The organism is Azohydromonas aeria (genome assembly GCF_009760915.1).
Lineage (GTDB): Bacteria > Pseudomonadota > Gammaproteobacteria > Burkholderiales > Burkholderiaceae_C > Azohydromonas > Azohydromonas aeria.
The window spans coordinates 1-54,502 of the sequence record NZ_VIDQ01000050.1 but is presented as its reverse complement, the minus strand read 5'-3'; the positions used below and the strand labels follow the sequence as shown (position 1 = coordinate 54,502).

The following is a 54,502-nucleotide window of genomic DNA, read 5'->3' as shown; positions in this document are numbered from 1 at the left end:
CGCTCACTTTTATGCGAAGTCCAGGGCCGTACCGACGCGCCGCAGACCACGATCTTCACGGCACCCACCAACCTCAAGTCACCCGACTTCGCATAAAAACGGACTTCGCATTATTGCGATCATGCACCCTTGAGCATGACGCGAAAAACTGGCTGTTCGCGGGCAGCGCGCTGGCCGGACAACGCGCGGCGGTGGTGATGAGCTTGGTGCAGTCGGCACGGCTCAATGGGCTGGACCCGTGGGCCTACCTTCGCGACGTGCTCTCGCGCATCCACTCGCACCCGAGCCACCGGCTCGATGAACTGCTGCCGCACCGTTGGCGCTCAGGCTGAGAACGATGGGCGTGATCACGCAGTCGGTGATGGTCCAGGCCGACATCGACGTCAGGCGCATGGGCCAGGCACAGAAGGTCAGCCTGGCCGACGAAATCTTCGCCAAGCAGCCCAACATGCTCGCCTCGATCCTTGTGCTGCCTCGCATGGGGGTCGGCATGGTGCAGCTGGAGGTGCCGCTGCACATCCTGCTGGTCACGTTCCAGGCGATGAAGCTCAGCGGCCGCCGGTGGCCGGTGATCACCGAAGACGTGCAGGAGACGTGCATGCAACGCCTGACGGCGCGTGCACGCTTCAACGAGGGCTTGCCGGGCGAACTGGCGACCCAGGTGGTCCAGCAGTTCTGCGACGAGCATCCCGAGCGCTACCTGCTCGCCTTCGTCTACGGCTACCTCGGCGACCACGACCTGCTGGCCGTGCGCACCGACGCAGAGAAGTTCCTGCTGCTGGCCGCCCTCAACCTCGTGGAGTGCGTCGCCTTCGTGGGAGCCGCGACTGCATCTTGATGATCACGGGCGCGAGCCCTGTTCAAGATGGGACGGCTGGACGCTCACGCTGGCCGTGGGCGCGCGCAGCTTCCCCGGCAACCCCTTCGACAGCCACACGTTGGCCGCGCAACTGGAGCAGACCACCACGCTGCTGCAGGACATCGGCGTGGCGCCCAAGGTCGTCGTGGTGGACCTGGGCTACCGCGGCGTGGACGCCGCCGTGGCACCCGTGCAGCTCATCCACCGCGGCAAGATCAAGCGCCTCACCAAGCTCCAGCGCCGCTGGCTGCGCCGGCGCCAAGCCGTCGAGCCAGCCATCGGTCATGCCAAGCACGACCACGGACTGCAGCGCTGCTGGCTCAAGGGCGCCAACGGTGACGCGCTGCATACCGTGCTGTGCGCTGCGGGCTACAACCTGCGCTGGCTGCTGCGCGCCATTGCCCGACTGGGCATCGCGGCGGTTTTTTTGTACCTGCAAGTCCTGGCCGCCTTATTCGCTGGATGGCGCGCCACCGACCCCAAACCATCTGCCGCTATGGCACCGACCTGGTCAGGCTCGTGAGCAGCATCGTCCGCCCTGGCACCGAACTACTGCACTGCTGCGCCAAAACGAATTTCGCAGGCCCGACTACTTAAGTAACTTGAGAGCACTCACGGCATTATTTCATATATCGTTCAATTAATTTGAGTGTTCTTGGTCGCCAAACTCTTGATGTGCCCAAGAAAATACTTCATTCATGTTTTTTAACGATTCTATTGCGGACTCAAAACCTTGTGCCGCAGCCTTTTTGTACCAAAATTCCGCCTTTTTTAAAAACTCATAGCCTTCGGCGTTTATACTACCTTCACCGATCTTACTCATATTTAGATAATGCTTAGCAAGATTGGCTTGAGATGTAACTTCACCTTGCTCGGCAGCAAGCCTCATAAAATGCTCAAATTCTTCGAGCATCTTTTGCGGAACATTATCTAGCCCTCGCACCTCAATGGCTTTGTGCAGCATCAGTGCCATAAATACAGCCGCATCCGTGCTTCCAGCATTTGCAGCGCGTCGCAAAATTTCACCGACCTTCGCAGACAACTCTTTCTTTGCAATTTCTTCAATGTGTCTCGTGGTGATTAAAGAAAGATCCTCGGGAAGTTGATACTTTTCTTGTGAAGCATATTTACCAAATTCGAATTTGCGCATGATTTTATCGTCAACCATGCATCTAAATTTAGCCATCAAATCCTGGTCGCTCATCAGTTCAAGGCAAAGCCCCATTAATAACTGCTGAGGGCCTCCAGGACCGTCTACCTCAGGCCTAGAATTGCTAATTGCTCCTTGATACTCGTGAGCAGGGATGCCACTCTCCGCGGCAAACTTCATCGATGCTTCATTTCCTCTGCGAGCGCCATCAAGTTCTTCAAGGATGAACTGGTATGCTATTTCCCGAGATGTCAACTTACTACTGATCATTTCAGCAATGCGAGTTGTTGCGTGGTCGATGCCGTCCTTAGAAATCAGCGTTTCGAGTTGGGTTTTTTTCTTGAAAAGACCGAACATTCCAGTTTGCTCTTTGATGTGTTGATTAGTGAAGGCGCTTCAAGATTGAAGGGCGATTCTTTCCCACGTTATCGCTTCATTGAAGTAAAGCTTTGAATCAATCAAATTGAACGAAAAAATAATTTTCGTTAATTGAACCTTCATTGCCCTCTTAGAACCTTGAAGCGAGTCAGCACATGTTAAATGATTGAGTCAATGTTACTGGAGCTAAGATCGTGCCCTATGATTTTTGTCGCAAAGATGATCCTTTTGCGACGGATCAACTCGCCTCGCGTGACAAGGACTTGGGTGTCGCAGAAGACAGTCGCACAACTAGCTCACGGGGCGGTGGTCGCGGCTCCGGCCCTCAGCGTACACGGTTGATAGGCCAACTCGACCCTGCGCGCCGCGACGGATGGGCCGCAGGCGGGGCACTGTCACGTTGCTCGGGTCGCTGCCTTGCGGCGTTGCCCATGATGTCGCGAACCGGAGTTCACGCATTGCCCGATCTCGCATGCCGGACATAAGCTAGGGGAGCCACGCAGCATGGGCCTTTCAGTGGAGATGGATGCTGCAGGTGACGAGGCGCAGCCTTGCGCCGTCCACTTCGGCACCACGACGCGTGGCGGTCAACGAGGTGTGCGACCGTTGGCATGGCCGGGATCGCACCTGGTGGAAGGTCGCCACCGACGAGGGTTCCTACATCCTGGTGTGCGAGGACGCAACCGGCCAGTGGGACCTGGCCGCCGTCGTGGGCGAGACGCCCCGGGACGATGTCTGGCCTGCGCCGAGGCGCGGAACCTCGCACTGAAGACCTGATGCCGGCGCTGCAGGCGCCGCCACGCCAGCCGGCGCGACGCAGAAAGGCCGGCGGCACCCCGGCCGTCAGCTACACCCCGTTCTTGGCCTAGTGGAACACGATGCCCTGCGCATGCATGCGCGTGGCTCCATGACGCCGAAAGCGCCGTGGCGCTTATACGGCGGAAAGTGACAGGACATGACCGAGACGCCCGCGCCCGATGACTCCCGGCTGCCCGCCGCCGTGCCCGGGCGGCGGCTCATGGCCGCCCAGTTCCAGGGCCTGGCCGCGGTGCCGGCAGAGCTGGAGTGGTTCGCCAACCTCGACAACGCGCACCCCCGCAAGGCCTACCGGGCGGACATCACCGACTTCAGAACCTTCGCCGGCATCGGGCAGCCCGAGGTTCCAGCAGCGCCCCCTTTATTGGTCAAAGAGCTCGTGCCGTCGGCGTGCCATGACGACCTCCGCCTCGAAACCCGAAGGCGAACGTCGCAGCGAGCGACATGCCTCCCAAACACAACCTGACTTGGACAGCCCCTCAGCGTGCCGTCACTGATTCCGAACAAAGTCATATTGCCCAGAAACACAAATCGAAGTAGAACAACCGTATAACCTGCAAGACGCGTTAAGCCGGGAGCTTGTCGACGTTCTGCCGTGATGAGTTGCGTTGCTGGTCCATCAATAAGGAATTTGCAGACATGAGTGCCAATGCAAGCCAAGTTCATGATTTGGCGTTGATACTGGTCAACAAGATTTCCCCGGAAGAAGTTCCTTTGTTCGAAGAAATCTACTCTGAAATCTCCAAAAGCCCTAGCCGCCACACCAGCAACCCTCTCGGCTCAGGAGTCGGCGAAGGATGGGCTCTCGCGCAATTCATAACCCCCGTCGCAATGAGCGTGGCTGGATGGTTCATTAACGAAGTATTGTTCAAGTCTGCAGCGGACGTCATCAATGACAAACTGAAGGAGGCCATGAAAAAACTAATTACAAGCAAAGAAAAGACAGCCAGTGAACGCAAATGCAACCTTCATTTCACTGAAGAGCAAATTCGTCACTTGAAAAATAAGGCAGAGGAGGTGGCGTGTGCACATGGCGCGGATAAGGATGCCGCAAGAAAGATAGCAGAAGCCCTTGAAAGTATCTTTATATCGCAAGAAATTTGATAAAAAATAAAATTGCCTTCCAGGGATGGAGTATCGAAAATACCAATTTTGATCTCAAAACATACCTCGAATCCTTTATTTTATCTTGCTTCATGCCTATTGGGTCCAGTTGCTCAATGCTTGCATTAATAAGTGTATGGTTTGCAACGAAGAAGCAAGCGCGTGACCTTGCATTGAAAATATACACCAAGCAAGGAGGCTAAACCATGTCGAACAGTCAAAGATTACATCATGATATTAAAAAACTAAGAGCCGGCGGGGATTACTCGCTTTTGTCAAAAAGCATTTTTGTGCTGTATCTGACCATCAGCATTGGTCTGTTGGTTTTGGTGTTGTTTAAAACGCAATTGCTGGCAAAATGGGTTTTTGATAAATATACATATATTATACCTGTATGGGTGGCTGTCCTTGTGGTCATTGCATCCATGATTTGGATCATCAGAAAGCGTTCGCCTCGAGTCTTGGCATGGCAGCCTGCTCCAGGTTGTGCTGCTATTGTGACAATTCTCTCGAATCAACTCAATTTGGCGGCGCCTCCAGTTTACATTGACAACATGGAGGCGGATGCACGCGTTATATACAAGGGTGGAAAAGCTTATATCGTAGTGCCTAAGGCCATGGAGTGGCTTGCGCGGCTAAAGCCGGAAGCAATACGTCCGATTTTGGCGCATGAGTTGGCGCACATAGCGAACAATGATGCCAAGACAGCCAATATTTCACAAAAGGTGTTGCATTGGCTCATTCCATTGGCATGCTGCATTGTGCTGCTAGATGGATTGCTTTATTTCGGGGAATTCGTAAAATATTTGCAACACTACGGAATCTACTCTCTTAATGTCAACAGTATCAAGCAGCTGGTCGAGCACAGTGGATGGATTGCTCCGTATCTGATTGCATTGCTACTGGCTTATGCCGCTTTTCTCAGGATGAGAGAATTTGAAGCCGATCACACCGTGTGCAAGCTTGGCTTGGGAGAAAAATTACAGGTCGCCCTTGAAAATTCCAAAAACAACACAGCAAATATTTTGAGAATGCACCCGTCAAGGGCGCAACGCATATTCTCGATCCGAAATCACTCACTGTCTCATGAAGTTGAGCATCAAACTATTGCCCTCGTTGTTGCAGCAGGTTATCTATTTCGAAGTAATTACTCCGCTTTGCCGGATAATGGTTTGGTCGACGCCTACGGCATAACAACATTCGTGCTTGTTCTTGTAGTATTGAGTTTTTTGGGTCTAAATTATGCTCGACGAGAAATAATATCGAACGTTGGCGGTTATCGAAAGATTGTCAACCTATTGTACGTTCTTGTATTTATGTTTTTAGGCTCTGTTTCAATGGCGATTATTGTTGATGCAGTGATTGAATTCACGCCAGATATTCCAATTTACTATCAAGCTTGGGAAGCGCTGGTCAGCGGATTGATTTGGGCGTTGTGCTGCTGGGTTGTTTTTGCATCAGCATACCTGGTTGGCACCGCCAACTCATCTTACGCATTACCAGGCGGTGTAGCCAGACCACTATGGTTGGCAATATGTCTAACTCTTTCTGTATTTCCCTATTACGTCATGAATGTTTTTATATACTCCATGCTCCATCCATATGGTCTTACGGGAAATGCCTATTTTTGGAGTACTGCAAAAAAACTACGCGATCTGTTGTCCAAATATACGGACACTATACCAGTTGTCCAAGAATGGCCAATTTCATACGAAATGATGGTCAGCATTGTCATTGGAGTGTCGGTCACGTTTTATTTGTCGTTTTATGCTGCCTGCTCGATTGCCAGGTATTTGTGGCTTAGGATACCAAGAGAATATCACTGTCGTACAGTGCTTCAGGTGGGTGTTGGCATTCTGCTTTTGATTTTAGTTGGTTTTCCGACTTACTACGGTGGGCGATTGGTGCTTGCAGCTTCGGAAGATATCCGTATGCAGCACTCAATGTGGGTTTCTTGTGCAGTTGATTTGGATACAGAGGATCCAGTTCGCTCCCTCAAGTTTGCTGAATCCATTGTTGATTATATAGGAAACGACCTGCGCACCGTTAAAACTCGATCGGATGGTGTGTGGATAGGAATGCTAGACTCTAAATGCAATCAAAATGAGCACTCTCGCTATCCCGCCATGCGGCATCTTCTGACAAAAATTGGCTTGACCGATGACTCTCGAATTTTGTTGTCGTTTACTCACGGTAGAGTGACCATTGAATACTGGCCGGTATCGTCGGATACAAGCCAACTGATATACATCGGAAATGCCTATGATAGTATTCCGGCAGCATATGCTGTGGCTTGGGCACGCCTGCCTTATCGGCATGCGCTTAAACACGGTCTTTTAACTGAACAACCAGCCGAGATTAGCGAACAAGTGCTTTTGAGAATTATGGAGCACCCTGATCCGATCCAGCGGGCTTGGGGGCATAACTGGTCTGGCCGCCTGAAAGTTGCTAGCGATCCCGTGCAAGCACAATACCATCTTCAACAGGCAATAACACTGTACCCAACGCAACCAGTGTTTCGCTCAAGCTTTGCAGAGCACTTGCTCTACAGACATGACTGTGACGCAGCGGGGCCATACGTGAAGAATGCTGCCAAACATGGGGAACTGAGTGCTGGAGTGGCTTTAACATACGCCCGCTGTCTTTCCAACAAGGGACGAGCGAGAGAGGCAACACTGTTCTTGTGGAGGTCTCGAACTATTCTTGGAGAAGATCCTTTATTCATTGCCGCACTGGGTGAGGCAGCAACTTGGGCTGGATTTTCTTGGCTTGGAAAGGAATATTCAGATCGTGCATTTGAAATGTCAGATAACGGCCAGGCACCAGCCTGTTCGCGGTTCTTCCATGCTCTGTATGCCAATGTGGACACCTGTAACGCCGATCGCTGTAAGGCGCCCATAACCCCAGTGACAGCTGACGAGAAGTGGTGTTGGTCTACATACGCTCATAGATACGGCCACAAGGTCAGCATGACCGCAGAAAATATAAAAAATTGAAGCTGGTTTTCATTTGAATTGGCGCCAGCACGTTCGAAGTGGCAAGGCATTTTCTTGCTGAATCAAGGAAGTTATCCGTCAACTGTGTTGAAGTATTGTTCAAGTTGTGCATCATGTCCGATGAAGCTGTTGCACGAAATTCGGTACCTCGGTTGATAATGTTTATTAATGGCGTAAATCAACAAGGTTCGGTTTTCCCGGTTGCTGTTTTCCGGTCGGCATCTTGATAGCCGCTGCTCCGTGAGGCTGTCTCAGTGCTGCACTGCGGGAGCACGTTACGCACAGGCACGATTCGCTGCTGGCTGCCGAGCAGACTTCAATGAAACACCGCCCCATCCTGAGCGAAGCAGCAATGCAGGATGCCGAGGCCCGGTTCGCCGAACTGGCTACCAAGGCGGGCTATGCCGCGCACCAGCGCGCACTGCAGCGGCCGGGCAAAGTCGTGAAGGCGCAGGACGGTCAACGGGTCGAAGCGCGGGCTGATGGCACGGTGCATGCGCTGCGCGCCTTGCCCGCGCCCGCCACCGTGCAGCGCGGGATGGGGTTGTCGTCCTTTTCGTCGGTTTTGGTGCGGCGTCGGTTGGATTCTCCTTGCGCGACAAGCACTTGGCGAAGCCGGCATGTAGCCGACCTAAAGCGAACCCAACCTGTTGATTTGCTTGTATTTTTTGCCCCAAAGCGCACCAAAACCGACGAAAAGGACGACAACCCCAATCCGCCAGTCTTATCAACGCCGCTCTTCCAGAGGAAGCCGTCGAGTTGGCAGCTCCGCGCCTTGACTACGCTTCGGCGAATGCGGAAACCCTGTCCTGACTGCACGCCGAGGCCGACTTGGTGTGCGGCTGCTCTACCGCTACCGAATCGCAAGCTCGGAACGCCTGACTGACGTGGGCCGTTGCGTTAATCATACCGTCCAACGTCGGAGGGGTCACCGATATGGTGCCTTAGGCCATATATGGCACAATGCACCATATGCCCAATGCCGCCCTGGTCTTCAAGAGCCGCGACACCTTCGCGGGTGGCGTGGTCGAGATGGTCATCTGGGCGGTGCCGCAGCCGGTGCCTCCTTCGGAACACGGCTTCAAGTACCGGCTCGTGTTCGTGCGCGATGGGCAACGCCTGGTGGGCTACGACAACGAGCGCGGCAAGGGCGATCACCGGCACCTGGGCGCCCTGGAAGTGCCCTATACGTTCCGCGGCGTGGACGCCCTGATTGCCGATTTCATGCGTGATGTGGAGGCAGCCAAATGAGTGATCTGCAGAACCTTGGTCCTGGGGCGGTGCTCAACGTACGCGTGGGCGAGGACTGGCGCAAAAGTGCCGCGCGCGCTCAGACGGCGATGCGAGCCCTCGGTGAAGGCACTACACCCGAACCGCACTTCAGCGTGGGCTTCGCGGACATCGGGCAGATGCTGGCCGTATTCACGCCCAAACGCTGGGAGCTGGTCGCAGCGCTGCGCGCAGCCGGTCCCTTGACGGTGGCGGCGTTGGCGCGCCACCTGGGGCGCGACTACAAGAACGTGCATACCGACGTAGCGCAGCTCATCGAGTGGATGACTGTGGATCGCCTGGACGACGGCCGCGTGCATGTGCCCTGGGCGGAAATCGTGGTGGACATGAAGTTGCCGCAGCAGCTTGCCGCCTGAAGTGACGGGCCTGTCCAAACAAGAATAATTCCCCAGGCCGGCGCAACCTCATGTTCACAACACCTGCGTCATTATTTTGAGCGGACGTGGCGCCCTTTTCGATCCTCGTTGGATGCATCGGGCGTTACGTCAAGTTCGGCTGCCACCATAATATTCATGGCCGACGCTCCTCTCGGCTTCGGTATTCATTTTTTATGCCTCGGGCACGCGGTTGCCAATTCAAGTAAGGGTGCCCATTCCATTGCCCGGTGTCCCGAGCGACGGCCTCAGCAATTAGCTCGGCGCTAGCATAACCGCTGAAAATGTCTGACTTTTGAATATTTAATCAACATGTGAGCAGAGGCGGTGGTCAAGCGCGAACGGCCTCAGACAGCCGCCGCGTCGACGAACTCCACCTTGTTGCCATCCGGGTCGGCGATGGCGAAATTCCTGCCCCAGTCGGCTGCGTTCAATGGTGTGGTCACGGTTGCCTGGCCCATCAGGCGGGCATACACGCCTTCGATGTCGTCGACGGCGAGGATGATGGTCTGCGAGCCCGGTATCTCCCGAGGCTCGGCACTGCGCTTAATGCCGAGAATGCAGTTGGGCAGCGCCAGCGACACGAACTCCGGCGAGGCATCGAGCACGCGCAAGCCTAGCAGCCCGACATAGAAGCGGGCGGCGGCGTCGGCGTCGCGGCTGTAGAGGATGCTGTAAGCGAGCTTCATGCGGTTGCTTCGCGTTTAGACGCCGCCATGGCGGCGGGGCGCACCAACTCCCGGAGCTGGGCGATCTGCTGCTGCATTCTCTCGTCGGCGCCCGCTTCGTGCCGGTTGAGCGCCGTCAAGGTATCCCGCGCGTACGACCCGAGCACCGCGTGCACCACGCACTGCGAATCGGCGCGGTGGAATGCCAAGTAGAAGAGATTGAACAGGCGCATGCGCCAGTTGGGTGCTTCGACTTCCATGCTCATCTCACGCACGATCGCTGTCACTATCCGCTGGCAGTCGAAACTGCCGCTCTCGCAGGTGGGATCCAGGCGGTTGAATTCCTGTGCGCCATAGAAACCCATCTCGACTGCGATGTTCTTGCGGGCCAGCGAAAAATCGCCGGCGACGAGCTGGTCGAACATCTCGTCAATCAGTCGGCGCACCTCGGCGTCGCGGCCGCCAAATGCTAGCCCGATGGCGGCACAGCGGCGAAACCAGAAATCGCCCTCGGTGGCCAAGCGGGCCGCCAAGCGCTCGGCCGTCGGTTCGTCGGCCAGCATGCCTAGGTAGTAGGCGACCTGCCCGAGCGCGAAGGCCGCGATACGCCCCTCGCCCTCGTTGACGGCGGTGGTCATCTTCTTTTCGAGGCGGTCCATCAGCGACAGCAGCCGCTGCTGCACCTTCTGCTGCAGTGGCAGGCTGCGCCGCAGCTTGTCGAGAAATTCCTTGAGGAATACCGAGACGCCCGGCGCTTCCAGGTACTCGAAGAAGTCTTCTCCGTCGTCCTCCAACCCGCGTGCCCAGCGCACCGCGAGCGAGGACACCTGGAATTCCAGGAAGGACTCGTGCGAAAACGACACCAGCAGCGAATCGCGGTCGCTGGCCACCGCGCGGCTGGCCTTGAGCAATGGCGAATCGAGCATCACCGATTCGACGTGGTCGAGCTGTCCGTGCGGCAGGCCCGTGGCCAGCTGCAGTGTTCGCCGGAAGTCCGGCAGGTCGACTGCGGCCATTGTGCTGCCGGGGGCAGCCATCTTCTTGCTGATCTCCCATGCCAGCATGCGCTGCAGCTTGGCCACCTGTTCCAGCGTGCAGGCACCGGCCAGGCGCTCGGCGTCGCGCTTGGCCAGTTCGTTGGCGAAAGTGGCGTAGATGTCCACGCTGTAGAGCGGGCCGGCGCCCAGATGCGCCACCTCGGTCAACATCATCAGGCAGATGGGTGTCTTGGCGATCTGGCTCACGTTGCCGCCCTGCTGCAGTGCCGCCTGCAACGGCCCGAAATACTGCTGCGCCTGTGGGCCGTGGATGTGTTCACAGACTGCACGCGCGAACGCCAGCCGGTCCTGCGCGCTGGTCTCAGCCAGACGAATGCACGTATGCTTGCGCAGCACGGGCACCGACATGAGGCTGGCTTCGTAATATGACTCCCGCGACGTGAGCAGCGCAGCGTTCTCGACCACCCATGACGCGAGGAAGGCGTTCATGCGCGCCGGCCCCAGCCGCTCAGCGAACTCGTCGAGGCCATCCACCACTATCTGAGCCTGGCGGGCGATGTGGTCGGCCAGAATCTGCCGCTGCAGCTGGCTGATCGACGCCAGCCCTGCCCTGGCGCACACCGCGTCGACCAGCCAGTCCTGCGATCCGATGTCCAACTGGCCGTCGATGCGCACTGCCGGTCCGCGCGCCGCCAAGTCTTCCACCGTGACCAGGAGGCGCCACTTGCCGCCGGACTTGCGGGCGCGGTCGCGGTCACGCGCGCTCAGCCACAGGCAGCTGAGCGACTTGCCCCAACCGGCGCCGGCCAGTAGGAGAAATCGCGGGCTGCACGCCTTGGCCAGCGCGGTCGCCTGGCTTTCAGCGAAGGTGAGCAGCTCGTTCAACTCGCTGATGCCGAAGGGGTTGCCCTGCGGTCCGTTGTAGTTCAGCGGCAGGCGCAGCGACTCATCGCGCAGCAAATCGCCAAGCGTCAGTTGGGTGGAGCCCGAGGCCAGCCGCTGCAGCAGGGCCGACAGGTGCTGCGATAAGCCAAGGGCGACGACTGCCTTGGTGGCCACCTCGCGCTGCTGGATGCTGTGTAGCAGCCGTGTGTGCGAGCCCGGGCCGTGGCAACCGTCCTTCAGCGCCAGCTCCAGGTACAGCGCGTGATGAACACCGAAATAGGCCCTGTCGGCCTTGTCGCGCCAGCATCCGGCCACGAACTGCCAAACCTTGCCGGCCGCGACCAATAGGCCCACCAGGCTGAAACCCATGATCGTGGTGAACGCGGCGACATTGTTCAGCGCGTCGGTGATCGCGGCAGGAATGGCGGCAGGATCGGACACTGCGAGGCCTCAGCTTGCGAGCCCGGCATTGGTCAAATAGCCGCCGTCGACGCGCAGCTCGGCGCCGGTGATGAAGCGTGCGCCCTCGGAGGCGAGGAACATGACTGCCTGCGCAACGTCGGCAGCGCGGCCCAGCGTGCCCAGCGGCGTCTTCGCCGCCACGGCCGCCAGGTAGTCGGCAGGCGCGGCGCGCGTCATCGGCGTGTCGATGTGGCCGGGACGTACCAAGTTCACGCGCACCCGTGGCGCGAGTTCGCGAGCCTGCATCCGGGTCAGCTGCGGCAGCACTGCCTTGGCCAGGGCATAGCCCGCGACGTCGGTGTCGGCGATCTCGTCGTAGACCGAGCCAATGTGCACCACCGACCCGCCAGCCTGCCGCAGCAGGTCGGCCAGACCCTGGGTCAGAAACATGGGCGCCAAGGCGTGCAGGCGCAGGCTGCGCTCGACCTCCGCATAGGCCACGTGGGCGATGCGCTCTTCCGGCGCGATGCTGCCCGCGCAATTGACCAGCAGGTGCAACTGCTCCACGTGAATGCGCACCACTTCGCACGCCAGCTGCACGCCCTGCGGCGTAGTCAGGTCCACCGGGCAATGCACGACGCTGGCGCTCGCCGCAAACGTCGGCGTGTCGACGGTGTTTCGGCGCGACAAGGAGATGACCCGCCAGCCGGCGTCGGTCAGCGTCTGCACGATGGCCGCACCGATGCCGCTGGTGCCGCCGGTAACCACTGCCGTACGTTCTTGCGTGGCGCTGCTTTGCGTGGCGTTGTGCGTTTCTCCAGCCATCAATTACTCCTCTTGCTTGCGCAACTCGGCTGCGGACCACTCGAACAACGCATGGAGTTCGTCGAGCCCCAGCGTCGGTGACGGCATGTGCCGCTGGATGCCCGCCGCGGCCTCGGCATACACCGTGGTGCCGAAGCGCTTGCGCGGTCCCTGCAGGAACAAGGTGACCGCCGGCAGATGCGTGACCGTGATCCGGTGCAGCAGCGCCGCGTTCATGGCATGCACGGCCCCGCGCTCCAGCAACAGCGTTTGCAGCCGCCAAAGTGGCACCGTGTCCATGAACCGCATCTCGTAGCTGCTCTGCTCGCCCCGGCTGCCGCAGGCGAAGCGGGCGTAGGACTGCGCCGCGCCGGCCGCCGCACGAGGTTCATCGCCAGCGTAGAGGGACTCTTCCATCCGCCCGGTCAGCACCAACGAGCAAAAGTCGGAGGCGTGGTCGTGAATGTTGGAGGGGCGCTGCATGTGCGCCGCCATGTCGCCCCAGTCCGGGCCGCCCCACACATGCAGCCGGACCTCGGCCACTGCCGGCTCCATCGCGCCGAGCACGATCTTGAAGAAGCCGTTGTCATGCAAGTACGAGCGCTGCGCTGCGCGACGCATCGCTGCGGCATTGCAGCGCGTGGCCGACAACATCTGCAACGCAAAGCGCACGGTGGCGCGCAGTTGCGCCGATGTCGCCTTGGTGTGCACGTACCCGCCGTGCCGGGCATTCGCCGCACGCAGGCTGTCGAGCAACAGGGGGTCGACATTCATGAGGATCCTCCCCGGCCTTGCGCCGGCTGCACGGCCTTGAGCGAAAACGAAAGCGGCATCGGCGTGGGCCCGGACGCCGGGTGCCACAGGCCGCGCTGCCGCCGGGGCAGCACGCCCTTGCGGCTGTAACTCGTGGCCGCATGCTCGTGCACGAACTCCAGGCGCAGGCCGGCGTGCAGCAGTGCATTGACGATGGAAGCCAGCGTCCAGTCCGTGTGTGCCAGCGTCGTTGTCGCGCCGTCGTTCAGCGTCGCCGCATGCGTGTGCGAAGACTGCTTGATCACCGCGCGCTCAGCGAAGTAGTCGCCCTGCAGCGTGGCGACGCCCTCGTTCAGCGCCTGCAGCCGGAACACGAGCGGGTGGATCTCGAACAGGTAGAAGAAGCCGCCAGGCCGCAGCAGCCGGGCCACCGTCCGGGCCCATGGCACGAGGTCGGGCAGCCACCGCAGAACGCCGTGCGAGCTGTAGACAAAGTCGAACAGCTGCCCGGCCAGGCAGTCGTCACTGAGCACGCTGCAGACGTCGTAGCGCACTGACAATGCGGCTCGTGCAGCCAGGCTGCGAGCAATAGCAATGGTTTCCGGCGAGAAATCGACCCCGACCATGCCAGCGCCCAGCCGCGCCAGCGACAACGTGTCGATGCCGTTGCCGCACTGCAGGTGCGCACCGCACAAGCCGTGCAGCGCAGGAAGTTCCTGCATCTCGATGGCCGTCAGCGAATTGCGACCGTCCGCTACGCTCGCCACGTCGTAGAAACCGGAGGCCATGTTCGCGTGGGCGAGCTCATCCCAATGCCGGCGATTGATGGCCTCGACCTCGCAATCCCGTTTCTGCAGCGGGATCGCGTCGAACGTCGTGCGCGCCCGCGCCAGCAGGCGAGGCATCGCTTCTTCGGGTGCGTCGACAATCGAATGCATCATCGCCACTTCGTGGTGGCCGACGTTGCCGTGCGCGTGGCGGAACGGATAGTCAGGCTCGAAGGGATCACCGCTGGCCAGGCTGCCCTCCAGCGCCACCAGCGCCTGGTGAAACTTCAGCGCATGCCAACTCGCCGCCAGCCGGTCTTCGCGCTTCAGGTACTTCTCGACCTTGGCGGCCCAGATCAGCATCTGCTCGTCGATGAACCTGCGCGGGAACGCCACGTTGCAGAACGAAGTCTCTCGGCAACTGGCCCTTCTGCGCTCCCAGGCTGCCGCTTCCGGTGTGGCCCGCGCGTATACAACACGACCCTTGCCTTGAGCCGGTGCGGGCACCCACAACGCCTGAGTGACGAGGTATAGCTCAGCCTCGATGCGCCCCGCGCGCACGAAGCGGTGACCGAGGCCGAACTCGTCGCGCAGGAAGGGGCCGTGGCGAACCGTACCTTCGCCCAGCGCGTGCAGCATCCAAGCGCACAAGCCGTTGACCGTGCGGTCCAGACCGTCGTCCTCGCAGAACAGAAACACATCGAGATCGGAAAACTCATCCGCCTCGCCTTGGCCAGCGGACCCGCCCAGCACGACCATGTGCACCTGCGGTACGTGGTCCTCGATATGCGCCAACAGTTCCCTCAGCAGCGGATTAGGCATCAGCTTCTCCCGGTGCCTCCGATCGGTAGACGGCAGAGGCTATAGTTTTATCGCGGCCAGCCCATCCTGACAGGTCGCCTGGCGGTTGAACACCGCCCGGCGCCACGCGTCATCAAACCCCCGAGGTGCCCAGCCGGCACCGATCTGGCGCGCGAAGACTGCTGGCTGCACTTCAGGCGGCCTTACGCACGTTTTCCATGCACGGACTGCCTCGTTGTCGTCCACGCCGTGGATACCCGGTGCGCATAAAAGCGGTCCTTGGGCACGCTCAGCAGCGCCAGTGCTTCGTCGATGAACGCGTGGGCCTGCTGGTACTGCGTCGGCAGGCCCGAGTGCAGCCAAGTCGTCAGTGAAGTACACCAAGTCTATAGGCTCTGGCGCCGCAGCTACGCTGAAACAGCATGACGCTGGCACCGATTGAGGAGAGCGAAAACATGGCTTGCTTCTAGGGCGCGCCGACACCCACTGCCCTGGGTCGATCCCATTCACCGGAACTGAACCTGGACCGCCGCAAGGCGCGGGGCATGGGCCACCATGCCGTGCAATGCGCTGGAGCGGCCGGACGGCACAGGCAATGCGGCAAGATTCCGAGCCCGGTACCAACCGGATGATTGCCGGGTTCCCTTTCGTGGCCGACATCTTCATCAGCTACCGCCGGCAGGATTGCCCTGCCGCGATGGGACGGCTCGCCGACCGGCTGCTCGCCGAGTTCGGCGCCGACCGCGTGTTCCTCGACGTGGGCGACATCGTGCCGGGCGCGGACTTCGTCCAGACGCTGGAGCGCGCACTGGCCAGCGCGACGGTGGTGCTGGCCCTGGTCGGTCCCCGCTGGCTGCAGGCGAGCGGCAGCGACGGGCGGCGCCGGCTCGACGATCCGCAGGACTTCGTGCGGCGCGAGATCGAGCTGGCGCTGGCCCACGGCAAGCCTGTGATCCCGGTGCTGCTGGAGGGCGCCCGCATGCCGCAGCCGCAGGAGCTGCCCGCTGCGCTGCGCGCCTTCGCAAGCTGCCAGGCCGTCGTGCTGGCGACCGACCGCTGGGACACGGGGTGGACGGACTCCTTGTGCAAAAAGGTGCGCTTGTGGTTACGTCCAGTTGCCTTCAAGCTATTTAGGGTTATTACTTATTTCTCGACTCAGACCGAGTCGGCTCAGAAACACCAGCCACGGTTTCAGCCAGCTGTTGACCGATGGCGGCCCCCACTTCCACCCAGTAGAGTCGGCACCCCACTTCCTGCGCCGAGGCAGCGATGTCCGCATTTGCCGATCGCTTCGTTGGATGCGACTGCCTGCCGGGGCGGCTGAGCGATTTCGACCGCGAGCATTTCTTCTCGCTCACCAAGGCCGACGTCGAGGCTGTGAAGGAGCAGTTCCGGGAAGGGCACCAGCTGGCCGCGGCGTTGATGGTGCTGTTCATGCGTGTGGCCGGTCGTCCGTTGGATGGCTTCACTGTCCTGCCGCGCAACCTGCTGCGCTACGCGGCCGGCGCCCTCGGCGTGGCGGCCCCGTCCATCGCCAGCCTGCGATCCACCTATCGGCGCAAGCAGACCCTTTTCGCTCACCAGCGTTGGGCCAAGGAATACCTCGGCCTCACCGCGCTCGAACCCGCGCAGGAGCAAGACCTCGTGTCGGCGCTGGAGGTACAGGCGCAGGATGCCGCGCACACCGACGATCTGGTGCAGGCGGCCAGGCACTGGCTGTTCACCCGCCGCATCCTGATTCCGTCGAGCCGCCGGCTGCTGGACTGGGCGCGCGATGCCTTCGCAAAAATCGAGACGCAGATCGTGATCTGCGTGGCCGATGCCGTGGGCCGCGCGAAGGCTGCGAAGCTGCTGCTGGCTGTCCACGCTCCGCGGCCCGGCACGGATGTCAGCCGCATTGAGTGGCTCAAGACGCCGCCCAGGCGCCACAGTCCCACCACGCTGGCCGAGACGATGGAGAAGGTGCGCTATCTCAAGGGCCTTGGCGTGCACGAATGGGATCTCTCCGGCGTCGTGCTGGCACGGCAGCAAGCCTACGCGCGACAGATCCAGGCCCGGCGGCCCTACCGGTCCCGCGACATCAAGCTCGCCGCGCAGCTCGTCGAGGTGGTGTGCTTCCTGCGCGTGACGCTGCTGGAGCTCACCGACACGGCGCTGCATCTGGCCAGCCGGCGCGCACAGCAACTCGTGCGCTCGGCGGCCGAGCGTGCCCGCACCCGGCACGCCCAGGAAAGCGCGAGCCAACTGCGGCAGGCCGCCCTGGCCAAGGCGGTGCTGCACGACGGCGCCAAGTCCTGGGAGGAACGCGTGCTGCAGGCGCAGGAGCTGCTGGCTGCGGTCGGCGATGCCGTGCCGGTCAGCTTCGCATCGCGGGTACGCAAGGCACTGGCCGAGGACTCGACCCGTGTCCATGCCTGTCTCGACGTGCTCTCAAGCCTGGAGTTCCAGGGAGGGTTCAAGGACGCCGGGTTCACACAATGGCAGGCGTGGACGGCTCTGCGTGCCCGTCCCGGCCACAAGGAAGTCGGGCGCGACGAACTGCCGGACGTTGGAGCGGCATGGAGAGGCCTCGTGCACCACCCGGACCGCAAGGCCGGCTGGCGGGCCTTCGAAGCCAGCACGATATTGGCACTGCGGCGCAGCCTGCGGCGCGGCTCGGTATGGATCGACCATTCCATGAGCTTCCAGAGCCGCGAGCAGTTGCTCATCCCGCCACAGCAGTGGGCACTGCAGCAGCGCGAGCATGTGGAGCTGCTGGGCGTGCCGGAATCGTTCGACGCGCTGCTGATGCCGCTGGTGGCGGCCATCCACGCGGGCATGCAGGCCGTCGTGGAAGCCCTGCGCGTGGGCAAGGTGGAGATCGGCACGGATCGCATGCTGCATCTGCCGGCCCTCCTGGCACTGCCCGACGACGGCGAGCCGGTGCGCACCCGTGAGGCCATCTACCAGCGCATCGGGGACGTCCAGTTGCCTGAGCTGATGCTTGAGGTGGACGCCGCCACCAACTTCAGCGACGCGCTGCTCGGACACCGGGCAACCTCCTCGCAGGAGCTCCTTGCGGTGTACGGTGCGCTGCTGGCGCACGGCACGGACCTCGATGCCCGGGGCGTGGCGCACATGATTCCCGAGCTGGACGCCGCACAGGTCCTGGTGGCCATGCGCGCCATCGAAGGCAGCGGCCGGCTGCGCCGCGCCAACGAGCGCGTGGCCGAGTTCCAGAGCCGAATCCCGCTGGCGGCACTCTGGGGCGAAGGCGACAAGGCGTCGAGCGACATGCTTGCGCTCGATGCGTCACGGCACCTTTGGAACGCACGCGTCGATCCGCGCCGGCGCACCTATGCCGCGGGCATCTACACCCACCTGCGTGACCGCTGGGGGATCGTCTACGACCAGCCCATCGTGCTGGGCGAGCGCCAGGCGGGCGCGGCCATCGAGGGCGTCGAGCAGCACAACCGCGTCGAGGACCGCATCCGGCTGTCATTGGTTGCTTGCGATACCCACGGCTGGACGGACGCCGCGATGGGCATCGCGAAGATCCTGGGGTTCGACCTGTGTCCGCGCCTGCGTGACCTGGCGGAGCGAAAGCTTTTTCTGCCCAGGCCGTACCTCATTCCCGAAGAGCTTGATGCCGTGACGGAGCGGCGCGTTTCCCTCAAGGCCATCGAGCGCGGCTGGCCGGAGCTGCTGCGCCTGGCCGCATCGATTCGCAGTGGCCGCGTGTCGGCGGCGCAGGTGATGGGGTGGACAGACTTTCGGTGCAAAAAGGTGCGCTTAGGGTCTAGAACCCGTTACGGGACAAGGACTTACGTAAATTTGAATTACGGCGATAGCAGTTTGGCCATGTAAATCGGTGCGTTTTGAGGTGGGAATATCACCGTTTGCCGTGACCAGAAAACGCCGCGCCGATCTGCCTGGCACGGCGCTCGTCGTCGGTGTGCAGGTACAGCGACGTGGTGGACACTGACGCGTGGCGCAAGTTGTCGCGCACCGTGGTCAGGTCGGCGCCGGACTCAAGAGCAAACGAGGCGTGGCTGTGGCGAAGCCAGTGCGGAGAGGCCCGGCCCAGCTTCTCGGCCAGCGCCGTGTTGACATCGGCGAGCACCGCGGCCGCCGTCGCGAAGAAGCGCTTCATCGCCGCCCACAGCCGCCTGGCGGTGATGCCGGCTTCGCCGTCGAGGCTGCCCAGCAGCGGCGTGCGCGGGTCCCACTTCGCCGGGCTCACTGGCAGTCGGCGCTGCACTAGGTAAGTCTCCAGCGCGCCGCGCGCGATGAGGGGCAGCACCACCTTGCCGGCCTTGCTGCCCTTGCCGACCACATGCAGCCAGGCATCGCCGCCGGCGTCGATCTCGATATTGCCCAGCGTAGCGCCCACCAGCTCGCTGGCGCGCAGCCCGGTGCCGAAGCCAAAGTCCAGCACGAAGCGCATGCGCTGCGCCGCGCGCGGCTCCCACCCGTACGACCATTCGAGCCTGTTGGCGGCGGTGTAAATCCGCTGTTTTCTGGCGGTGACGACGCGTTTTTCTGCGGCCGCGGACCCAGGCTACCGGCGCACGACGCTCCGCGCCGACACCAGGTCGGCGAGCTGTAGCCGCCACCATCCGGCGGCGCGGATCAGGGAATGCCGTCGCGGCCCCGTGTGCGGACAAGGAAGCTGCGGCGCATGTAGGGCGTGAGCGGCTGCCGGCAGCAGCTGCAACGCCACCGGAGGGGCGCTGCAACGGCCGGCATCGCCGTGGCGGAGGCTGGCCCGTCAACCTGGGTTGCCAAACCACCCTGGTGCGTCACGGTGCCGGCGTCTTCGCCCAGGACGGCTTCGGTGATGAGCGGCGCCGTAGCCTGCTGGCGCGCGCGCCAGCGCCGCGAGCGCTCGGCATGAAGCTGCCGTCCGCGTGGGCTGCCCTGGTACCGCTGGGCCGCCTCGCGGCGGCGCTCGCGTCGAGCCTGGCCGGAGCACTCACGGCCACAGTAGTGCTGGCCGCGGTCGCAGTGCCGGCACACCAGAACCTGTGCTTGGCAGCGGGCGCAGAGGAAGAACCGGGCGGAGTCGGACGTGGGCGGCATGGCAGCGTTCGTAGCGGGCCGCAGGTCTCGCGCGCTGTCAACGCCCACGGGCTGCACGCCCCCAGCTTGAACGCTTGGTTCCGCCACCCTTGCCGCCCTGCAGGGCGGCAAGGGTGGCGGGCTCCTTCAAAGCTCGTCGCCGAAAAGCGCGCCCTCACCGCCAGAAAACCGCGTTTCTAGACCGCCGCCAACAGAGCCCATCGGCGACGGTGCGCACCAGTCCCCACTCGGCGCTGGAGAGCCCTCGCGTCGTGTCCATCCCGGCTGCTCGCGTGCCGCGCACCCGGATGCCGGCGAAGGGGTTGGCCAGCACGTAGCGCTTGTCGATAAGCCAACGGAACATCGCGCTGAGCACCGACAGCGCGTAGGCCGTGGAGCGCGGCGAAAGCCCGCCAGTGAAGGGCCGCCACAGCGGCGAGGAGCGTGCCGTGGCGGGGCCGATCCAGCGCGAGCGCGGCGCCGGGTGGCGTAGGAACGCGCGGTAGGCCACGGCATCCTCGGTGGTGAGCGAGGACAGCGCCACGCCGCGCTCGACGATGGCCCAGAGCAGCAACCGCTCGGCCTCCTTGCGATACGCACGCTGCGTGGCCGGCGCCTCGTGCAGCGACAACCACGACTGCACGGCCTCGTAGTCGTTGTTGGCCCGCAGCGAGCACGACGCGCGCGGCGCGCGGAAGGCGCCCTGGGTGCCATCCACATCGGCCGGCACGGCGATGTGCTCCCAGGGCCGCACGTCGCCCTGCGGCGGCACGGCCACCAGGGCGCGGGCGCGCTCGGTGAGCTCGGGATGCGCGGCGAAGAAGGATTCGACCTGCGTTGCCATGGCCGGACCCAGCCCGGCAATGCCGCTCCACCAGCGCCGGCGGCGTGGCACCCGTAGCGTGAGCTCGGCCAGCGTCCTGATGCCCGCCTTGCGCAGCACCGCGGCCACGCGCGGGGGCAGCCAGCGGCCCACGTCGTCGCCGATGAGCGGCTGCGGCATCGGGGTGTTGCGCAGCGCCTCGACGGCCTGCGCGACGGTGCGCGCGGCCGCGGCGCCCTTGCGCGCCGTGCCCGTGAAGACCCGCGCCAGATCGTCGCGCTGGCGGCTGGCCGCGAAGGCGGCGAGTTGCCGGCGAATGTGGCCGATCACGGAGCGCGAGGAGCCGCCGGCAGGCCGCCGCTCGGGGATGAAGCGCGCCACGGCGTCGCGCGAGGACAGGCCCTCGTGCCAAGCTCGCAGGGCGGACAGTGCCGCGGCGTCGGGCAGCTCCAGCGGCGGTTGCTCTTGGACAGGCTTGACGGTGGACCGTCGTGTTTTCACGCGACCCAGTTTAGGCCCGCGACGGCGCTGATCCGATAAGGTAAATTATTTGATTAGTCCAGTGAAACGGTGCGGCTGCGATGTCAATCACAGGCGTCGAAGACGCTCTGCGCGCCGGGCAGCACCTCGTCCCGCAGCGTGCGCACCTCGGTGACGGCGGCCTGCGGCCGCTCGTGGGCACGCGCCACGTCCGCGCGCAGGCGCAGCGTGGCGGCATCAAGCCCGAAGCGGGCCTGCTCTTGGCGGCGCAGCGCCTCCAGCTCCGCGCCGTGCCAGGCGTCGGACCCCGGCAGCGGCACGGCCAGCGTCACCAGCGCCTGCGTGCGCCTGGGCCAGCTCCGCGGCCACCCCCGACTGCGCCACGCGGGCTGCAGCGGCAGGAGTGCCATGAGAAAGACCAGGAGCTAGCGGCGCATGCCGGGAAGTGGAGCGACTACAGGGTTGACGCCCCGGGCTGCTGCGTTCGAGCGCCCAGCAGCCGCAGGCCGTTGAAGACCACGGCAAGGCTGGCGCCCATGTCGGCCAGAATCGCCAGCCACAGGCTGGCATACCCGGTAAAGGCCAGCACCAGGAAAATGGCCTTGATGCCGATGGCAAACGTGATGTTGGCCTTGAGCACGCCACCCACGCGGCGCGACAGCCGGATGAACTCCGGCAGCTTGCGCAGGTCGTCCTGCATCAGTGCCACGTCGGCCGTCTCGATGGCGGTATCAGTGCCTGCGGCACCCATGGCAAAGCCGATGTTCGACTTGGCCAGTGCCGGCGCGTCGTTCACGCCATCGCCGACCATGCCCACCGGCGCCCGGGAAGCCAGCTGCTCGATGGCCGCGAGCTTGTCGTGCGGCAGCAACTCGCCGCGAACGTCCGTGATGCCGACCCGCGCGGCGACGGCCTCGGCCGTCTTGCGGTTGTCGCCCGTGAGCATGACCGGCTCGACGCCGAGCTGCTTGAGCTCCGCCACAGCCTGCTTGCTGCTCTCGCGCACGGTGTCCGCCACCGCGAGAACGGCCAGCGCTTGGCTTGCCGTGGCCAGCACGACCGCGGTCTTGGCCTGGGCCTCCAGGCGCTCAAGCGCTTCGCGCACCCGATCATCGGCCACGCCCAGCTCGTCGGCGAGCCGCTGGTTGCCGATGTAGTAGGTCACGCCGTCGATGTCACCCTTCACGCCACGGCCGGCCAGCGCTTCGAAGCGTTGCACCACGGCGTGCGGCCGGGCCCCGTAGGCGCTCACGATGGCCGTGGCGACCGGATGCTCGGACAACGCGTCCAGGCTCGCCGCCACGCGCAGGGCCTCGTCCTGCGACAGGGCGCCCAGCGCCACGGTATCGGTCAGGCTCGGGCGGCCGTGCGTGAGCGTGCCGGTCTTGTCCAGCGCGACCGCGCGCAGTAGCCGGCCCTGCTCCAGGTACAGGCCGCCCTTGACCAGGATCCCGCGGCGCGCGGCCGCGGCCAGCCCGCTGACCACGGTGACCGGGGTGGAGATCACGAGAGCGCAGGGGCAGGCGATCACCAGCATCACCAGCGCCTTGTAACCCCAGTCGAACCAGGCCCCCTCGAAGAACAGCGGCGGAATCACCGCCACGGCGACCGCCAGGGCAAAGACGGCCGGGGTGTAGATGCTGGCGAAGTGATCGACGAAGCGCTGCGTAGGTGCGCGCTGGCCCTGCGCCTCCTGCACCGAACGCGCGATGCGGTCCAGCGTGGTGTCGCCCTTGCGCGAGCGCACCTCGAACTCCAGCACGCCGCGCTCGTTGATCGTCCCGGCGAAAACCGTATCTCCCGGGCTTTTCTCCACCGGCATGCTCTCGCCGGTGATCGGTGCCTGGTTGACCGAGGAACCGCCGGAGACCACCACACCGTCCAGCGCAATGCGCTCGCCCGGGCGTACCCGCACCAGTGCGCCCAAGGGGACGCTTTCTGCGCGTACTTCTTCCCAGCGCCCGTCGGGCTGCCTGACGAGGGCCGTCTCGGGGGCCAGGTGCATCAGCGCGCGGATCGCGTCGCGCGCGCGGTCCAGGCTCAGCGCCTCGATCATCTCGGCGATGCCGAACAGCCAGATGACGACCGCTGCCTCAGGCCACTGCCCGATCAGGGCCGCGCCGATGACGGCAATCGTCATCAGCAGGTTCATGTTCAGCGACAGCGTGCGAAGCGCGATCCAGCCCTTCTTGAGGGTTTGTGTGCCGCCCAGCGCAATGGCGGCCAGCGACGCCCCGACCACCGGCCAGGACGACTCGCCCAGTCCGGCGTAGGCCATCGCTTCCGCACCGATGGCCAGGATGCCGGCAGCGCCCATGCGCAGCCACTCGGCCCTGGAGATTCCCGCGCCGAACTCGCGCGTGACCGCAGGGGCCGGCTGGCTGCGGTCGCGCAGCACGGGCGCCATGCCCAACCGCTCGATGGCGGCCGTGATCGGCGCTTCATCAGGCAGATCGTGGCTGACCGTGAGCGTGCGGCTCATCAGATCGAACTGCAGCGTACCGACCCCAGGCATGCCCTGCAGCGCCTTGCGCAGCATGGCTTCCTCGGTGGGACAGTCCATTTGCTCGATCAGGTAGGTCGCCTGGCCCTTCGGACTCGCGCCGGCCTCGCGCTCGACCGTGGCGTCCATGCCGATGTCGCGCAGAGCCGAGAGCACCGGCTTGGAATCGGGCAGCCGGTGTTGCACCGCCAAGCGGCGGTTCATCAGGTCGAAGTCCAGCCGGTCGATGCCTTCGACCTTGCCCAGGCGCTTGCGGATCAACGCCTCCTCGGTGGGGCAGTCCATGTTGGTGACGAGCAGCTGCAGCGTGTTGCCGCTGGCGGCCGGCGCAGGCATGAGGGCCGGCTTGCCGCAGGGACCACAGCCGGCAGCCGGCTCCTCGTGGACATCGGCTTGCGGCCCTGCGGCTCCGTCACCCAGACGGGCCTGCATGCCCATCTCCTGCAGCGCCGCCAGGATCGGCTGCGCCGACGGCAGGGTGTGCTCCACCGTCAAGCGACGGGTGGCGAGGTCGAATTCCAATGCCTTGATGCCCTGGATCTGGTCCAGGCGGCTGCGGATCGCGGCCTCCTCGGATCGGCAGTCCATGTTCGCGATGGTGAGGACGTCCCTTGGGGCCGCCGGTGCCGGGCTGCCACAGGCCGACGTGCAGCAGGCACCGCATGAGCCGACGCTGGCGACTTCAGGCAGTACCAGCGAGGCCTGCATGCCGATCTCGTGCAGCGCCTCGATGAGCAGCTGCGGCGATGCCAGCGAGTGGGTCACGCTGAGCTGGCGCCCAGGCAGGTCAAAGGACAGGTCACGGATCTGCGCCAGGCTTGCCAACCGATCCCGGATGGCCCGCTCCTCCGAGCGGCAATCCATGTTCGGGATACGAAAGACGGCCAGCGAAGCGCCATCCCTGCCTGGCGCATGCAGGTCGATGGCAGTTGCGCCGGCGCCCGCGGGGCTTTCTTGATGGGTTTTCATGGGCACTCTTGTCCGGGTTTCACGGTATTGAAAACCATGAAGCGGCTACAGAGTCAAACGGCATGCAGCCGTGCCCTTTGGCAAGGCAGGGGCAACCCAAGAAGCGATGGACCTACCGGGGACTGGAGATGTCAAGCAATTGAGCAGGATCAACCCGCACGGGCCGCGCAGGAAAAGAATCGGGTCAGCCATCTACGTTGTCGCAGCGGTACTGGCCTCGTTCATGGCTGCCATCGCTTTGAACCCGGAGCCGAGCATGTCGAAAAGCTTTGTTGCGCTGGCTGTTGCCGCAGCGCTGGTCCTGCCCGCATGCGCCCAGCAACAGGCCAGTACCCCAGGCACTACAGGCAGCGCTGCGCAGGCCCAGCCTGCCGCCCCCAACCCGGCCGAATTCGACAGGCAGTTCGCACAGGCACAGGAGCAAATGCGCAAGATGCAGGCGCAGATGGATCGCATGCGCGCCACGCAGGATCCCCAGGAACGTCAAAGGCTGCTGCAGGAACACTGGAGCAGCATGCAGGCCGCGATGTCCGCGATGCACTCGATGTGGGGCCCCGGCGGAGCCATGGCCTGCTGCACGGGCGGCGCAGGCCAGATGATGGGCAACCAAGGGATGATGGGTGGCCCGATGATGGGCTGGAACCACATGCAGGGCTACTACTCCAGCCTGACGCCGGAGCAGATGAAGCAGCGCCAGTACATGATGGACCGGTACATGCCGATGCAGCAGATGATGATGGACCACATGATGTGGCATCAGCAGTGGATGAACCAGGCGCCACCGCCTGCGAAGTAAACGCACCGGGGCCGCCGCTGGCCCCAGCCTGCGGCGAGGCCGTGAACTGCGCCACGGCCAGGCAACCGCCCTACGCGTCAGACGCCACTGGGTGCGCGTACCCGGCGGCCTCCCGTGGTGTTGAGCCAGAAGCCGGCCAGCGCGATGGCCAGCACGATGGCCTGGGCGGCCATCGTCTGCGCGGTCGGGAACATGCCCAGCACCTCCACACGCGGCAACGCGATGGGGCTGACGGAGACCCATCCCGCCTCCTGCAGGGCCGCCACGCCCTTGCCCGCCAGCACCACGGCCAGCGCCGCCACCAGGATCGAGCTGATCGAGAAGAACTTGCCGATCGGCATGCGGGAGCTGGTGCGCAGCAACACCCAGGCGATGACACCAAGGATGGCGACGCCCGTGACCAAGCCCGCAAGCAACGCGCCGCCGTTGCCCTCGGCTGCCAGCGCCGAGTAGAACAGCACCGTCTCGAAGACTTCACGGTACACCGCGACGAAGGCCAGTGCGAACAGCGCCCAGGCCGAACGGCGCGACATCGCGGACGACAGCTTGTCCTTGAGGTAGGCCTGCCAGCGCCCGGCACTGCTCTTCTGGTGCATCCACAGCCCGACCCCCAGCAGCACGAGGGCGGCGAACAGCGACGACAAGCCTTCCGTCACCTCGCGGCTCGCGCCGCTGATGCCCACCACGTAGGTGGCCACGGCCCAGGTCGCGCCGCCGGCTGCCAGCGCGGCGATCCAGCCCGCATGCACATGCCGCACGACATCGGGGCGCTGCGCCTTGCGCAGGAAGGCCAGCATGCCCACGATGACCAGCAGCGCTTCGACGCCCTCGCGCAGCAGGATCGTCAGCGCGCCCAGGAAGGTCGTCGAGGCGTCTGCCGCGCCTGCACCGAGCTCGGCCTCCACCTGCGCGAACACCGCGTCGAGCTGCTGGGCCACCGCAGCCGCCTTGCCGACGTCACCCGCGGCCAGCGCCGCGCGGTAGGCCAGCATCCGTGCCTCGACCTGGGCCATCAGCGGCTTGTTGCGAGCGGACAGCGTGGGCTCGATCGGCTCGAATCCGTCCAGGTACGCCGACAGTCCCAGCTGCGTCGCCGCCGACATGTCGCCCGCACGTGCTGCTTCCACGCTGCGCTGCAGCTGCGAGCGCGCCAGCGCCAGGCCTGCCGGCTTGCCCGCGGACACCGCCTCGGGATGCGCGCGCAGGTAGGCCGTCACGTCCCGGGCGTCATCGGCGCCCAGGGCCGTGGCCGCAGTGCCCTCGGTCAGCGTGGTGACTGCGGCGAGGTCGCCGAATTGCGTCCGGGCCGCCTGCGAGCTTTTCCAAAGCGCTGCGCCGCGCTCGCGCATGGCCGTGTCGTGCGAGAGGGTGCCGGTGTAGAAGGCCAGCGCCCAGCGATCCGCCTCGGGCAGGCTGGCGAAGTCCGGCATGGCGGTACCGGCCACGCCCTGCGTGACGATCTGGTAGAGCGCCAGCACGCTTCGGGAGCCAGCGCGCTCGCGATCGGTGAAGGCCACGGGCTTGGGGTCCAGCCGGGCGGCCAACGGACCGTCCCCGCCTCCACTCGTCCCGTGGCAGCCGGCACACTGCGCCTGGTACAGCGCGGCACCCCGCTGCAGGTCTGGCAGCGCCTTTGGTGCCACGGGTACCGGATACGCCGCCAGCAGCAGCTCACCGGCCTGCCGCGCCAGCTTGGCCACTTCCGTGCTGTCGGCGTGTCGCTCGACGGCATCGCGCAATCCCGCCACCGCCTCCACCAGCCGCTGCCGCGCGCTGCTGTCCGGCAGGTTCTGCGCCTGGCGCAGCGCATTGGCCGCGAACTCGCGCATTTCGGTGTACTCCGTCTCGCTGACCACCTTGCCGCCGGCAACGGCGCCTCCATAGTCCACGCCCACGTAGTCCAGCAGTTGCCACACCTGCCGCACCGCGGCTTCGGACGTTGTCTGCTGGGCCAGCGCAGGAAGGGCCATGAGGCACAACGCCAGCAGGGCACCAAGAATTCGCGTCATCATCGGTTTCATCGGAAATGATTCTCGTTCTCCGTCATTGAAAACCCTGTAGCAGGTATAGAGTCAAGCGGTCGTGGTTTTTTCTTGCTTGGGCCAGATCATGGAGATCGGTGAGCTGGCCAGCCAGACAGGAACGGCCGTGGAGAGCATTCGCTTCTACGAACACGAGGGCCTGCTGCCGCCGCCCGTACGGCAAGCAACTACCGCATCTACGGCCTCGAACACGTGCAGCGGCTGGCCTTCGTGCGGCACTGCCGCAAGCTGGACATGACGCTCGGCGAGCTCCGGGAGCTGCTGTGCTACATGGACGCGCCACAGGACAACTGTGCCGAGGTCAACGCGCTGCTGGACAAGCACATTGAGCCAGCGAGCTGTAGACCGTTGCCCAGGTAAGTGAGCTCGGCACAACGGGAGCACCGGCCGCGCGATCCGTGCCGGGATCGTCATGGAAGTCAGCTGAAATGGTAAGCCCCGTGTTGGTTGTCGTGGGCTTGATGTAGCGGCACTTGAGCTCGGAACTGCGCAGCGCGCCAGCCTCACCGCACCAGCATTGTTTCCACCGGCTGCAGGTCGCCGGGCTCCAGCAGTCCGGCGGCCTGGCGCAGCCGCAGGGCGTTGAGCAGGAGTTCGTAGCGCGCGCGAGCGAGGTCGCGTTGCGTGGTGTAGAGCTGGGTTTGGGCGTTGAGCACGTCCAGGTTGACGCGCACACCCACGCGGTAACCCATCTGTGTCGCTTCCAGTGCCAGGCGGCTGGAGGATTCGGCCGCTTCCAGCGCCTGGATCTGCGCACGGCCCGCCTGCACGGTGGCCCACAGCTGGCGCGTGGTCAGCGCGGCACTTCGTTGCGCTAATCAAGATCGTTGCGGGCCTTGTCCTGCAGGTGCAGCGTTTCCTGAATACGGTTCTGGATCGCTTCGCCAGCGTACAGCGGCAAGTTGAGTTGCAGGCCCAGGGTGGCGCTGCGGGAATTCACTTGCGTCTGAACGCGCGAAACCGATCCCACCAGATCGACCGTAGGGAGGTGGCCGGCGCGGGCCTTCTCAGTCTCCAACTGTGCGACTTCCAGCGCCTGTTGCGCGCGCTGCACCTGCGGGTTCAGCATGCTGCTCGCGTCGATCCAGGGCTCGATCCACTCGGGCGCGAGCACGTCGGGCAACTGCACAGGCTGGCGCAGCGGCTGCGGCTGCACTCTGCTGCGGCCCACAAGCTGGTCCAGCGCGTCGCGCTTGGTGCGCAGGTCGTTCTCGGCAGCGATCTCCTGTGCCCTAGCGAGGTCGTAGCGCGCCTGCGCCTCGCGCGTGTCGGTGATGGTGGCGGTGCCGAGTGTGAAGCCGCGCTTGGCCGCGGCCAACTGCTCGGCGATGGCGGTCTGGTTCGCGCGCGTGGTGGTCAGCGTGTCCTGAGCCGACAGCACGTCGAAATAGGCCTGCGCCACGCGTACGATCAGGTCCTGCTCGGCTACTTGCAGCTCGGCCAGCGAAGCCTCCAGGCTGCGCCGCGACTGGGCGATGGTAACGGCGTTGGCCCGATTGAACAGCGGCTGGCGTGCGCTGAGGGACAGCTGCTTGGTATTGATTCCAATTTCAATTTGGAAGTGAATCAACGATCCACGGCCACGCAGTGATGGACTGAACGCGTTGAGCATCGCGTTCAAGACCGGCCAGTGCGTCAGCCAAGTGCTCCTCGACCTCTTCCAGGGTGTCGAAGAAGCGGTTGTGGAAGTGCTTCTCGCGCAGCTCATCCCATAGATGCTCCACGGGGTTGAGCTCAGGCGAGTACGGCGGCAACTGCAAGGGACGCACATTGGGAGGCCACTGCAGCGCGGCCTGGTGGTGCCAGCCCGCGCCATCGAGTACCAGCACCACGCGCTCGCTGCGATGGCGCCGGGAGAGCTCATCGACGAAGAGCTGCATGCACTCGGCATTGACGTGAGGCAGCACCAGCGTGTCGAGTCGTCCGTCATCGACCGACACCGCGGCGTAGGCATAGGTGTACTGGCGGCTCACGATAGCCCGGCACACGGGGCGCAAGGGCCGTGGGCACCAACAGCGGCGCATGTCCACGATGCGCCCGAAGCGGGCTTCGTCCTGGAACATCACGCGCAACGGGGCATGTGCCGGCACCCCGCGCCAAGGCCGCGCCTGCAGCTCAGCCAACTTCCTGGGCAACCTTTTTTTTCCAGCGCTTTTGTGCTGGCGCGCTGCTTTGCGGATGCACCCGGTCGGGTGCAAGCTTTCGCCAGCCGTGGCGCTTGAGCAGGTAGTAGATCGTAGAGGGCGCCGTGCGCCGGCCCACGCGCTGCTCGAACGCAGCGCGGATCTCGGCTGCCACCACGATCTGCCCCTGGCTGGCGCGGTCGATGAACGGCGCCAGGAACGCCGCTTCCTCGGCCCGGCTCATGTAGGCACGTGGCCCCTGCGGCGGCGCAGGCTTGCGTGGCACCAGATGGCCCGCGCTGATGAAGCGCCGGCGCAGCTGACACGCCCAGCCCACCGACACCCCAAGCACCGCAGCCGTTTGCTCAATGGACACACCCAGCAGCAGAGGCAGCACCACGGCCTGCGCTTGGCGCAACTCCTCTACCGTCTTGGCTTCGCGCAGCGCCTGTTGCGCCTGCTCCAGCACTTCACTACCGCTGGCTGTTCGAGGCATGGCTCAGTCTCCGTGATGGCAGGCCCGGCCATTCTTTCACCAGCGAAGACGTATTGGAATGACGCCCCGCGACAGGCCATCGGTAGTGGTGTCGGTGCGCGTATCGCTGCCAGACAGGGCTGCATTGGGCCGCATCAGTGCATCGCTTTGCGCGGCGCGGTAAGGTGCGGACTCAGCCAGTGCGCGCGCGCTCAGGTACGCAGCGTCGAAGCCGCGAGCGGCTTGGTACAGCTCGGTCAGGCTCTGCGCCTGTGCCGTGCCGGCCAGCGCCAACACCAGCACGCCGCAGAGCCGGCGAAGGCTGAAGGGAGATGGCATAGTCAACAAACTTCCCGATCATGGATCGTTAGTGGGCGGCCCTGGTCCAGTAATGCGGCTGCGACGCAGCCACTTTCAGCGACCGGGCACCGATGGCGCCGATCGCGTCACAGTCCAGTCTCGCTGGGTTCCCGCTACGCAAGGTAGACTGCCACGTGGCCACTGCGCAGGCCCTGGTGTCGGGGCCGACGCCTTTGATTGATCCTCCGTGTCGCCATGCCTGCTCTTGCCTTGGTAGCCGAGGGACTTGGCCTTCTCGTTGCCGTTGCGAAGATCCACGAATGTCTGATCCACACGACCGGCCTTTTGTATATCTGCTGGTTTCCGGTGCAATCGCTCTGATCGTGGCCATCGCTTACGGCGCCTACTTGCAAATCCGCGACAAAACGCGCAAGCGTTTGCGCCGGGAACAGCGCCGGGCCCCAAAGAAAAAAGGCAAACGCCCTTCGCGATGATCGCGTACGTGGTCATCGAACCCGGTACCAGGCAGAGTTGCAGTCGTTGATGTTGACCTGGTACACAGCGGCCATGTCGATGGCCAAGCCTGGCGGCACGAGCGCGACATAGCGATGGTTGAAATGGTGTCCCCCATCGCTGTACGAGATCACCGCAAAGCGTCCTTGCACATCGGGGGCGAGTTCAGCGCGGCAGTCCTTGACAATGCGCGGAATTGGCTCTGCACCGACTTCGGCTATTACCACCCGGGCATGGCGCCATCCACGGTCAAAGGCGTCCCTCAGGGCTGGCGGGTCCGTGCAGCCATGCAGCAGTGCCACTGCCATGCATGCTCCAAGCATGGCAAGCCAGCGCGAGGGGCTCGAATCAGCGGACGTACCCATGTAGTCCTCCCATGGCGGCGCACAAGGTCACGCAACACATCGTGGGCGCCCGGGAGACAGCGACCAGGCCCGGGAGGCTTTCCGTCGTCTGGTGTTCTCTGAGGTCCAATGCCTCGGAGCTGCACCTCGCCACGCATCCACTGGATGCTTGCCCGTGCCCGCTATCGGACCCGGTACCACCGGGAACCGCAGTCCTTCACGTTGACCTGGTAGATGCGTTCGACCTTGACCGCCTGATCTTGAGGCACGGCAGCGACATAGTGGGCAAGCCCCTGGGCGCCCTCTCGATACGACAACAGCGCAAATCTCCTCGGCTCGGTCGCGGAAGGCTGCATACGGCAGTCGTTCGAGAGACCTGCAATGGGCTTATCACCGATGCCGACATCAACGACGCGGGCCTCGCGCCAGCCTTGTTCATAGGCGCCTTTCGCTGCGGTAACGGCCGAGCAGCCTTGAAGCAGCGCAGCGGCGACGATCGCAAGCACTGCTGCAGGTCGGTGCGAAGCGCCGAACACGGTTATGGACACGGTCACTTCCTCCATTGATGGAGCTGTGCAATCAACTGCTCGTCGGACGTGCAACGGCTTGAGACACCGTTACTTCGGACCTGGTCGTGGGCTGCTTGAAGCCCAGCAGGCGCAGCGCGTTGATCACCACCACGAGCGTCGATCCCTCATGGAACAGCACCGCGGTGCCGATGTTGAGGCCCAGGATCGTCGCGGGGATCAACACCGCCACGACCCCCAGGCTCAGCCACAGGTTCTGCCTGATGATGCGGCTGGTCTGGCGCGACAACCCGACGGCGAAGGGAAGCTGGGACAGATCGTCCGCCATCAGGGCGACGTCGGCCGTCTCCAGCGCCACATCCGAGCCGGCTGCGCCCATGGCGATGCCGACGGTTGCATTGGCCATGGCAGGTGCGTCGTTCACGCCATCGCCCACCATCGCCACCTTCCCGGCGCTGGCGCGCAGCGCCTGGATGGCCTGGACCTTGTCCTCGGGCATGAGGTCCCCACGCGCCTCCGTGAGCCCGACCTCCCGGGCCACGGCCTCGGCAACGCGCTGGTTGTCCCCCGAGATCATGATGAGCCGATTGATGCCCAGCCGCTGCAGCGCGGCCGTGACCTCACGCGCGGCCGGGCGCGGCGTGTCCATGACGCCCAGCACCCCGAGATACCGCTCGCCATGGCGCACCAGCATGGTGGTGCGCCCCTGCGTCATCAGCCGCTCGTTGTGCTTGCGCATCTCGGCCGGCACGGCCGCACCACCGATGTCCTCGAACAACGCGGCCTTGCCGATGTGAACCGGGTGCCCACCGACGATGCCGGTGACGCCGCGGCCGGTGATGCTCTGCAAGCCCTGCACGGCGGGCACCGCATGCCCGGCGCCCAGCGCCTCGCGTGCACCGGCGACCACCGCGGCAGCCAGGGGATGGTCGCTGTGCTCCTCGATGGCCAGGGCGAGCGCCAGCAACTCCTGCTTCTGCACGCCCTCGGCCGGGACCGCGTCGGTCAGGCGCGGCTTGCCTTCGGTGAGCGTCCCGGTCTTGTCAAAGGCCATGGCGGTCAGCGTGCCCAGATTCTCCAGCGGCCCGCCGCCCTTGACCAGCACGCCACCGCGCCCGGCGCGCGCCACCCCGCTGAGCACTGCGCTGGGCACCGAGATGGCTAGCGCACATGGGCTTGCCGCCACCAGGACTGCCATCGCACGGTAGAAACTGGCCGAGAACGGTTCGTCCACCACCACCCAGGCGAACAGCAGTACCGCCACGGTGGCCAGCACCACCGGCACGAAGATCCGCTCGAAGCGCTCGGTGAAGTTCTGCGTGGGCGAGCGCTGGGATTCGGCTTCCGTCACGAGCCGGACCACCCGGGCCATGGTGGACTCGCTGGCCTTCCTGGCCACGACGACCTCGATGGCCCCGGCGCCGTTGATCGTGCCCGCGAACACCCGGTGCTGCGCGGGCAGCTTGTCGAAGCCGCTCAGCGCCGCCTGCGCATCCGGCACGGGCCGCTTGTCAACGGGCATGCTCTCGCCAGTGACGGGCGCCTGGTCCACGCTGGTCTGTCCCGCTACCACGAAGCCGTCTGCGGGCAGCCGCTCGTTGGGCCGCACGACGACCACGTCACCCACCTTGAGGTCCGCGACATCGACTTCCACGGTGGCGCCGTCACGCTTGACCAGCGCCCGCTCGGGGGCAAGCTTGGCCAGGGCCTCGATGGCACGGCGTGCCCGCCCCATCGCGTAGTGTTCGAGCGAGTGCCCCAGGCTGAAGAGGAACAGCAGCAGTGCGCCTTCGGCCCACTTGCCCAGCGCCGCGGCACCGGCCGCGGCCACCAGCATCAGCGTGTCGATCTCGAAGCGCCTGGCCCGAATGTTCTCGATGGCCTCGCGCGAGGTGAACCAGCCCCCCAGGACGTAGGCCACGACGTAGCAGGCGAGGCTGGCTGTGGTGCCAGCCAACTGCCAATGCTCGATGGCCCACCCAGCGCACACGGCCACGCCGGCGAGCAGGGCGAAAATCAGCTCGGACTTCTCGCCGAAGAGGCCGCCGTGTGCATGCGCGTGTCCGGCATGCCCATGCGCCTTGTCGCCGTGCTCATGGGCATGCCCGGCGCCATGGCCATGGTCGTGGTCGTGGTCGTGGTCGTGGTCGTGGTCCTCATGGTGAGCATGAGATTCCTCGCGAGCGTGAGGCGTTTCAGCCCCGATGCCCAGTGCCTGCAACTGCTGCCTCAGCGCCGGCTCGTCCAGGCGCTGCCTGTAGAACTCGACACGCACCGTGCCGCCGGGCGTTACCTCGGCTTCGAGCACCCCTTGCAGCGCCTGCACTTTTGCGGCGAGGGTGCGGGCCGCGCGCGCATGCATCGGGATCGCCTGCAGCACGAGGTGTCCGATGCGGTCGGTCAACTGCGCACCCGTGGCCCGTGCCAGTTCACGCACGCGGGGCAGTGCGATGACCTTGGGGTCGTAGTGAATGCACAGCTGCGGCGTGTCGTTCGCCTCGGAAATGTGCGCTTCGCTGATGCCCTCCTTGCCCTTGAGCGTGTCGATCAGTTGCGTGACGCAGCGATCCCTTGCCTGCGGCACCTCGGGTAGCAGCAAGGGCAGGTCCAGCTTGAGCTTGAGCGTTTCAGACATCCTGGGTTCCTGGTTTCATGACGAGGGCATGGGCGGGCCCATGCGCTTCATCTGTGGGCACAGCCGTTGGATTGCATTGGCGCCGGCTCACCTATGCCTCCACCGCCATCTCGATGACGAGGAACAGCAGGAAGCCGACGAAGAAGGCGCTGATCGACCAAGGTGTCTCGGCCACCTCGTGGGCTTCGACCAGCAGTTCCTCCGTGACCAGGTACAGCAGCGCGACGATGCCGATGCCCAGCAGCACGGCAAACGCAAATGGCGGCAAGGCGCCGAAGAACAGCCGCCCCAGCACCGCCGCGACGCACAGGATCAGTGCCAGCGCCGGTGCCACGGCCAAGGCAGCCGCGCGTCCCGCACCCGAGCGGGACATTGCCGCGCTGACCGACAGCGCCAGAAACAGCACCTCCAGCGTGAGCGCGACCGCGAGCAGGATGCCGGCCTTCTCGCCCGCCGCGAACGCCATGCCCAGCACCAGCCCGTCGATGAGCAGGTCCAGCGCCGTGACGGCCAGCATGCCCGCAGGGAAGCGGCGTGCCTGCTCGCGCTTCTCGATCGCGCCCGAGAGCCGGCGCACCAGCAGCATCAGCACGATGCCCAGCGCAAAGCCGATCACGACCGGCAGCGCCGCCTCCGTTCTTTCCTTGGGCAGCAGTTCCAGCGCGGTGGCTGCGAACACGATACCTGCGGCGAAGTGCTGGATGACCGCCGTGAGCGCTTCGGAAGGCGCTCGCCATGCGGCCCACGCGCCGCCCGCCGTGGCCACTGCCAGCGCCGGCAGGGTGTAGAGCAGGACGAGCAACGCGGGATGCATGGCTTACTCGATGGGTAGGGCCTGCTGCACTTCCGTCACGTACACCCAGCCCGCGCGCGGCTGCCCGGTGCGGCCGACCTGCCGGATGATCGCGACGAGCTCGCCGACGTGGGGCTCGTCGCACAGCAACTCCAGCTTGTACTCGTTGACCACCTCGTCGCCGAGTTCGACCGAGTAGTGCTTCTCTTGCTCATTGATCGGCACCAGCGAGCCCTTGACGACGTAGACCGTGAGGTTGTGCTGCCCGCCGTCGGCCGCGCCCCAGGCCGTCGAGGCCTTGAGCGCGGCGATCACCTCGCCGATGCGGTGTGCGTGCACATAGGCCTTGATTTCCTTCATGCCGCGTCTCCTTGTGACGTTGCGTGGGAGCCGGTGCCAGCGCGCCGTTCGGCACGGCCCTCGGCCCATTCGTAGATCAGGGGCAGCAGCAGCAGCGTCAGCGCCGTCGAGGTGAAGAGCCCACCCACCACCACGGTCGCCAGCGGCCGCTGCGTCTCGGCACCGACACCGGTGGACAGCAGCATCGGCACCAGGCCCAGGATGGCGACGGACGCCGTCATCAGCACGGGCCGCAGCCGCAGCGCTGCCCCCTGCCGCACCGCGTCGCGCAAAGCCAGTCCCTGTTGCCGCAGGCCGTTGAGGAACGACACCAGCACGATGCCGTTGAGCATGGCCACGCCGAACACCGCGATGAAGCCGATGGCCGAGGGCACCGACAGGTACTGTCCCGAGACGAACAGTCCGACGATGCCGCCGATGACGGCAAACGGCACGTTGGCAATGATCAGCGTGGCGTGGCGCACCGAGTTGAACGCCGTGTACAGCAGGATGAAGATCAGCCCGATGGTCAGCGGCACGATCAGCGCCAGTCGCGCCATGGCGCGCTGCTGGTTCTCGAATGCGCCGCCCCATTCGATCCAGTAGCCGGCGGGTAGCTTCACCACCTGCTGCAGCTTGGCGTTGGCCTCCTTGACGAAGCTGTCCACGTCGCGGCCCTGCACGTCCATCTGCAGCACCGCGTAGCGCTGCAGGGCCTCGCGGCGCACGAACGAGTAGCCCTCGTCGAGCTCGATGCTGGCGACCTGCGAGAACGGCACGAGGGCGCCGCTGCTGGTACGGATGGGGATCGCGGCGATCGCCGAGGGCGACGAGCGGTAGTCGTCGGCCAGGCGCACGGCGATGTCGAAGCGGCGCGTGCCCTCGATCAGCGTCGAGACGGTGCTGCCGCCAATGCCCGACTGCACCACCTCCAGGATGTCGTCGGCATTGAGCCCCAGGCGTGCCGCCGCGGGGCGGTCCACCTTGACCACGAGCTGCGGCTTGCCCTTGTTGGCCTCGGCCGAGAGGTCGGCCACGCCGGGCACGGTCTTGAGCGCGGATTGGATCTGGCCGGTGAGCCTGTCCAGCGTGCCCAGGTCCTCGCCGTAGAGCTTCAGGGCCAGCGTCGCGCGGACACCGGAAATCAGCTCCTCGACGCGCATCTGGATCGGCTGCGTCGCGCCGAACACGGCCGTGGGCACCGTCTCCTCCAGCGACTCCTGCATCTGGCGCCCGAGCGAGGTGTAGGAGAGCTTCTCGGGCCACTGGCCCTGCGGCTTGAGCTCCAGCAGCACTTCCATGTAGTTCACGTCGGCCGTTTCGCCCTTCTCGGCGCGGCCGATGGTCGCCAGCACGGTCTTGACCTGCGGGAACTGCCGGCGCAGCTCGGCGTCCACCACCTTCGACACCCGGATCGACTCTTCCAGCGAGGTCGATGGGATGCCGGTGATGCGGAACATGATTGCGCCTTCCTGCAGCTGCGGCATGAACTCCTTGCCCAGGAACGGGAAGAGGGCGAGCGACGCCAGCAGCAGCACGACGGCGCTGCCGACCACCAGGCGCTTGCGCTCCAGCGCCCAGTCCAGCAGCGGCAGGTACAGCCGCTTGGCGCGGGCCACCAGGAAGGTGTCGCGCTCCTCCTTGGGCTTGAGGATCAGCGCGGCGAGCACCGGCACGAGCGTGAGCGACAGCAGCAGCGAGCCAGCCATGGCGAAGGTGATGGTCAGCGCCATGGGCTTGAAGAGCTTGCCCTCCAGGCCGCTGAGCGAGAACAGCGGCATGAACACGACGATGATGATCAGGATCGCGAACGCGATCGGGTTCACCACCTCGCGCGCGGCCTGCAGGATCAGCTGCGTCTTGTGCACCGGCCGGCCGGACTCGCGCGCATGCGCCAGCAGCCGGAAGGCGTTTTCCACCATCACCACGGCGCCATCGACCATCATCCCGGTGCCGATGGCCAGGCCCGCCAGCGACATCAGGTTGGCCGACAGGCCGAACTGCTGCATCAGCACGAAGGCGATGAGCATGGCCAGCGGCAACGTGACGATCACGACCACGGCCGAGCGGATCTCGCCCAGGAAGAGGAAGAGGATCACGGCCACCAGGAGTGCGCCTTCGACGAGCGAGCTCTCGGCGGTCTTGAGCGCCTTTTCCACCAGTTCCGTGCGGTCGTAGACGGGGTTCAGCGTCACGCCCTTGGGCAGCGCGGCCTGCGCGGTGGCAAGCTTGGCCTTGACCGCGTCGACCACGTTCTTGGCGTTCTCGTTGACGCGTGCCAGTGCCATGCCCAGCACGCTTTCCTCGCCGTTGCGCGTGACGGCGCCGAAGCGCATCGCAGGCGCCTCCTTGACCTGCGCCACGTCGCGCACGTGGATCGGCGCACCGTTGCGCTCGGCCACGATGACCGACTCGATGTCGGCCACGCTGCCCACCAGGCCCAGGCCCCGCACGAGGTACTGCTCGGCACCGACGTTGAGGTACTGGCCGCCGACTTGGCGGTTGTTGGCCGTCAGCCGCTCCATGACCTCCTTGAACGACAGCCCATACTTGATGAGGCTGCGCGGGTCGATCTGCACCTGGAACTGCTTTTCCTGGCCGCCCCAGGAGATGACGTCATCGACGCCGGGCGCGGTGCGTACGATCAGCCGTACCGTCCAGTCGTGCAACGTGCGCAGTTCCATGGCCGAGAGCTTCTTGTCGGCCGAGTCGATCGTGTACCAGAAGACCTGCCCAAGCCCGGAGCTGTTGGGACCCAGCACCGGCTCGCCGTAGCCCTGGGGCAGCCGCTCCTTGGCTTCCTGCAGCTTCTCGCCCACCAGGCGCCGGGCGAAGTAGATGTCGACGTCGTCCTTGAAATAGACGCCGACGTAGGACAGACCGAAAAGCGAGACGGAGCGCACCTCCTCGACGCCGGGCAGGCCGGCCATCGCGCCCTCGATGGGCGCGGTGAGCAGCTTCTCGACATCCTCGGCCGCCAGGCCCGGCGACTCGGTGTAGACGTTGACCTGGATCGGCGTGACGTCCGGGAAGGCGTCCACCGGCACTTGCTGAAAGGCGCGCACGCCCAGGCCTACGATCACCGCAAAGGCAACCAGTACCAGGACCTTGTAGCGCAGCGAGGCATCGACAATCGCATTGAGCATGGTGCTGGCTTTCTCAATGCTCGTCGCTGATCTGCGACTTCAGCAGCCTGGCCTTGAGCGCGTAGGCGCCGGCCGTCACCACCTCGTCGCCGGGCTGCACGCCGGACTTGAGCACCGTGCGGCCGCCGAGCTTGTCGCCGGGCTCCACCGGGCGCGGCTCGTAGCCGTCCTTCTCGCGCACGAACACCGTCGGCTGCCCCTGCAGCAGCAGCACCGCGGCGTCTGGGACGCTGAGCACGCCCTCCTTGGTCTGGCCGGTCTGGATACTGGCCGTGGCGAACATCTCGGGCTTGAGCCGCCCGTCCTGGTTGTCCACCTCGATGCGCGCGCCCACGGTGCGCGTGTCCTTGTCGAGCACGCCGGCGATGAAGCTCACCTTGCCAGCAAAGCGCACGCCGGGATAGGCCGCGACGGTCACGCTCGCGGGCGCGCCCACGCGCACTTTGGCCAGCAGGTCCTCCGAGAGGTTGGCCTCGATCCACACGCGCGAGAGGTTGGCTACGGTGAACAGCGAGACTTCCGGACCGGCGAGCTCGCCGATGGTGGCCTTCTTCTCGATGACAGTGCCGGCCAGCGGCGAGCGCAATTCGAAGCTCGCGCTGGCCCGGCCGCCGCCCTGCGGCGACGCCCCAAGCAGCCGCAGCTTGTCCTCGGCCGCGCGCAGCTCGGCGCGTGACTTCTCCAGCTCGGCCTGCGCGCGCAGGTAGTCCTTCTGGGGAATGATCTCCTCGGCCACGAGCTTGCTGGCCCGGTCGAAGTCGCCCTGTGCCACGCGGTGTGACGCCTGTGCCTGCTGGTAGGCGGACTGCGCTTCTCCCAAGGCCACGCTGTCGAGCACGGCCAGGGTCTGCCCGGCGCGCACCTGGTCGCCGAGCTTGGCCACGACCTGCGTGAGGCGGCCCTCCACTCGGGGCGCGACGTGGGCGAAGTGGTCCTGGTTGGCGCGGATGGTGGCAGTGACGGTGACGACATCGGCCTGGGCTTCGGGCTGCAGCGCCTGGACCTGCAGCCCGGCACGCTGCGCCTCCTCGGCCGACAGCTTGATCAAGGAGCTCTCCTCGGCCTGTGCCTGGGCCTGCTCGTCCTTCGTGGCAGGCTGGTCGTTCTTGGCACCACCGCAGGCGGACAGCAGCGCGGCCACGGCCAGCGCAGCGAGCGCACGACGACCACCTGGTTGCATCAATTTCTTCATGGTGCTCTTCCTCAGGGCTGGCTCGTCCATCCGGCGGCGGCTTCCAGCTCGGCCCGGGTGGTGTGGTAGTCCAGCAGGGCGTCGATCAGGTCACGGCGGGCGTCCAGGGACTGGCGCGAGGTGACCAGCAGCTCCAGCAGCCCGATCTGGCCGACCTCGCGCGAGCGCAACGACAAGCGCTCGTTGTCGGCCAGCGTCGGCAGCACCAGGCGCTGCAGCCGCTCCACGCGGGCCTGCAGGCTCTGCAGCCGCGACCACAGCGCCTGCACCTGGGCAGGTGCGTCGCGTTCGGCGGCGCGACGCTCCACCTGCGCCTGGGCGAGCTCGGTGCTGGCCTGGCCGATGCCTGCGGCGTTGTGCTTGAACAGGGGCAAGGGCACGGACAGCGTGACGGTGGTCAGCCGCTCGCGCGCGTCCAGCGGACCCTCGCGGCCGACGTTGACCCCGACGGTGATGTCCGGATAACGCGCGGCACGTTCGAGCCGCAGCCTCGACTGGGCGCTTTGCTCGCGTGCCTGGAGCGCCTGCAGGCGCGGCTGCGACAGCGCGGCCTGCAGCAGCTCGTCGCGCGTGTATACCAGTGGCGTCAGCTGCAGCTCGCCGGCGGCCTGCGGCAGCTCGGCCGCATCGAGCTGCAGCCCGGCGGCCAAGTCGGCGCGCGCCTGCAGCAGCTCCTCCTGGATGCTGGCCAGTGCGTTGCGTGCACGCTCGGCCTCGACCACGGCCACATTGGCATCGAGCCGCGTGTCCTCGCCGGAGGCCCGGCGGCGCTCGATGGCCCGGGCCGTGTCCTCGAACAGCTGCAACGCCTGGGCCTCCACTTCGACGCGCCGCTGCAGCGCCAGCACGCGGTAGAAGCGTTGCGACACCTCGGCGCGCAGCTGGCGCGACGCGTCGTCGATTTCCAGCCGCACCGCTGAGAGCGCCTCCTGTGCGGCCTCGCGCCGATGGCCCCGCTGCCCGGCAATCTCCAGCGACTGCTCGATGCCGGCGGCCCACTCGTTTTGCCGCGGCGTGCCGGGTGGCGCAGCCACGCGCCGGCGCGTGCGCTCTGTCCAGACCTGGGGATTGCTGGCCAGCAAAGCCGCGGCGTCGGTGGCTTGGCCTTCAGCAGCCGCGAGCTGCGCCTGCCGCGCCTTGAGCGCAGGGTTGCTGGCCTGGGCCAGCGCGAGAGCTTCCTGCAACGTCAGGCTTCGCCCGGCCGCGGTCATCGCGGGCGCAGCGTCTTGCGCCAGGGTCCAGCACGGTGCCAAGCACAACGCGGCGGCCAGCGCCAGCGTCTTGTATCGCATCGAATCCTCCAGTCAGGGATGAACCAGGAACGGGATGGATCCGGCGAGCGAGTGCTGTGGGCGAGTGGCCTTGTGCCTTGAGAGAAAGAAAAGAACGCGGGTGCTCGCCGGATCAGGCGGCGAGCAGCCAGTTGGGGCGTTCCGGGGTTCCGGGCGGTGCAGATGAATAGGACACGCCGGCAGCGGGGTGCTGGGGCGGCACGGCATGCATCCCGGTGAAAACCACCACGTCAGGCGGCAGTGACGGGCCGCCCATGTGGCAGACCGGGCAGTCGTTGTCGGCGACCGTCGAATCGGCCTTGGCTTTTGCGCCGTCGTCGGCCTGGGCCGACTTGTGCACGTGCACGTGGTGGCCGAAGTGCTGGGCCGTTGGCGCCGCCTCGTGGCTGCAATACACCGCGGCCGCGCTCCAGACGAACTGGAGCGGCAGCAGCATCAGCAGCAGGATGACGACGCGGCGGACCATGGTTTTGATTATAGCCACTACAAGGTTGTCCAACGTACATTGACGCCTTGGGCCGTCCACTCCAAAGCCATGGTTTGCATCTCGCGGATAAGCTGCCTGCGTTTTGCAAACCCTGGAGCGCTTGTAGAGTAGGGGCTGGCATTTTTCATGCCGGTCCAGTGTGAACATGAAGATTGGTGAACTCGCCGACGCTACCGGCACCTCAGAACAGACGATACGCTTCTACGAGCGCGAAGGCTTGCTGCCCAAGCCCGGACGCACTCCTGGCAACTACCGCGTGTACGGCCCGGCGCACGTCGAAATGCTGGCGTTCATCCGGCAGTGCCGCAGTCTTGACATGGCCCTGGACGAGATCCGGGTGCTCCTGCGCTTCAAGGATGCGCCCGAGGAGGACTGTGGCGCCGTCAACGCGCTGCTGGACGCCCACATCGGCCAGGTGGAGCAACGCATTCGCGAACTGCGGGTGCTGCAAAAGCACCTGAAGGATCTGCGCCGGCGCTGCACGCAGGCCCAGCCCGCACGCGACTGCGGCATCCTCCAGGAACTCGCCCACGTCGTCAGCGCGGCACCAAGGCAGCGCTGACGCGGAGGCGTTCTCGAACCAGCACGCAGGCGGCGCCGGAGCCTGGCTGAACGCCGCACGGCGCGGGCCACGCGGCGTTCCGTGCCAGGGTCACTTGAGCGCAAAGCGCACGTTGACCGCCTTCTTCCCCGGCAGCGTGACCGTGGCGACGGCCTTGGTGCCGGCACCCACCTTGAAACTGCCCTGGGCTGCGAGCCTGTTGTCACCCGCTGGCGACAACGTCGCCTCGGTCTTGTCGCTGCCGCTGAGCAGCGTGAGCTTGCCGCTGGCGCCTTGCGTGCTCGCGGGCTTGCCGTGGTCGCGCACGTACAGCGTGACGGCGTCGGCCTTTGCCACCAGCTCGAAGTCCATGTCGCTGGCTTCGACCACGACACCGCCGTGCATCGGCTCGTGGCCATGGCCGTGCTCGTGCTCCTGTGCCGCGGCGGCGGCGGTGCCCAGGCAAGCAGCCAAGGCGGCAGTGGCCCAGATGCGGTTGAGTTTCATGAAGGTCCTTTCGTTGACGGGAGGAATGAAGAGGCCGCCAGGCTTCAGAAGGCCTCGGCGTTGCCGTCGTCGACCAGCCGCTCGGCGTCGCGGCGGCCAAACAGCCAGAACATGGCCGGGGTGAGGAAGGTGTCGAGCAGGGTCGAGCTGATCAGGCCCGAGAAGATCACCACCGCCACCGGGTGCAGGATCTCGGTGCCGGGCTGCTCGGCCTCGAACAGCAGCGGTGCCAGCGCGAAGGCCGTCACCAGCGCCGTCATCAGCACGGGGCTCAGCCGCTCCAGCGAGCCGCGCAGGATCATGCGGTGGTCGAAGTTCTCGCCCTCGAAGCGCATGAGGTTGATGTAGTGGCTGACCTTGAGGATGCCGTTGCGCACGGAGATGCCCGCCAGCGTGATGAAGCCCACCAGGGCGGCCACCGACAGCGGCTGGCCCGCCAGCCACAGCCCCACCACGGCGCCCACCAGCGCCAGCGGGATGTTGGCCATGATCAGCAGCGCCAGCTTCGAGCTCTTGTAGCGGCTGAACAGCACGACGAACATCAGCACGGCCGACACGATGGAGAGCAAGCCCACCAGGCGCGAGGCCTCCTCCTGGGCCTGGAACTGCCCGCCCAGCGTCACGAAGTAGCCCTCGGGCAGCTTGGTCTCGGCCACCACGCGGCGGATGTCGGCCACGATGTCCGACAAGGCCCGGCCCTGGGCGTTGGCCGACAGCACGATGCGGCGCTTGCCGTCATCGCGGCTGATCTGGTTGGGACCGTCGCTGTCCTCGATGGAGGCGATCTTGGACAGCGGGATTCGGCCCGAGGGCGTCTCGATGAGGATGTCGTGCAGGCCCTGCGTGGAGCGCGCCTCCTCGGGCAGCTTGACCACCAGCGCGAAGCGTCGCCCGCCCTCGACGATCTGCGTGACCTTCTCGCCCTCCACGAGGCTTTGCAGCACCGTGAGCACCTGCGGTGCCGGCACGCCATAGCGGGCCGCCGCCGCATAGTCCACGCGCACCTTGATCTGGGGCGCGAGCACCTGCTTCTCGATTTCCAGGTCGGCAATGCCGGGGATCGACGCCAGCCGGCTGCGCAGCACGTCGGCCTGGCCGCGCAGCGTGTCGAGGTCCTCGCCGAAGATCTTGATGGCGATCTGCGAGCGCACGCCCGAGAGCATGTGGTCGATGCGGTGCGAGATGGGCTGGCCGATGGCGATGGCCGCGGGCAGGTTCACCAGGCGCGAGCGGATGTCGGCCTGGATCTCCTGCATGCTGCGCTTGATCTCGCCCACGGGCTTGAGGCCCACGTCGAGCTCGCTCACATGCACGCCCTCGGCGTGCTCGTCGAGCTCCGCCCGGCCGCTGCGGCGTCCGACGTGGGTCACCTCGGGCACCTGCTTGACCAGCACTTCGGCCTGGCGTGCGATGTCGGTGGACTGCGCCAGCGTCACGCCGGGATTCAGCCGCATGCCGATGAGCAGCGTGCCCTCGTTGAACGGCGGCAGGAACGTGGTCGCGAAGAAGGGCACGGCCACGGCCGCGGCCAGGACCGCCACCGCACCCGCGGCCACCGCGGCGCGGGGCCGGTTCAGTACCTTCTGCAAGGCGGTGCCGTAGCGACGCTTGAGCCAGGCCAGCAGCCGGGTGTCGCCGTGGTCGAGCGACTTCATGCGCGGCAGCAGGTACAGCGAGAGCACCGGCGTGACCGTGACCGACACCACGAGGCTGGCCAGCGTCGAGACGATGAAGGCGATGCCCAGCGGCACGAACAGCCGTCCCTCCATGCCCGGCAGCGCAAACAGCGGCACGAACACCAGCACGATGATCACGGTGGCGTACAGGATCGCCGAGCGCACCTCCATCGTTGCACGCGCCACCACCTCGATGGGATGCAGCCGGTGCTCGTGATGGCGGCTGCGATCCTCCTTGAGCCGGCGCATCACGTTCTCGATGCCCACGACCGCGTCGTCCACCAGCCCGCCGATGGCGATGGCCAGGCCACCGAGCGTCATGGTATTGATCGACAATCCGAAGTAGCGGAACACCAGCGCGGTGATGAAGATCGACACCGGAATCGCCACCAGCGCGATCACCGTCGTGCGCACGTTGCCCAGGAAGAGGAACAGGATCACCGCGACGAAGGCCGAGGCGGCGACGAGCTTGCCCTGCAGCGTGTCGATGGAGGACTCGATGAAGCTGGCCTGGCGGAACGTCACGCGCGGCGCCTGCATGCCCGCGGGCAGCGAGCGCTTCATCTCGTCGAGCGCGGTCTCGATCGAGCGGGTGAGCTTGATGGTGTCGGCGGTGGGCTGCTTCTGGATGCCCAGGATGACGGCGGGCTTGCCTTCGAAGCCTGCGTCGCCGCGCCGAAGCGCCGGCGCGAACGTCACCTGCGCCAACTGGCGCAGCAGGATCGGTTGGCCATCCTTGGCCGTCAGGGCCAGGTTCTTCAGGTCTTCCAGGCTGGAGGTGCGGCCCAGGTTGCGAATCAGGTACTCGCGCCCGTTGAGCTCCAGGAAGCCCCCCGAGGTGTTGGAGGAGTAGTTCCTCAGGGCCGATTCGAGCTGGTCATGCGAGATGCCCAGGTCCGCCATGCGGCGCGTGTCGGGCTGGACCTGGAACTGGCGCACCTCGCCGCCGATGGGAATCACCTGCGCCACGCCGGGGATGGCCATCAGCCGCGGCCGCAGCACCCAGTCGGCGTACTCGCGCACGGCCATGGGCGTGATCCTTGAGGTGTCGATCGGGATGGCGATCTGCATGATCTCCCCCATGATCGAGCTGATCGGGCCCATGCGCGGGACCACGCCCGCGGGCAGCCCCTCCTCCATGGACGCCAGCCGCTCCGAGACCATCTGCCGGGCGCGGAAGATCTCCGTGCTCCAGTCGAAGGTCACGTAGAGGAAGGAAAGGCCCGCGCTGGAGGTCGAGCGCACGGATTCCACTCCCGGCAGGCCGTTCATGGTGGTCTCCAGCGGGAAGCTGATGAGTTGCTCCACCTCCTCGGCCGCCATGCCGCCGGCCTCGGTCATGATCGTGACCGTGGGCTTGTTGAGGTCGGGGAACACGTCCACCGGAGTGCGCGAGAGCGTGAAGGCGCCATAGGCCATCAGCACCAGGCTCGCGATGATCACCAGCAGCCGGTTGGCCAGGCTGCTGTCGAGAAGCCACTTGAACATGTGCGGCTCTCCGTCAGCGGACCTGGTTCACGAGCGTCGCGCCCTGCGTCACGACCCGATCGCCCGCCTTGAGCCCCGTCGTGGCCGTCAGCGTCGCGCCGTCAAGCGGCTGCACCGTCACCACCCTGGGCTCGAAGCGCTCGGGTGCGGCCTTGACCCAGACGATGCTCTGGTTCGACGGATTCTTGACCAGTGCGTCCGCGGGCACGGGCACGCCCTGGACACGGCTGCGGGTCTGCACCACCACCTGCACGGGCTGCCCCACCGCCAGCGCGGACAGTGCGGCGCCCTCGGCGCGGAACATCAGGGGCAGCGCCTGCTCGCGCAGCGAGCGCGACGCGCCGATGAACGTGAGCGGCACCTTCTTGCCGCCGGCCATGAGGAACGCCGTGTCCACGTCAGCGGCCACCGCGGCGTCAAAGGCCAGCGCCTCCACGCGCAGCCGTGACGGATCCACCACCTCGAACACCAGCTCGCGCGCGTCCACCACCTGGCCGCTGACGGCGTTGGCCGAAGCGATCACGCCCGACACGGGGGCGAGCAGCGCATCGCGCCCGGAGAGGCCGCCACCGATGGCCGCCATGCGCGCGCCCAGGCTGGCCACCTCGCTCTCGGCCGCCTCGATTTCCTTGCGCGGCACGGTGTCGGCCAGCTCCTTCAGGCGCGCCAAGCGCTTGGCGGCCAGATCGCGGCTGGCTTTCAACTCGGCCAGCTGCGCCGCCTGGTTGGAGCGCTCGATGGCGCCGGCCGAGGGCACGACGTAGGCCAGCACGTCGCCCTTGCGCACCGTCTGGCCCACCGAAGGCAGCCCCCGCGGGCCCGGCTCCAGCCGCCCGGCCACCAGGGCCTGGACCTTGCCGCCGGCGTTGGGGTCCATCTGCACGCGTCCCGAGAGCTCCAGGGCACGGGGCAGTTGCCCGTCCTGGGACACCGACGTGCGCACGGCCATCTGGCGTTGCGCGGGCTTGGGCAGGAACACGCTCCCGTCGGGAAGGCGCTGTGGACCGTTGGCGTTGGCGCTGGGAGCGGCGTCGCCGTGGTCGTGTCCATCGCCGGCCTGGGCCAGCGATGCGGCCAGCGCCAGCGTCAGCAGCGCAAAGGCGGATTGAATGCGGGTCATGCGTTTCATGCGGCGACTCCGGTACGGCTGCGACGGCCGGCGGCGTAGCGCCGCCAGCCCCAGGCCATGGCGGCCAGAGCGCCCAGCACCCCGGCCACCCAGCCGGAGGCACGTTGCCAGTGGCTGGCATTGCCTTCCTCGGCGTGTTCGTCGGCGTGCAGGTCCAGCTCGCCGGCGAGCAGGTCCGACACGGCCCCAGCCGTGACGGTGGCCGTCACGGGAATGGTTCCGGGCTGCAGCGGCTGCGCCAGCGTCGCCTCGAATTCGCCCTCGGCGCGGGGTTGCACCTGGATCTTCTGGCCGCCGATTTCGACTTCCAGCTGGGCATCCTTCACCGGGCTGTTGCTGTCGGCATGGTCCAGGTAGAGCGTCAGCTGCGTGCCGTTGACGACACCCACCAGCTCGAAGTCTTCGGAAACGGCGGCAAAGCGCGGCATGGCCGGACCAGTGGCCGCGGGCGGTGCATCACCATGGTCGTGGCCGTCGCCGGCCTGCGCAGCGGGCAAGGCCAACAGCGATAGGGCTGCCACAAGAACAGCCAGAGACTTGCGGATTTGAGGGGCGTACATGACGGGCATCCCGGGATGTCGTTGCAGGGGGTGCGTGTGGATGCGTGGGAGCGGTGGCGGGTGCATGCCGCGGCTCCTCACTCGGGCAGCAGGCCCAGGGCCTGGCGCCATTGCGAAAGCGCCTGTGCCAGCTCGATGCGGGCGCGCGCCTGCAGCCGCTCGGCCTCGAAGGCCTCCAGCTCGACGCGCAGCCGCGTCGGCAAATCCGCTTCGCCGAGCCGGAAGGCCTTGTCGATGAAGCCGCGCGTCTGCTCGGCCAGCGCCGCGCGCTGCGTGGCCGCCTCGGCGACCTGACGCGCGCCGTCCATGCGGGCCTGGGCGGCCGCGAGCTCGCCCTGCAAGCGCTGCTGTTCCACGGCCAGCGCGCTCTCGGCCTCGATCTGTTCGGCGCTGGCGGCCGCCACACGGGCGCGATGCCGGCTGTCCGAACCGAGAGGAATGCGCACGCCCACGGTAATCGACTGGCCGTAGGCCTCGCCCAGGACATCGCGCTCGCGCGTGGTGGCCAGGGCCAGCTCGGGATTGGCCCTGCGCTGCACGCCGGCCAGCGCCTGGCTGCGCCGCGCCACTTCGGCACGATCCTGCAGCTCGACCAGCAGGGGATGCGACAAGCTGGTGCCTGACGCCGGCAAGGCTTCGGCCGTGTCGGGCAGTGGCTGGGGGAGTTCGATGCCCGCGAGCGCCCTGAGCGCCTGCTGGGCCTGGGCTTGCAGCGCCATGGCTTCAGCAAGACCGGCTCGCGCGGCAGCGGCCGCGCCTTCCGCCTGGTGCTGGTCGGCCCGGGAGAGGTCACCCGCGCTCACCCGGCGTGCGACGTCGGCGGCGAGTTGCTGGGTGTTGGCCAGCCGAGCCTGTGCCAGGGCCGCCTCGATTCGAGCACGGTGGACGGCCCACCAGGCGTCACGCACTTGGCCGGCCAGGCGCAGCTGCGCGGCGAGCACCCGGCTGTCCACGGCTTGGCGTTCGGCTTGCGCGACCGCTTGCGTGCGGGAGCGCTCGCCGGGCAGCCACAGCGGCACGGCCACGCCGGCGACGTATTCGCGCCGTCCGTTGTTGCGCATCAGCCGGTCGCTGGCACCCGACAGCTCCAGCGCCGCCGGCTCCGGCGTCCAGCTGCGTGCCGCTTCGAGCCGGGCGTCCGTGGCGTCGCGCCGCGCCGCGACGCCGCGCGCCTCGGGTTGACGTTGCCAGGCGCTGTCGAACACGTGCCTGAGCGTGACGGGGTCGTTGGCGGTGTCTTGGGCATGGGCGAGCGGCCCGATGGCCAGCAGGCAGGCCCATGCCAGGGCGGATGCGGCTCGCCCCGCACCCCGGCCCCAGGGTCCGAATGTCATGAAGTCTCTCGCAAGCGAAGCGGGCAGCAGCCCGCGGTGGCAGTCAGGCGGGACGGTGCGACAGGCCGCTGTAGCGGCGCGTCAGCCGGTGTGGGCCGGCCTCTTCCGTCCGGATCTCAGATCAGTCGCGCGAGAGGGGGACGCAGTGGATTGTCGGGATCGGGCTGCGGGATGAAGTGCTGGTAGGCGCTGGGCACGAAGCCCGGCCCGGCTTGGGTCAACGACGGGGACCAGTCCAGCAGCGCCACGGACCAGCCGTGGCCGTGGCATGTCGAGCAGTCGGCACCGCAGGACCAGTCCGCGGCACCGCCGTCGTCGGAAGCATCACGCTCCACAGCCGCCGCTGCGGCCTTGTGCACATGCTCGTGGTGGCCGAAGTGCGCCTTGCCGCCGGCCATGCGCTCATGTCCGCACGCGTTCGCTGCCGCCGCCCAGATGGTCTGGAACGGCAGCAAGGCGATCAACAGGACAAGCACGAAGCGGCGCATTGGGCAAGTGTATCAACACCAATATCCCGGCCTCCCATACACCTGCGGCAAGCCGGCTTCTTGTTCAGCGGCCCTGCGTCGCCAGGTGCAGGCGCTGCTTTTCTTCGGCGGACAGGCTCAGCCGCTCATTGCGAACCTGCTCGCGCGTCTTGGTCGGCGTGACGGCCGGGAACGTGTCCAGCGGCGGGCCCTCGCGGACGATCAGGCCCGGCGCAGCCGAGCGCGCATCGGCTTGCACCTGTGCCCGGGTCAACGTGCTCTGGGCATGCTCGGGGTGGTAGCTCATGCCCTGGTCCGTGCTTTCCTGGTGCCATTCGGAATTGGCCATGGACAGGGTGGGTGCCAGTAGCGCTGCGGCCACCAGCAGGCCGACGGAAGAGGGGCGGCGGGCTTTCATCAAAGTCACTCGGTTCTCGAAAAGTGGCGGAGTTGCTTGGGAATCAGAGGGCGTGAGAGGACGTGCTCACGGTCCGCGAAACAGCTCCTGCAGGCGCTGCCTTTCAGCGGCGGACATGTTCAGGTACTCGTTGCGGACCTGTTCGCGCGTCTTGCCCGACGTCGTGCCAGCGGTGCTTGGCGGCGCGCTTTCCCGAACTGCAGCGTCCGGCATGGAAACGCCAGCGGCGCTGCGGCCTGCAGCCCCCGTGCTCGTGCTGCCGTGATCGGGCTGGTACCGGTAGCCCTGGTTGTTGTTGGCCGGCACCCAGGGCGAATCCGCCATGGAAACAGCCGGTGCCAGCAGCACGGCGGACAGGGCCGCGACAGCCGAGAATTTCCGGGTATTCATGAGGTGCTTCCTTTCGGGAGGTTGGCCGCTACATCAGCGACCGTGGAAGCACTGTAGAAACCGGACCGGAACGCGACGGCGTCACGCAGATGACAATTTCGTCATCTGCCCTTGTGGCCTGGCATGGCATTGGGGATTAAAGCCGCATCGTCATGCGGCTGACATGCTACGGCCGACCTGCCGTCCTGGATTGCAAAAGCGTCATCGGATCGCCAGCCCTTCGTAACTCCCTGTCATTCAAAGTGGAGAAAGGGATGACGAAAGGGCAAATGGCCCGAATCGGCTGCATCCCGTGCAACCAGGAGAACAGCATGAGCTCGCAAACTTTCAGGACCATCGCGCTGATTGGCAGCATGGCATTCATCACCAGCGCGGCATTCGCCGCGAATGACGCGAGGCTGCCCAATGGCAAGTCCATGTACGGCGCACCCGTCGATGCCCGGGTCGCCACCAAGGAAGTGAACGTCGCCACGGCCGCAGCCGTGAATGTGGCTTGCGGCGAAGTCGTTGCCTTCCGCAACGCGGACAAGACCTTCGCATGGAAGTTCGACGTGGTCGGCCATCGTGCGGTGGACCTGCAAAGCATCGCTCCGGCAGGCTTCGTCAACAAGCCCCTTCGCATTCATGTCGCAACCAACGACATGGAGCGCAACTGAGCTGACGGTGGCGCGCGGTTGGCGGCTGCCATCGGGGCGCGCAGGACGCTCGCGCCGGAGCAGCCGCACCGCGGCTGCTCCTCAGGGACGGTCGCGGTGGTGGATGGTGCGAAAGGATTTTCGGGGTGAGAGCCGACCGCTTGACGCCATCGAGACGGCAGCACAGCCGGTCAGTCATACCACCATGGTCCCCAGCAGAAGACCGCCGTGGCTCTTGCGCAGGGCTCCTGTAGCCATGCGAAATCTCGGGGAAGTTCAGGTCAAGTCGTGACGTTGCGCACGGTTGCTCAGTCCCGCTCAGGACACCGGATTGCCGCACTGGCCGCAAAACCGTCCCCCTGATTGCAAGCCTGCGCCGCACTGCGTGCACGCATTCAGCGACGTACCGCACTGGGAACAGAACCTGCTGCCGGCGGGAGCGATCACGCAGCACTTTGGGCAGGCGGGAGCCAGAGAAGCTTGCACCACCACCGGCTGAGCATGGCATTGACTGCCGTCGGCCGGAACTCCATGGCCTACGTGGCGGTCGTTGTGGCCGTGACGGCCACCGGCGTGATGGTCTCCGCCATGGTGCTTGCTGCCGTGATGCCCATCGAACAGGCGATCAAAAATTCTCATACTCCGAGGTGCTTGAACTCAACGCTGCCGCGTTGCGGCCAGGCGGCTGAACGCTGGACGGCAGCTTGGCCGCGAAGACCTCGGCAGCAGCCCTACTGGTACTGTAGGAACTTGAGCTCTACGCCTTGCGAGCGCCAGCATGACAATCTCGTCATCTTCCCCAGCTCATGAAATGACGACAATCACGTCATGCGAATACTGGTGGTCGAGGATGAAAAGCGGGTGGCCGAGTACCTGCACAAGGGTCTGACCGAGAACGGCTACGCCGTGGACCTGGCGCACAACGGGCCGGACGGCCTGCACCTGGCGCTTGAGGGTAGCTACGACCTGGTACTGCTGGACGTGATGCTACCCGGCCTCGACGGCTTTGCCGTGTTGCGCGCGCTGAGGGCCGTGCGTGCCACGCCGGTGTTGATGCTCACGGCCCGCGATGCGGTGGACGACCGCGTGCAGGGTCTGCAGCAAGGGGCTGACGACTACCTCGTCAAACCCTTCGCCTTCTCGGAGTTGCTGGCCCGCGTGCAGGCCCTGCTGCGCCGCGGCACGCTGCAACAAGCGGAGCTCGACGCCAATCGCCTGCGCCTGGCGGACCTGGAGGTGGACCTGGTGCGCCGGCGCGCCACCCGGGCCGGGCAGCGCCTGAGCCTCACTGCCAAGGAGTTCCTGCTGCTGACCATGCTGCTTCGCCGCCACGGCGAGGTGCTCTCGCGCACCGTCATTGCCGAGCAGGTCTGGGACATGAACTTCGACAGCGACACCAACGTGGTGGACGTCGCGGTCAGGCGCTTGCGCAGCAAGCTCGACGACCCCTTCGACAAGAAGCTGTTGCACACCGTGCGCGGCATGGGCTACGTGCTTGAGGACCGCACACCGTGAGGCCGGCACCGGCGCGGCCGCTGGTTTGGCGCCTGTCGGTCTGGTTGGCGATCCAAAGCCTGATGGGGCTGATGCTGGTGGCAATGGGGGTGTACCTTGCCACCGCATGGAGTCTTTCCATCCGGGAGCAGGAGACGCTGGAGCAGCGCCACGCCGTGGTCAAGCATCTGATCGAAGAGGCCGTTGCCAATGCCGATCCGGTGACGCTGCGCCACAAGCTTGACGACTTCTTCGTCGGCACAACGGGCGTCGGGCTGCGCTTGGAACTGCCTGATGGCAAGCCGCTGTACGAGCGCGCGATGCAAGGCGCCCACAATCACACCCGGGCCGTGACGTTCGAACAGCCATGGCCATTGGACCCTCAGAGGTCGATCCGTGGTGCGCTGACGCTGGACACTACTTTGGATGACAGCCTGCTGGAGCGCCTGGCTGCCATCCTGGTGGTCAGCGCGCTGGCAGGTGCAATGCTGATATCGCTAACCGGCTCGGCACTGGTACGCCGCAGCCTCATGCCCGTGTTGGCGCTGTCGCGCCAGATCCGTTCCCTTGGGCCCGCAGGCCTGCATGGACGGCTCGACGGCATCGGCCAGCCCGAGGAGCTGCAACCTGTCGTGGAGCAGTTCAATGCACTGCTGCAGAGGCTGGAGCAGGCCTACGCGCAACTCGAAGCGTTCAACGCCGACGTGGCCCATGAGCTGCGCACTCCTTTGGCAGCGCTCATTGGCCACAGCGAGGTGGCCCTGAGCCGGCCTCGATCCGTGCAGGAGTTGCAGGAGGTCATCGGCAACAACCTCGACGATCTGAGGCGGCTCTCGGGCATCGTCAACGACATGCTGTTCCTGTCCAAGGCGGACCGCGGTGCCAGGGCCCGCCGCGTTCCCGTGCCCAGCGTTGCAGAGCTTGTCAACGAAGTCGTGGAGTTTCACGAAGCGGCGTTGCAGGAGGCCAACCTGCAGTCCCGGGTGACGGGTGACGCCTCGGGCGCTTACGACGCGGCCCTGCTGCGCCGCGCCCTGTCCAACCTGCTGGCCAACGCCACGCGCTACGCCAGTCCGGGCACTACCGTGGAGGTGGAGATCGCGATGCCCTTGCCCGACGTGCTGCAGTTGGTCGTGAGCAACACGGGCACGGAGATCGGGCGCGAGCACCTGCCTCGCCTGTTCGATCGCTTCTACAGGGCGGAAGCCTCGCGCGAGCACAGCGACCTCAATCATGGCCTGGGACTGGCCATCGTGGCTGCCATTGCGCGAATGCATGACGGCCAGCCGTTCGTGGACTCCCATTCCGGCCGCACGAGCATAGGCCTTCGCCTGTCCACCACCGCAGCGGCGGCAAGTTCGTCAAGTCGTCAGCGTTGACGCGGACCCCACCCGGCACCGATGCGTCGTTGACGGTATCGGCCATCGACACTACTGCAGCCGCGCTGCCGCAGCGGCCCAGACCGCATCAAAGGCAGCCGTCACGAAGGACCTCTACCGGGCAGGTTGGAACATGTTGATTCCCATGCCGGCCAGCACCACGGCTGCACCAGCCAGGTCCCAGGCCGTCGGGCGGATCTGATCGACGGCCCACAGCCACAGCAGCGCCACCCCGATGTAGACACCGCCGTAGGCCGCGTAGACGCGGCCGGCGGCGGTTTCATGCAGCGTCAGCAGCCACGCGAACAGCGCCAGGCTCAAGGCCGCCGGGATCAACAAGAGAATCGAGCGTCCCTGCTTGAGCCATAGATAAGGCAAGTAGCAGCCCGCAATCTCGGCCAGTGCCGTGGCGATGAACAAGAGGAACGTCTTCATCGCGTCATTGTGCTGGGTGCGTGCCTTGGATCGACAGCAGCCAGCGGCACGATCTGCGAATGCGGCCCGATGTTCTAGACTGATGCGTGCTCACCCAACTTCGCTCCTGACCACTGTCTCACCCGTGCGCTGCAGCAGCAACTGCCTGTAGCGCTCGATGCCGAACCGCATGGTGCCGCGGAAGT

General features: G+C 65.5%; 49 protein-coding genes and 5 pseudogenes. 18 read left to right on the top strand and 36 right to left on the bottom strand.

Going from position 1 to position 54,502, the window contains the following annotated elements; genetic code table 11:
- Positions 1-143 precede the first annotated feature (143 nt).
- From FJ694_RS24215 to FJ694_RS24205, 3 genes and pseudogenes are all read left to right on the top strand, one after another.
- Positions 144-332: pseudogene (locus FJ694_RS24215) on the top strand (transposase domain-containing protein); the annotation flags it as partial.
- A 5-nt stretch (positions 333-337) separates the two neighbouring features.
- A complete protein-coding gene (locus FJ694_RS24210; RefSeq protein ID WP_157269885.1) occupies positions 338-838 on the top strand; it encodes a hypothetical protein in 501 nt (166 codons plus the stop codon).
- A 49-nt stretch (positions 839-887) separates the two neighbouring features.
- A pseudogene (locus tag FJ694_RS24205) lies at positions 888-1,382 on the top strand (transposase); the annotation flags it as partial.
- A gap of 117 nt (positions 1,383-1,499) precedes the next feature.
- Here FJ694_RS24205 and FJ694_RS24200 read toward each other — a convergent pair.
- A complete protein-coding gene (locus FJ694_RS24200; RefSeq protein WP_157269884.1) occupies positions 1,500-2,366 on the bottom strand; it encodes a tetratricopeptide repeat protein in 867 nt (288 codons plus the stop codon).
- A gap of 547 nt (positions 2,367-2,913) precedes the next feature.
- On the opposite strand from FJ694_RS24200, the gene FJ694_RS24195 reads away from it, so the two are divergent.
- The 4 genes from FJ694_RS24195 to FJ694_RS24180 all read left to right on the top strand — a co-directional run bounded on the left by FJ694_RS24195 (position 2,914) and on the right by FJ694_RS24180 (position 7,303).
- Entirely contained in the window at positions 2,914-3,156 is a 243-nt protein-coding gene (locus FJ694_RS24195) for a hypothetical protein (protein ID WP_157269883.1), read from the top strand.
- Between the two features lie 186 nt (positions 3,157-3,342).
- Positions 3,343-3,669, top strand: coding sequence for a hypothetical protein (locus FJ694_RS24190; protein WP_157269882.1), 327 nt, complete (start codon positions 3,343-3,345; stop codon positions 3,667-3,669).
- A gap of 173 nt (positions 3,670-3,842) precedes the next feature.
- Positions 3,843-4,307: a hypothetical protein gene (locus FJ694_RS24185; RefSeq protein WP_157269881.1), complete on the top strand. Its 465-nt coding sequence runs from the start codon at positions 3,843-3,845 to the stop codon at positions 4,305-4,307.
- Positions 4,308-4,513: 206 nt separating this feature from the next.
- On the top strand, positions 4,514-7,303 hold the full coding sequence (locus FJ694_RS24180; protein ID WP_157269880.1) for a M48 family metalloprotease: 2,790 nt from the start codon (positions 4,514-4,516) through the stop codon (positions 7,301-7,303).
- 316 nt (positions 7,304-7,619) lie between these two features.
- On the opposite strand, the gene FJ694_RS24175 is transcribed toward FJ694_RS24180, so the two are convergent.
- A complete protein-coding gene (locus tag FJ694_RS24175; protein ID WP_157269879.1) occupies positions 7,620-7,799 on the bottom strand; it encodes a hypothetical protein in 180 nt (59 codons plus the stop codon).
- 476 nt (positions 7,800-8,275) lie between these two features.
- On the opposite strand from FJ694_RS24175, the gene FJ694_RS24170 reads away from it, so the two are divergent.
- Positions 8,276-8,554 carry a toxin-antitoxin system TumE family protein gene (locus tag FJ694_RS24170; protein WP_157269878.1) on the top strand — a complete coding sequence of 93 codons (279 nt, stop codon included), beginning with the start codon at positions 8,276-8,278 and terminating at the stop codon, positions 8,552-8,554.
- Entirely contained in the window at positions 8,551-8,949 is a 399-nt protein-coding gene (locus FJ694_RS24165) for an HVO_A0114 family putative DNA-binding protein (protein ID WP_157269877.1), read from the top strand. Before FJ694_RS24170 ends, FJ694_RS24165 begins: the two co-directional genes overlap by 4 nt.
- Positions 8,950-9,314: 365 nt before the next feature.
- Here the strand turns inward: FJ694_RS24165 and FJ694_RS24160 are convergent, their stop codons facing one another.
- The 5 genes from FJ694_RS24160 to FJ694_RS24140 are packed head-to-tail and all read right to left on the bottom strand — an operon-like array spanning position 9,315 to position 15,066.
- Positions 9,315-9,656 (bottom strand): VOC family protein, encoded by a 342-nt coding sequence (locus FJ694_RS24160; RefSeq protein ID WP_157269876.1) that lies wholly within the window; start codon positions 9,654-9,656, stop codon positions 9,315-9,317.
- Complete coding sequence (locus FJ694_RS24155) at positions 9,653-11,959, bottom strand: NACHT domain-containing protein (protein WP_157269875.1); 2,307 nt, start codon at positions 11,957-11,959, stop codon at positions 9,653-9,655. Before FJ694_RS24155 ends, FJ694_RS24160 begins: the two co-directional genes overlap by 4 nt.
- 9 nt (positions 11,960-11,968) lie before the next feature.
- Complete coding sequence (locus FJ694_RS24150) at positions 11,969-12,745, bottom strand: SDR family NAD(P)-dependent oxidoreductase (RefSeq protein ID WP_157269874.1); 777 nt, start codon at positions 12,743-12,745, stop codon at positions 11,969-11,971.
- Positions 12,746-12,748: 3 nt separating this feature from the next.
- On the bottom strand, positions 12,749-13,498 hold the full coding sequence (locus FJ694_RS24145) for a hypothetical protein (protein WP_157269873.1): 750 nt from the start codon (positions 13,496-13,498) through the stop codon (positions 12,749-12,751).
- The gene (locus FJ694_RS24140; RefSeq protein ID WP_157269872.1) at positions 13,495-15,066 is read right to left on the bottom strand and encodes a methyltransferase domain-containing protein; all 1,572 of its coding nucleotides are present in this window, start codon (positions 15,064-15,066) and stop codon (positions 13,495-13,497) included. The genes FJ694_RS24145 and FJ694_RS24140 overlap by 4 nt, the downstream gene beginning before the upstream one ends.
- Before the next feature lie 628 nt (positions 15,067-15,694).
- Between FJ694_RS24140 and FJ694_RS24135 the strand changes: the two genes are divergently transcribed.
- Positions 15,695-16,369 (top strand): toll/interleukin-1 receptor domain-containing protein, encoded by a 675-nt coding sequence (locus FJ694_RS24135; protein WP_157269871.1) that lies wholly within the window; start codon positions 15,695-15,697, stop codon positions 16,367-16,369.
- The gene (locus tag FJ694_RS24130; RefSeq protein ID WP_157269870.1) at positions 16,315-18,891 is read left to right on the top strand and encodes a Tn3 family transposase; all 2,577 of its coding nucleotides are present in this window, start codon (positions 16,315-16,317) and stop codon (positions 18,889-18,891) included. The genes FJ694_RS24135 and FJ694_RS24130 overlap by 55 nt, the downstream gene beginning before the upstream one ends.
- A gap of 25 nt (positions 18,892-18,916) precedes the next feature.
- On the opposite strand, the pseudogene FJ694_RS24125 reads toward FJ694_RS24130, so the two are convergent.
- The 4 genes and pseudogenes from FJ694_RS24125 to FJ694_RS24110 all read right to left on the bottom strand — a co-directional run.
- A pseudogene (locus tag FJ694_RS24125) lies at positions 18,917-19,522 on the bottom strand (tyrosine-type recombinase/integrase); the annotation flags it as partial.
- 771 nt (positions 19,523-20,293) lie between these two features.
- A pseudogene (locus FJ694_RS24120) lies at positions 20,294-21,409 on the bottom strand (phage integrase family protein); the annotation flags it as partial.
- An 83-nt stretch (positions 21,410-21,492) separates the two neighbouring features.
- Positions 21,493-21,798 carry a hypothetical protein gene (locus tag FJ694_RS24115; RefSeq protein ID WP_157269867.1) on the bottom strand — a complete coding sequence of 102 codons (306 nt, stop codon included), beginning with the start codon at positions 21,796-21,798 and terminating at the stop codon, positions 21,493-21,495.
- 44 nt (positions 21,799-21,842) lie between these two features.
- On the bottom strand, positions 21,843-24,860 hold the full coding sequence (locus FJ694_RS24110; RefSeq protein WP_157269866.1) for a heavy metal translocating P-type ATPase: 3,018 nt from the start codon (positions 24,858-24,860) through the stop codon (positions 21,843-21,845).
- Positions 24,861-25,116: 256 nt separating this feature from the next.
- On the opposite strand from FJ694_RS24110, the gene FJ694_RS24105 reads away from it, so the two are divergent.
- Positions 25,117-25,656 (top strand): hypothetical protein, encoded by a 540-nt coding sequence (locus FJ694_RS24105; protein ID WP_157269890.1) that lies wholly within the window; start codon positions 25,117-25,119, stop codon positions 25,654-25,656.
- A 77-nt stretch (positions 25,657-25,733) separates the two neighbouring features.
- Here FJ694_RS24105 and FJ694_RS24100 read toward each other — a convergent pair whose 3' ends face one another.
- Positions 25,734-27,665: an FTR1 family protein gene (locus FJ694_RS24100; RefSeq protein WP_157269865.1), complete on the bottom strand. Its 1,932-nt coding sequence runs from the start codon at positions 27,663-27,665 to the stop codon at positions 25,734-25,736.
- Positions 27,666-27,765: 100 nt separating this feature from the next.
- Between FJ694_RS24100 and FJ694_RS24095 the strand changes: the two are divergent.
- Positions 27,766-28,025 (top strand): annotated as a pseudogene (locus tag FJ694_RS24095) (MerR family transcriptional regulator); the annotation flags it as partial.
- A 176-nt stretch (positions 28,026-28,201) separates the two neighbouring features.
- On the opposite strand, the gene FJ694_RS37830 reads toward FJ694_RS24095, so the two are convergent.
- The 5 genes from FJ694_RS37830 to FJ694_RS24080 all read right to left on the bottom strand — a co-directional run bounded on the left by FJ694_RS37830 (position 28,202) and on the right by FJ694_RS24080 (position 30,635).
- Positions 28,202-28,468: a TolC family protein gene (locus tag FJ694_RS37830; protein WP_310735064.1), complete on the bottom strand. Its 267-nt coding sequence runs from the start codon at positions 28,466-28,468 to the stop codon at positions 28,202-28,204.
- Positions 28,469-28,512: 44 nt separating this feature from the next.
- A complete protein-coding gene (locus tag FJ694_RS24090) occupies positions 28,513-29,310 on the bottom strand; it encodes a TolC family protein (RefSeq protein WP_310735065.1) in 798 nt (265 codons plus the stop codon).
- Positions 29,249-29,896: an IS630 family transposase gene (locus tag FJ694_RS37305; protein WP_232540209.1), complete on the bottom strand. Its 648-nt coding sequence runs from the start codon at positions 29,894-29,896 to the stop codon at positions 29,249-29,251. Before FJ694_RS37305 ends, FJ694_RS24090 begins: the two co-directional genes overlap by 62 nt.
- A complete protein-coding gene (locus FJ694_RS37300) occupies positions 29,814-30,290 on the bottom strand; it encodes a helix-turn-helix domain-containing protein (RefSeq protein ID WP_232540208.1) in 477 nt (158 codons plus the stop codon). The genes FJ694_RS37305 and FJ694_RS37300 overlap by 83 nt, the downstream gene beginning before the upstream one ends.
- Before the next feature lie 63 nt (positions 30,291-30,353).
- Positions 30,354-30,635 carry a hypothetical protein gene (locus FJ694_RS24080; RefSeq protein ID WP_157269864.1) on the bottom strand — a complete coding sequence of 94 codons (282 nt, stop codon included), beginning with the start codon at positions 30,633-30,635 and terminating at the stop codon, positions 30,354-30,356.
- A gap of 281 nt (positions 30,636-30,916) precedes the next feature.
- Here FJ694_RS24080 and FJ694_RS24075 point away from each other — a divergent pair, with 281 nt between their 5' ends.
- Entirely contained in the window at positions 30,917-31,090 is a 174-nt protein-coding gene (locus FJ694_RS24075; RefSeq protein ID WP_157269863.1) for a hypothetical protein, read from the top strand.
- Positions 31,091-31,102: 12 nt separating this feature from the next.
- On the opposite strand, the gene FJ694_RS24070 is transcribed toward FJ694_RS24075, so the two are convergent.
- From FJ694_RS24070 to czcI, 9 genes are all read right to left on the bottom strand, one after another.
- On the bottom strand, positions 31,103-31,417 hold the full coding sequence (locus tag FJ694_RS24070; RefSeq protein ID WP_157269862.1) for a hypothetical protein: 315 nt from the start codon (positions 31,415-31,417) through the stop codon (positions 31,103-31,105).
- Between the two features lie 218 nt (positions 31,418-31,635).
- A complete protein-coding gene (locus FJ694_RS24065) occupies positions 31,636-32,001 on the bottom strand; it encodes a hypothetical protein (protein WP_157269861.1) in 366 nt (121 codons plus the stop codon).
- A 31-nt stretch (positions 32,002-32,032) separates the two neighbouring features.
- Complete coding sequence (locus FJ694_RS24060; RefSeq protein ID WP_157269860.1) at positions 32,033-34,615, bottom strand: heavy metal translocating P-type ATPase; 2,583 nt, start codon at positions 34,613-34,615, stop codon at positions 32,033-32,035.
- A gap of 91 nt (positions 34,616-34,706) precedes the next feature.
- Positions 34,707-35,429, bottom strand: coding sequence for a ZIP family metal transporter (locus FJ694_RS24055; protein ID WP_157269859.1), 723 nt, complete (start codon positions 35,427-35,429; stop codon positions 34,707-34,709).
- Between the two features lie 3 nt (positions 35,430-35,432).
- Complete coding sequence (locus FJ694_RS24050; protein ID WP_157269858.1) at positions 35,433-35,768, bottom strand: P-II family nitrogen regulator; 336 nt, start codon at positions 35,766-35,768, stop codon at positions 35,433-35,435.
- Positions 35,765-38,893 carry an efflux RND transporter permease subunit gene (locus FJ694_RS24045; RefSeq protein WP_157269857.1) on the bottom strand — a complete coding sequence of 1,043 codons (3,129 nt, stop codon included), beginning with the start codon at positions 38,891-38,893 and terminating at the stop codon, positions 35,765-35,767. The genes FJ694_RS24050 and FJ694_RS24045 overlap by 4 nt, the downstream gene beginning before the upstream one ends.
- Before the next feature lie 13 nt (positions 38,894-38,906).
- Positions 38,907-40,085, bottom strand: coding sequence for an efflux RND transporter periplasmic adaptor subunit (locus FJ694_RS24040; protein ID WP_157269856.1), 1,179 nt, complete (start codon positions 40,083-40,085; stop codon positions 38,907-38,909).
- Between the two features lie 11 nt (positions 40,086-40,096).
- On the bottom strand, positions 40,097-41,377 hold the full coding sequence (locus tag FJ694_RS24035) for a TolC family protein (RefSeq protein ID WP_157269855.1): 1,281 nt from the start codon (positions 41,375-41,377) through the stop codon (positions 40,097-40,099).
- A 112-nt stretch (positions 41,378-41,489) separates the two neighbouring features.
- A complete protein-coding gene (gene czcI, locus FJ694_RS24030; RefSeq protein ID WP_157269854.1) occupies positions 41,490-41,843 on the bottom strand; it encodes a cation efflux protein, CzcI family in 354 nt (117 codons plus the stop codon).
- A gap of 166 nt (positions 41,844-42,009) precedes the next feature.
- Between czcI and cadR the strand changes: the two genes are divergently transcribed.
- Entirely contained in the window at positions 42,010-42,426 is a 417-nt protein-coding gene (cadR, locus tag FJ694_RS24025) for a Cd(II)/Pb(II)-responsive transcriptional regulator (protein WP_157269853.1), read from the top strand.
- 90 nt (positions 42,427-42,516) lie between these two features.
- Here cadR and FJ694_RS24020 read toward each other — a convergent pair whose 3' ends face one another.
- From FJ694_RS24020 to FJ694_RS23985, 8 genes are all read right to left on the bottom strand, one after another.
- Positions 42,517-42,912 (bottom strand): hypothetical protein, encoded by a 396-nt coding sequence (locus tag FJ694_RS24020; protein ID WP_157269852.1) that lies wholly within the window; start codon positions 42,910-42,912, stop codon positions 42,517-42,519.
- 44 nt (positions 42,913-42,956) lie between these two features.
- The gene (locus tag FJ694_RS24015) at positions 42,957-46,076 is read right to left on the bottom strand and encodes an efflux RND transporter permease subunit (protein WP_157269851.1); all 3,120 of its coding nucleotides are present in this window, start codon (positions 46,074-46,076) and stop codon (positions 42,957-42,959) included.
- A 13-nt stretch (positions 46,077-46,089) separates the two neighbouring features.
- Complete coding sequence (locus FJ694_RS24010; protein WP_198320968.1) at positions 46,090-47,205, bottom strand: efflux RND transporter periplasmic adaptor subunit; 1,116 nt, start codon at positions 47,203-47,205, stop codon at positions 46,090-46,092.
- Complete coding sequence (locus FJ694_RS24005) at positions 47,202-47,774, bottom strand: hypothetical protein (protein WP_232540207.1); 573 nt, start codon at positions 47,772-47,774, stop codon at positions 47,202-47,204. Before FJ694_RS24005 ends, FJ694_RS24010 begins: the two co-directional genes overlap by 4 nt.
- A 68-nt stretch (positions 47,775-47,842) precedes the next feature.
- Positions 47,843-49,099, bottom strand: coding sequence for a TolC family protein (locus FJ694_RS24000; protein ID WP_232540206.1), 1,257 nt, complete (start codon positions 49,097-49,099; stop codon positions 47,843-47,845).
- Between the two features lie 116 nt (positions 49,100-49,215).
- Entirely contained in the window at positions 49,216-49,587 is a 372-nt protein-coding gene (locus tag FJ694_RS23995; protein WP_157269850.1) for a hypothetical protein, read from the bottom strand.
- 64 nt (positions 49,588-49,651) lie between these two features.
- Positions 49,652-49,984: a DUF4148 domain-containing protein gene (locus FJ694_RS23990; RefSeq protein WP_157269849.1), complete on the bottom strand. Its 333-nt coding sequence runs from the start codon at positions 49,982-49,984 to the stop codon at positions 49,652-49,654.
- Positions 49,985-50,050: 66 nt separating this feature from the next.
- A complete protein-coding gene (locus tag FJ694_RS23985) occupies positions 50,051-50,374 on the bottom strand; it encodes a hypothetical protein (protein WP_157269848.1) in 324 nt (107 codons plus the stop codon).
- 311 nt (positions 50,375-50,685) lie between these two features.
- Here FJ694_RS23985 and FJ694_RS23980 point away from each other — a divergent pair, with 311 nt between their 5' ends.
- Entirely contained in the window at positions 50,686-51,030 is a 345-nt protein-coding gene (locus tag FJ694_RS23980; RefSeq protein ID WP_157269847.1) for a CzcE family metal-binding protein, read from the top strand.
- A gap of 297 nt (positions 51,031-51,327) precedes the next feature.
- Here the strand turns inward: FJ694_RS23980 and FJ694_RS38030 are convergent, their stop codons facing one another.
- Entirely contained in the window at positions 51,328-51,648 is a 321-nt protein-coding gene (locus FJ694_RS38030) for a double zinc ribbon domain-containing protein (RefSeq protein ID WP_157269846.1), read from the bottom strand.
- Between the two features lie 189 nt (positions 51,649-51,837).
- Between FJ694_RS38030 and FJ694_RS23970 the strand changes: the two genes are divergently transcribed.
- Both FJ694_RS23970 and FJ694_RS23965 read left to right on the top strand, forming a co-directional pair.
- Positions 51,838-52,524 (top strand): heavy metal response regulator transcription factor, encoded by a 687-nt coding sequence (locus FJ694_RS23970; protein WP_157269845.1) that lies wholly within the window; start codon positions 51,838-51,840, stop codon positions 52,522-52,524.
- A complete protein-coding gene (locus FJ694_RS23965) occupies positions 52,521-53,882 on the top strand; it encodes a heavy metal sensor histidine kinase (protein ID WP_232540205.1) in 1,362 nt (453 codons plus the stop codon). Before FJ694_RS23970 ends, FJ694_RS23965 begins: the two co-directional genes overlap by 4 nt.
- Positions 53,883-53,996: 114 nt before the next feature.
- On the opposite strand, the gene FJ694_RS23960 is transcribed toward FJ694_RS23965, so the two are convergent.
- A complete protein-coding gene (locus FJ694_RS23960) occupies positions 53,997-54,317 on the bottom strand; it encodes a YnfA family protein (RefSeq protein WP_157269844.1) in 321 nt (106 codons plus the stop codon).
- Positions 54,318-54,502 lie beyond the last annotated feature (185 nt).

Excerpts from the sequence above, each read along its gene's own strand:
- FJ694_RS24010 (WP_198320968.1), bottom strand. The coding sequence starts at position 47,205 with ATGAAACGCATGACCCGCATTCAATCCGCCTTTGCGCTGCTGACGCTG.
- FJ694_RS24000 (WP_232540206.1), bottom strand. The coding sequence starts at position 49,099 with ATGACATTCGGACCCTGGGGCCGGGGTGCGGGGCGAGCCGCATCCGCC.
- FJ694_RS23960 (WP_157269844.1), bottom strand. The coding sequence starts at position 54,317 with ATGAAGACGTTCCTCTTGTTCATCGCCACGGCACTGGCCGAGATTGCG.
- FJ694_RS38030 (WP_157269846.1), bottom strand. The coding sequence starts at position 51,648 with ATGAGAATTTTTGATCGCCTGTTCGATGGGCATCACGGCAGCAAGCAC.
- FJ694_RS24110 (WP_157269866.1), bottom strand. The coding sequence starts at position 24,860 with ATGAAAACCCATCAAGAAAGCCCCGCGGGCGCCGGCGCAACTGCCATC.
- czcI (WP_157269854.1), bottom strand. The coding sequence starts at position 41,843 with ATGGTCCGCCGCGTCGTCATCCTGCTGCTGATGCTGCTGCCGCTCCAG.
- FJ694_RS24160 (WP_157269876.1), bottom strand. The coding sequence starts at position 9,656 with ATGAAGCTCGCTTACAGCATCCTCTACAGCCGCGACGCCGACGCCGCC.
- FJ694_RS24115 (WP_157269867.1), bottom strand. The coding sequence starts at position 21,798 with ATGGCACTCCTGCCGCTGCAGCCCGCGTGGCGCAGTCGGGGGTGGCCG.
- FJ694_RS23980 (WP_157269847.1), top strand. The coding sequence starts at position 50,686 with ATGAGCTCGCAAACTTTCAGGACCATCGCGCTGATTGGCAGCATGGCA.
- FJ694_RS24210 (WP_157269885.1), top strand. The coding sequence starts at position 338 with ATGGGCGTGATCACGCAGTCGGTGATGGTCCAGGCCGACATCGACGTC.
- FJ694_RS24050 (WP_157269858.1), bottom strand. The coding sequence starts at position 35,768 with ATGAAGGAAATCAAGGCCTATGTGCACGCACACCGCATCGGCGAGGTG.
- FJ694_RS23995 (WP_157269850.1), bottom strand. The coding sequence starts at position 49,587 with ATGCGCCGCTTCGTGCTTGTCCTGTTGATCGCCTTGCTGCCGTTCCAG.
- FJ694_RS24045 (WP_157269857.1), bottom strand. The coding sequence starts at position 38,893 with ATGCTCAATGCGATTGTCGATGCCTCGCTGCGCTACAAGGTCCTGGTA.
- FJ694_RS24150 (WP_157269874.1), bottom strand. The coding sequence starts at position 12,745 with ATGGCTGGAGAAACGCACAACGCCACGCAAAGCAGCGCCACGCAAGAA.
- FJ694_RS24180 (WP_157269880.1), top strand. The coding sequence starts at position 4,514 with ATGTCGAACAGTCAAAGATTACATCATGATATTAAAAAACTAAGAGCC.
- FJ694_RS24200 (WP_157269884.1), bottom strand. The coding sequence starts at position 2,366 with ATGTTCGGTCTTTTCAAGAAAAAAACCCAACTCGAAACGCTGATTTCT.
- FJ694_RS24105 (WP_157269890.1), top strand. The coding sequence starts at position 25,117 with ATGTCGAAAAGCTTTGTTGCGCTGGCTGTTGCCGCAGCGCTGGTCCTG.
- FJ694_RS24175 (WP_157269879.1), bottom strand. The coding sequence starts at position 7,799 with ATGCACCGTGCCATCAGCCCGCGCTTCGACCCGTTGACCGTCCTGCGC.
- FJ694_RS24080 (WP_157269864.1), bottom strand. The coding sequence starts at position 30,635 with ATGCCATCTCCCTTCAGCCTTCGCCGGCTCTGCGGCGTGCTGGTGTTG.
- FJ694_RS24055 (WP_157269859.1), bottom strand. The coding sequence starts at position 35,429 with ATGCATCCCGCGTTGCTCGTCCTGCTCTACACCCTGCCGGCGCTGGCA.
- FJ694_RS23970 (WP_157269845.1), top strand. The coding sequence starts at position 51,838 with ATGCGAATACTGGTGGTCGAGGATGAAAAGCGGGTGGCCGAGTACCTG.
- FJ694_RS24185 (WP_157269881.1), top strand. The coding sequence starts at position 3,843 with ATGAGTGCCAATGCAAGCCAAGTTCATGATTTGGCGTTGATACTGGTC.
- FJ694_RS24015 (WP_157269851.1), bottom strand. The coding sequence starts at position 46,076 with ATGTTCAAGTGGCTTCTCGACAGCAGCCTGGCCAACCGGCTGCTGGTG.
- cadR (WP_157269853.1), top strand. The coding sequence starts at position 42,010 with ATGAAGATTGGTGAACTCGCCGACGCTACCGGCACCTCAGAACAGACG.
- FJ694_RS24140 (WP_157269872.1), bottom strand. The coding sequence starts at position 15,066 with ATGCCTAATCCGCTGCTGAGGGAACTGTTGGCGCATATCGAGGACCAC.
- FJ694_RS24005 (WP_232540207.1), bottom strand. The coding sequence starts at position 47,774 with ATGCCCGTCATGTACGCCCCTCAAATCCGCAAGTCTCTGGCTGTTCTT.
- FJ694_RS24090 (WP_310735065.1), bottom strand. The coding sequence starts at position 29,310 with ATGCTCAACGCGTTCAGTCCATCACTGCGTGGCCGTGGATCGTTGATT.
- FJ694_RS24165 (WP_157269877.1), top strand. The coding sequence starts at position 8,551 with ATGAGTGATCTGCAGAACCTTGGTCCTGGGGCGGTGCTCAACGTACGC.
- FJ694_RS24130 (WP_157269870.1), top strand. The coding sequence starts at position 16,315 with ATGTCCGCATTTGCCGATCGCTTCGTTGGATGCGACTGCCTGCCGGGG.
- FJ694_RS24100 (WP_157269865.1), bottom strand. The coding sequence starts at position 27,665 with ATGACGCGAATTCTTGGTGCCCTGCTGGCGTTGTGCCTCATGGCCCTT.
- FJ694_RS24170 (WP_157269878.1), top strand. The coding sequence starts at position 8,276 with ATGCCCAATGCCGCCCTGGTCTTCAAGAGCCGCGACACCTTCGCGGGT.
- FJ694_RS24145 (WP_157269873.1), bottom strand. The coding sequence starts at position 13,498 with ATGAATGTCGACCCCCTGTTGCTCGACAGCCTGCGTGCGGCGAATGCC.
- FJ694_RS24070 (WP_157269862.1), bottom strand. The coding sequence starts at position 31,417 with ATGGCAGTGGCACTGCTGCATGGCTGCACGGACCCGCCAGCCCTGAGG.
- FJ694_RS24190 (WP_157269882.1), top strand. The coding sequence starts at position 3,343 with ATGACCGAGACGCCCGCGCCCGATGACTCCCGGCTGCCCGCCGCCGTG.
- FJ694_RS23985 (WP_157269848.1), bottom strand. The coding sequence starts at position 50,374 with ATGAATACCCGGAAATTCTCGGCTGTCGCGGCCCTGTCCGCCGTGCTG.
- FJ694_RS24020 (WP_157269852.1), bottom strand. The coding sequence starts at position 42,912 with ATGAAACTCAACCGCATCTGGGCCACTGCCGCCTTGGCTGCTTGCCTG.
- FJ694_RS24060 (WP_157269860.1), bottom strand. The coding sequence starts at position 34,615 with ATGTCTGAAACGCTCAAGCTCAAGCTGGACCTGCCCTTGCTGCTACCC.
- FJ694_RS24035 (WP_157269855.1), bottom strand. The coding sequence starts at position 41,377 with ATGCGATACAAGACGCTGGCGCTGGCCGCCGCGTTGTGCTTGGCACCG.
- FJ694_RS24040 (WP_157269856.1), bottom strand. The coding sequence starts at position 40,085 with ATGAAGAAATTGATGCAACCAGGTGGTCGTCGTGCGCTCGCTGCGCTG.
- FJ694_RS23990 (WP_157269849.1), bottom strand. The coding sequence starts at position 49,984 with ATGAAAGCCCGCCGCCCCTCTTCCGTCGGCCTGCTGGTGGCCGCAGCG.
- FJ694_RS24075 (WP_157269863.1), top strand. The coding sequence starts at position 30,917 with ATGTCTGATCCACACGACCGGCCTTTTGTATATCTGCTGGTTTCCGGT.
- FJ694_RS24195 (WP_157269883.1), top strand. The coding sequence starts at position 2,914 with ATGCTGCAGGTGACGAGGCGCAGCCTTGCGCCGTCCACTTCGGCACCA.